General features: G+C 73.2%; 52 protein-coding genes, 1 tRNA gene and 1 pseudogene (1 of these 54 only partly in view). 17 read left to right on the plus strand and 37 right to left on the minus strand.

What is annotated here, in order from left to right:
* The 10 genes and pseudogenes from ABD361_RS11815 to ABD361_RS11860 all read right to left on the minus strand — a co-directional run.
* Positions 1-272 (minus strand): annotated as a pseudogene (locus tag ABD361_RS11815) (class E sortase); the annotation flags it as partial.
* Between the two features lie 93 nt (positions 273-365).
* Entirely contained in the window at positions 366-1,286 is a 921-nt protein-coding gene (locus ABD361_RS11820) for a TatD family hydrolase (RefSeq protein WP_344434975.1), read from the minus strand.
* 42 nt (positions 1,287-1,328) lie between these two features.
* On the minus strand, positions 1,329-1,790 hold the full coding sequence (locus ABD361_RS11825; RefSeq protein ID WP_344434976.1) for a hypothetical protein: 462 nt from the start codon (positions 1,788-1,790) through the stop codon (positions 1,329-1,331).
* Between the two features lie 210 nt (positions 1,791-2,000).
* On the minus strand, positions 2,001-2,864 hold the full coding sequence (gene rsmI / locus ABD361_RS11830) for a 16S rRNA (cytidine(1402)-2'-O)-methyltransferase (RefSeq protein WP_344434977.1): 864 nt from the start codon (positions 2,862-2,864) through the stop codon (positions 2,001-2,003).
* Between the two features lie 33 nt (positions 2,865-2,897).
* Positions 2,898-3,350: a DUF6299 family protein gene (locus ABD361_RS11835; protein ID WP_344434979.1), complete on the minus strand. Its 453-nt coding sequence runs from the start codon at positions 3,348-3,350 to the stop codon at positions 2,898-2,900.
* Positions 3,351-3,412: 62 nt separating this feature from the next.
* Positions 3,413-4,264 (minus strand): EamA family transporter, encoded by an 852-nt coding sequence (locus ABD361_RS11840; RefSeq protein ID WP_344434980.1) that lies wholly within the window; start codon positions 4,262-4,264, stop codon positions 3,413-3,415.
* 219 nt (positions 4,265-4,483) lie between these two features.
* Positions 4,484-6,094, minus strand: a complete 1,611-nt coding sequence (locus tag ABD361_RS11845; RefSeq protein WP_344434981.1) for a penicillin-binding transpeptidase domain-containing protein — start codon at positions 6,092-6,094, stop codon at positions 4,484-4,486.
* Positions 6,095-6,175: 81 nt separating this feature from the next.
* Positions 6,176-7,936 carry a dolichyl-phosphate-mannose--protein mannosyltransferase gene (locus ABD361_RS11850; RefSeq protein ID WP_344434982.1) on the minus strand — a complete coding sequence of 587 codons (1,761 nt, stop codon included), beginning with the start codon at positions 7,934-7,936 and terminating at the stop codon, positions 6,176-6,178.
* A 78-nt stretch (positions 7,937-8,014) separates the two neighbouring features.
* Positions 8,015-8,995 carry a DMT family transporter gene (locus tag ABD361_RS11855; protein WP_344434983.1) on the minus strand — a complete coding sequence of 327 codons (981 nt, stop codon included), beginning with the start codon at positions 8,993-8,995 and terminating at the stop codon, positions 8,015-8,017.
* On the minus strand, positions 8,992-10,143 hold the full coding sequence (locus tag ABD361_RS11860) for a hypothetical protein (RefSeq protein WP_344434985.1): 1,152 nt from the start codon (positions 10,141-10,143) through the stop codon (positions 8,992-8,994). The genes ABD361_RS11855 and ABD361_RS11860 overlap by 4 nt, the downstream gene beginning before the upstream one ends.
* A gap of 460 nt (positions 10,144-10,603) precedes the next feature.
* Here ABD361_RS11860 and ABD361_RS11865 point away from each other — a divergent pair, with 460 nt between their 5' ends.
* Entirely contained in the window at positions 10,604-11,800 is a 1,197-nt protein-coding gene (locus tag ABD361_RS11865; RefSeq protein WP_344434986.1) for a MarP family serine protease, read from the plus strand.
* Positions 11,801-11,822: 22 nt separating this feature from the next.
* Here the strand turns inward: ABD361_RS11865 and ABD361_RS11870 are convergent, their stop codons facing one another.
* A complete protein-coding gene (locus ABD361_RS11870) occupies positions 11,823-12,806 on the minus strand; it encodes an HNH endonuclease family protein (RefSeq protein ID WP_344434987.1) in 984 nt (327 codons plus the stop codon).
* A gap of 248 nt (positions 12,807-13,054) precedes the next feature.
* On the opposite strand from ABD361_RS11870, the gene ABD361_RS11875 reads away from it, so the two are divergent.
* The 5 genes from ABD361_RS11875 to ABD361_RS11895 all read left to right on the plus strand — a co-directional run bounded on the left by ABD361_RS11875 (position 13,055) and on the right by ABD361_RS11895 (position 17,836).
* Complete coding sequence (locus tag ABD361_RS11875) at positions 13,055-14,119, plus strand: energy-coupling factor ABC transporter permease (protein ID WP_344434988.1); 1,065 nt, start codon at positions 13,055-13,057, stop codon at positions 14,117-14,119.
* A gap of 1 nt (position 14,120) precedes the next feature.
* Positions 14,121-14,885 carry a cobalt ECF transporter T component CbiQ gene (cbiQ, locus tag ABD361_RS11880; RefSeq protein ID WP_344434989.1) on the plus strand — a complete coding sequence of 255 codons (765 nt, stop codon included), beginning with the start codon at positions 14,121-14,123 and terminating at the stop codon, positions 14,883-14,885.
* Positions 14,886-14,969: 84 nt separating this feature from the next.
* Complete coding sequence (locus ABD361_RS11885; protein ID WP_344434991.1) at positions 14,970-15,761, plus strand: energy-coupling factor ABC transporter ATP-binding protein; 792 nt, start codon at positions 14,970-14,972, stop codon at positions 15,759-15,761.
* Positions 15,762-15,843: 82 nt separating this feature from the next.
* Complete coding sequence (locus tag ABD361_RS11890; protein ID WP_344434992.1) at positions 15,844-17,037, plus strand: serine hydrolase domain-containing protein; 1,194 nt, start codon at positions 15,844-15,846, stop codon at positions 17,035-17,037.
* A 10-nt stretch (positions 17,038-17,047) separates the two neighbouring features.
* The gene (locus ABD361_RS11895; protein ID WP_344434994.1) at positions 17,048-17,836 is read left to right on the plus strand and encodes an SDR family NAD(P)-dependent oxidoreductase; all 789 of its coding nucleotides are present in this window, start codon (positions 17,048-17,050) and stop codon (positions 17,834-17,836) included.
* Positions 17,837-17,872: 36 nt separating this feature from the next.
* Here ABD361_RS11895 and ABD361_RS11900 read toward each other — a convergent pair whose 3' ends face one another.
* From ABD361_RS11900 to ABD361_RS11930, 7 genes are all read right to left on the minus strand, one after another.
* Positions 17,873-18,775 (minus strand): YwqG family protein, encoded by a 903-nt coding sequence (locus ABD361_RS11900; protein ID WP_344434995.1) that lies wholly within the window; start codon positions 18,773-18,775, stop codon positions 17,873-17,875.
* Between the two features lie 32 nt (positions 18,776-18,807).
* Positions 18,808-19,173: a GntR family transcriptional regulator gene (locus tag ABD361_RS11905; protein ID WP_344434996.1), complete on the minus strand. Its 366-nt coding sequence runs from the start codon at positions 19,171-19,173 to the stop codon at positions 18,808-18,810.
* Positions 19,174-20,145, minus strand: a complete 972-nt coding sequence (locus ABD361_RS11910; protein ID WP_344434998.1) for a DUF1648 domain-containing protein — start codon at positions 20,143-20,145, stop codon at positions 19,174-19,176.
* Between the two features lie 52 nt (positions 20,146-20,197).
* A complete protein-coding gene (locus tag ABD361_RS11915) occupies positions 20,198-20,422 on the minus strand; it encodes a hypothetical protein (protein WP_344434999.1) in 225 nt (74 codons plus the stop codon).
* Positions 20,423-20,459: 37 nt separating this feature from the next.
* The gene (locus tag ABD361_RS11920) at positions 20,460-20,765 is read right to left on the minus strand and encodes a hypothetical protein (RefSeq protein WP_344435000.1); all 306 of its coding nucleotides are present in this window, start codon (positions 20,763-20,765) and stop codon (positions 20,460-20,462) included.
* Positions 20,766-20,840: 75 nt separating this feature from the next.
* Positions 20,841-21,701 (minus strand): hypothetical protein, encoded by an 861-nt coding sequence (locus ABD361_RS11925; protein WP_344435001.1) that lies wholly within the window; start codon positions 21,699-21,701, stop codon positions 20,841-20,843.
* Positions 21,702-21,883: 182 nt separating this feature from the next.
* Positions 21,884-23,233 (minus strand): NsdA family TPR-like regulatory protein, encoded by a 1,350-nt coding sequence (locus ABD361_RS11930; protein WP_344435002.1) that lies wholly within the window; start codon positions 23,231-23,233, stop codon positions 21,884-21,886.
* A gap of 90 nt (positions 23,234-23,323) precedes the next feature.
* On the opposite strand from ABD361_RS11930, the gene ABD361_RS11935 reads away from it, so the two are divergent.
* On the plus strand, positions 23,324-23,743 hold the full coding sequence (locus ABD361_RS11935) for a DUF6415 family natural product biosynthesis protein (protein WP_344435004.1): 420 nt from the start codon (positions 23,324-23,326) through the stop codon (positions 23,741-23,743).
* Here ABD361_RS11935 and ABD361_RS11940 read toward each other — a convergent pair.
* Positions 23,736-24,260, minus strand: a complete 525-nt coding sequence (locus ABD361_RS11940; RefSeq protein ID WP_344435005.1) for a DUF6879 family protein — start codon at positions 24,258-24,260, stop codon at positions 23,736-23,738. The two genes, ABD361_RS11935 and ABD361_RS11940, sit on opposite strands and share 8 nt — an antisense overlap.
* Positions 24,261-24,476: 216 nt before the next feature.
* On the opposite strand from ABD361_RS11940, the gene ABD361_RS11945 reads away from it, so the two are divergent.
* Together ABD361_RS11945 and ABD361_RS11950 are read left to right on the plus strand one after the other, a co-directional pair.
* Positions 24,477-25,028: a GNAT family N-acetyltransferase gene (locus ABD361_RS11945; RefSeq protein ID WP_344435306.1), complete on the plus strand. Its 552-nt coding sequence runs from the start codon at positions 24,477-24,479 to the stop codon at positions 25,026-25,028.
* 16 nt (positions 25,029-25,044) lie between these two features.
* Complete coding sequence (locus ABD361_RS11950) at positions 25,045-25,437, plus strand: VOC family protein (protein ID WP_344435007.1); 393 nt, start codon at positions 25,045-25,047, stop codon at positions 25,435-25,437.
* A gap of 67 nt (positions 25,438-25,504) precedes the next feature.
* Here ABD361_RS11950 and ABD361_RS11955 read toward each other — a convergent pair whose 3' ends face one another.
* Positions 25,505-27,709 (minus strand): MMPL family transporter, encoded by a 2,205-nt coding sequence (locus tag ABD361_RS11955; protein ID WP_344435008.1) that lies wholly within the window; start codon positions 27,707-27,709, stop codon positions 25,505-25,507.
* Between the two features lie 116 nt (positions 27,710-27,825).
* Positions 27,826-28,431 carry a TetR/AcrR family transcriptional regulator gene (locus ABD361_RS11960; protein WP_344435009.1) on the minus strand — a complete coding sequence of 202 codons (606 nt, stop codon included), beginning with the start codon at positions 28,429-28,431 and terminating at the stop codon, positions 27,826-27,828.
* 147 nt (positions 28,432-28,578) lie between these two features.
* On the opposite strand from ABD361_RS11960, the gene ABD361_RS11965 reads away from it, so the two are divergent.
* On the plus strand, positions 28,579-31,857 hold the full coding sequence (locus ABD361_RS11965; protein WP_344435010.1) for a S41 family peptidase: 3,279 nt from the start codon (positions 28,579-28,581) through the stop codon (positions 31,855-31,857).
* A gap of 76 nt (positions 31,858-31,933) precedes the next feature.
* Here the strand turns inward: ABD361_RS11965 and ABD361_RS11970 are convergent, their stop codons facing one another.
* The 3 genes from ABD361_RS11970 to ABD361_RS11980 form a co-directional block, all read right to left on the minus strand.
* Complete coding sequence (locus ABD361_RS11970) at positions 31,934-32,143, minus strand: hypothetical protein (protein WP_344435011.1); 210 nt, start codon at positions 32,141-32,143, stop codon at positions 31,934-31,936.
* 77 nt (positions 32,144-32,220) lie between these two features.
* On the minus strand, positions 32,221-33,093 hold the full coding sequence (locus ABD361_RS11975; protein WP_344435012.1) for an SDR family oxidoreductase: 873 nt from the start codon (positions 33,091-33,093) through the stop codon (positions 32,221-32,223).
* Entirely contained in the window at positions 33,090-34,589 is a 1,500-nt protein-coding gene (locus tag ABD361_RS11980; protein ID WP_344435307.1) for a flavin-containing monooxygenase, read from the minus strand. Before ABD361_RS11980 ends, ABD361_RS11975 begins: the two co-directional genes overlap by 4 nt.
* A gap of 164 nt (positions 34,590-34,753) precedes the next feature.
* Between ABD361_RS11980 and ABD361_RS11985 the strand changes: the two genes are divergently transcribed.
* Positions 34,754-35,380 carry a MerR family transcriptional regulator gene (locus ABD361_RS11985; RefSeq protein ID WP_344435308.1) on the plus strand — a complete coding sequence of 209 codons (627 nt, stop codon included), beginning with the start codon at positions 34,754-34,756 and terminating at the stop codon, positions 35,378-35,380.
* A 258-nt stretch (positions 35,381-35,638) separates the two neighbouring features.
* Positions 35,639-35,773, plus strand: a complete 135-nt coding sequence (locus ABD361_RS11990; RefSeq protein WP_344435014.1) for a hypothetical protein — start codon at positions 35,639-35,641, stop codon at positions 35,771-35,773.
* A 247-nt stretch (positions 35,774-36,020) separates the two neighbouring features.
* Here the strand turns inward: ABD361_RS11990 and ABD361_RS11995 are convergent, their stop codons facing one another.
* Entirely contained in the window at positions 36,021-36,818 is a 798-nt protein-coding gene (locus tag ABD361_RS11995; protein ID WP_344435015.1) for an exodeoxyribonuclease III, read from the minus strand.
* Between the two features lie 42 nt (positions 36,819-36,860).
* Between ABD361_RS11995 and ABD361_RS12000 the strand changes: the two genes are divergently transcribed.
* On the plus strand, positions 36,861-37,358 hold the full coding sequence (locus ABD361_RS12000) for a GNAT family N-acetyltransferase (RefSeq protein WP_344435309.1): 498 nt from the start codon (positions 36,861-36,863) through the stop codon (positions 37,356-37,358).
* A 110-nt stretch (positions 37,359-37,468) separates the two neighbouring features.
* Here the strand turns inward: ABD361_RS12000 and ABD361_RS12005 are convergent, their stop codons facing one another.
* From ABD361_RS12005 to ABD361_RS12015, 3 genes are read right to left on the minus strand one after another with little or no spacing between them, the layout of a single operon-like run.
* Positions 37,469-37,978 carry a DUF1269 domain-containing protein gene (locus tag ABD361_RS12005; RefSeq protein WP_344435016.1) on the minus strand — a complete coding sequence of 170 codons (510 nt, stop codon included), beginning with the start codon at positions 37,976-37,978 and terminating at the stop codon, positions 37,469-37,471.
* Between the two features lie 37 nt (positions 37,979-38,015).
* Complete coding sequence (locus tag ABD361_RS12010; RefSeq protein ID WP_344435017.1) at positions 38,016-39,248, minus strand: sensor histidine kinase; 1,233 nt, start codon at positions 39,246-39,248, stop codon at positions 38,016-38,018.
* Between the two features lie 39 nt (positions 39,249-39,287).
* Positions 39,288-39,923, minus strand: coding sequence for a hypothetical protein (locus ABD361_RS12015; RefSeq protein ID WP_344435018.1), 636 nt, complete (start codon positions 39,921-39,923; stop codon positions 39,288-39,290).
* A gap of 219 nt (positions 39,924-40,142) precedes the next feature.
* Here ABD361_RS12015 and ABD361_RS12020 point away from each other — a divergent pair, with 219 nt between their 5' ends.
* Complete coding sequence (locus ABD361_RS12020; protein WP_344435019.1) at positions 40,143-42,320, plus strand: alpha-N-acetylglucosaminidase; 2,178 nt, start codon at positions 40,143-40,145, stop codon at positions 42,318-42,320.
* Between the two features lie 167 nt (positions 42,321-42,487).
* On the opposite strand, the gene ABD361_RS12025 is transcribed toward ABD361_RS12020, so the two are convergent.
* The 8 genes from ABD361_RS12025 to galU form a co-directional block, all read right to left on the minus strand.
* The gene (locus ABD361_RS12025; RefSeq protein WP_344435020.1) at positions 42,488-43,999 is read right to left on the minus strand and encodes a hypothetical protein; all 1,512 of its coding nucleotides are present in this window, start codon (positions 43,997-43,999) and stop codon (positions 42,488-42,490) included.
* A gap of 454 nt (positions 44,000-44,453) precedes the next feature.
* A tRNA-Ala gene (locus ABD361_RS12030) sits at positions 44,454-44,527 on the minus strand.
* A gap of 90 nt (positions 44,528-44,617) precedes the next feature.
* Complete coding sequence (gene sepX, locus ABD361_RS12035; RefSeq protein ID WP_344435021.1) at positions 44,618-45,658, minus strand: divisome protein SepX/GlpR; 1,041 nt, start codon at positions 45,656-45,658, stop codon at positions 44,618-44,620.
* A gap of 148 nt (positions 45,659-45,806) precedes the next feature.
* Entirely contained in the window at positions 45,807-46,424 is a 618-nt protein-coding gene (locus ABD361_RS12040) for a GNAT family N-acetyltransferase (RefSeq protein WP_344435022.1), read from the minus strand.
* Positions 46,421-46,927 (minus strand): MogA/MoaB family molybdenum cofactor biosynthesis protein, encoded by a 507-nt coding sequence (locus tag ABD361_RS12045; protein ID WP_344435023.1) that lies wholly within the window; start codon positions 46,925-46,927, stop codon positions 46,421-46,423. The genes ABD361_RS12040 and ABD361_RS12045 overlap by 4 nt, the downstream gene beginning before the upstream one ends.
* Positions 46,924-47,418, minus strand: a complete 495-nt coding sequence (moaC, locus tag ABD361_RS12050; protein ID WP_344435024.1) for a cyclic pyranopterin monophosphate synthase MoaC — start codon at positions 47,416-47,418, stop codon at positions 46,924-46,926. The genes ABD361_RS12045 and moaC overlap by 4 nt, the downstream gene beginning before the upstream one ends.
* 85 nt (positions 47,419-47,503) lie before the next feature.
* Positions 47,504-48,844 (minus strand): molybdotransferase-like divisome protein Glp, encoded by a 1,341-nt coding sequence (gene glp, locus ABD361_RS12055; protein WP_344435025.1) that lies wholly within the window; start codon positions 48,842-48,844, stop codon positions 47,504-47,506.
* Positions 48,845-48,848: 4 nt separating this feature from the next.
* A complete protein-coding gene (gene galU / locus ABD361_RS12060; protein WP_344435026.1) occupies positions 48,849-49,751 on the minus strand; it encodes a UTP--glucose-1-phosphate uridylyltransferase GalU in 903 nt (300 codons plus the stop codon).
* 81 nt (positions 49,752-49,832) lie between these two features.
* Between galU and ABD361_RS12065 the strand changes: the two genes are divergently transcribed.
* Positions 49,833-50,441 (plus strand): 5-formyltetrahydrofolate cyclo-ligase, encoded by a 609-nt coding sequence (locus ABD361_RS12065; protein ID WP_344435027.1) that lies wholly within the window; start codon positions 49,833-49,835, stop codon positions 50,439-50,441.
* Positions 50,442-50,444: 3 nt separating this feature from the next.
* On the opposite strand, the gene ABD361_RS12070 is transcribed toward ABD361_RS12065, so the two are convergent.
* Positions 50,445-53,375, minus strand: a complete 2,931-nt coding sequence (locus ABD361_RS12070; protein ID WP_344435028.1) for a penicillin acylase family protein — start codon at positions 53,373-53,375, stop codon at positions 50,445-50,447.
* Positions 53,376-53,705: 330 nt separating this feature from the next.
* On the opposite strand from ABD361_RS12070, the gene ABD361_RS12075 reads away from it, so the two are divergent.
* On the plus strand, positions 53,706-55,241 hold the full coding sequence (locus ABD361_RS12075; protein ID WP_344435310.1) for a potassium/proton antiporter: 1,536 nt from the start codon (positions 53,706-53,708) through the stop codon (positions 55,239-55,241).
* Positions 55,242-55,522: 281 nt separating this feature from the next.
* Positions 55,523-56,598 carry the 5' portion of an MFS transporter gene (locus ABD361_RS12080; protein WP_344435029.1) on the plus strand. Its footprint extends 211 nt past the window's final position, so the window shows 1,076 of its 1,287 coding nt (coding positions 1-1,076); its start codon is at positions 55,523-55,525; its stop codon lies off the right edge, out of view.

Raw genomic sequence — 56,598 nt, forward strand, 5'->3', positions numbered from 1 at the left:
CCCGGGGCGGGCGGCTCCCCGTCCGCCGGGGGCGGCTCCGCGCGCCTGCGCCGGTCCTTGCCGGCCGCCGCGGCGGCGCGCCGTGCCGCCGCCCGGCCGCCCGGGGGCGGGGTCTCGTCCGGCGCGGGCCGGGGCGTCACGGGGAACACCGATGTCGATGCCGCGTCATCCGCCGTGTCCTGGCGCGGCAGGTTCGGCTGGCCGAAGGGTTCGTACGGCTCCGCGTACGGGGTGTACTCCCCGTAGCGGGGGCTGCCCGGTGCTTGGCTCACGACACTCCACTGGGTCCGGCTAGGCCCGGACTGTAGCGGAGCCGCCATCACGGACCAAAGTCATACCGTCACACGGTGTCGCGAATTCCGGGGTCAGTACCCGAATGCCCGTGCGGTATTCGCCGCGACCGCCGTGGCCAGCGCGTCCTCGTGGATGCCGCGCACCGCGGCCATCGCGCGCAAGGTGACCGGAATGAGGTAGGGCGCGTTGGGCCGTCCGCGATACGGGGCGGGGGTCAGGAAGGGCGCGTCGGTCTCGACGAGGACGAGGTCGAGGGGGGCGACGGCAAGCGCGTCGCGCAGGGGCTGGGCGTTCTTGAAGGTGACGTTGCCGGCGAAGGACATGTAGTAGCCGGCCTCGGCGCAGGTCTTCGCCATCTCGGCGTCCCCGGAGTAGCAGTGGAAGACCACCCGCTCGGGCGCGCCCTCCTCCCGCAGGACGCGCAGGACGTCGTCGTGGGCCTCGCGGTCGTGGATGACCAGGGCCTTGCCGTGCCGTTTGGCGATGTCGATGTGGCGCCGGAAGGAGTGTTCCTGGGCGGCCTTGCCCTCGGGTCCGGTGCGGAAGAAGTCGAGGCCGGTCTCGCCGACGCCGCGCACGTGCGGCAGGGCGGCGAGGCGGTCGATCTCGGCGAGGGCGTCTTCCAGGGCGGCGTCGCCGCCGGGCTGCCGGGCGCCCTGGCGCGACCAGCCGTCGGGATCGCCGTGAACGATGCGGGGCGCCTCGTTGGGGTGGAGGGCGACGGCGGCCCACACGGCCTCGTGGGCGGCGGCGGTCTCGGCCGCCCAGCGGGATCCGGCGACGTCACAGCCCACCTGGATCACCGTGGTGACTCCGACGGAGGCGGCCTTGGCCAGGGCGTCCTCGACGCTGTCGTGGGCCATGTCCAGGTGGGTGTGCGAGTCGGCGACGGGCACGGACAGCGGTGCCGGCAGCGGCGGGGGGACGTTCTTGTCGTCGTTCTTCTTCCGCCCGCCATCCGCCGGACTGCTGTTCGATGCTGTTGCCGCCATGGCCGCGATTCTATGGACCTCGCGGCGCCGCTCGCATCGCGGTTACTTGCGGTGGAACGGGTGCAGCAGGTCCGACAGGTGCCAGTGGTGCCCGCCGCGCTCGCGCCGCGCCGACCGGTCGCCGCCGTCGTGGATGGGGCCGGCGGGCGACTGCTCGTCGACGGGCACGGCGGTGCGGCTGGAGAGGTGCAGGGCCTCGGCGACGACCGAGACCTGGCCCGAGCGCATGATGCGCACGACGTGGGCGCCGCAGTTCAGGCACGTGGGCCGGGTCAGCGGCGAGGGGACGCGCTCGCCGTCGGCGTAGTAGACGACGAACGGCTCGCCCTTCGCGTCGACGTGGTGCCGTATTTCGTACGACTGCTCCCACGCGTGCCCGCACCGCATGCAGGCGAACGAGTAGGACTCGTGGGCCGGCTCAAAAGCGCCGGTGTTCTGTTCGGGAATCGTACGGACGGGGGTCGCGGGCCGGGCACCGCTCGAAGCTCCTGCGATCTCGCTCATGGCAGCTCCTCTTGTCCGTCGTTGTCCGTGGGACAAGCTCCGGACGCGCTCTCACGGGGACCGGAACGTCCCCACATCCAGGGAACGCCCATCCCGCCGCCGGCGCAGCAGCCCGGCCCGCGAATTGGGGCAAACTTGGCGGCTCCATGTCCGAAGCCGCAGGCCACCATGCCTGGGCTTTGCTTTTCAGGTTAGCGCTTTACCTTATTGTCAACCGTTGAAAGCAGCATTTTTTGCCGCCACGACGGCATCGAACACGACACGCTTGGGTAGACCTGTTTCCGCCGCCACGGCCGAAATCGCCTCCTTGCGGCGCTCCCCCGCCTCCTCGCGCACCCGCACCCGGCGGACGAGCTCGGCGGCGTCCAGTTCCTCGGGCCCGCGCTCGGCGGCGCCCTCCACCACGATGGTGATCTCGCCCTTGACGCCCTCGGCCGCCCACGCCGCGAGCTCGCCCAGCGGACCGCGCTTGACCTCCTCGTACGTCTTGGTCAGCTCCCGGCACACCGCGGCCCGCCGGTCGGTGCCGAAGACCTCGGCCATCGCGGCGAGGGTGTCGTCGAGGCGGTGCGGGGCCTCGAAGTAGACCAGGGTGCGCCGCTCCTCGGCCACCTCCCGCAGCCGGCCGAGCCGCTCGCCGGCCTTGCGCGGCAGGAAGCCCTCGAAGCAGAACCGGTCCACCGGCAGCCCGGAGACCGCCAGCGCCGTGAGCACCGCGGAGGGGCCCGGCACGGCCGTGACGGGCACGCCGCGCTCGACGGCCGCGGCCACCAGACGGTAGCCGGGGTCGGAGACCGACGGCATGCCGGCGTCGGTGACCAGCAGCACCCGCGCCCCGCCCACCAGGGCCTCGACCAGCTCGGGGGTGCGGGCGGACTCGTTGCCCTCGAAGTAGGAGACCACCTTGCCGGTGGTGTGCACCCCCAGCGCCTGGGTCAGCCGGCGCAGCCGCCGGGTGTCCTCGGCGGCGATCACCTCGGCGGCGCCGAGCTCGGCGGCCAGCCGCGGGGGCGCGTCGGCGACGTCGCCGATGGGGGTTCCTGCGAGTACGAGAGTTCCAGTCACGCCTCCCATCCTCGCAGGACCGCCGCGGCCCGGCCCGTACGGCTAGGGCCGGGCGACCAGGGTCAGGGGGCGGAGGGGGGCGACGGCGAGGAAGTGCGGCAGGGGGATGCCCATCTTGTCCCGCCGGAACTGCAGCAGCGTGCCGTCCGCCTCGGCGGCCCCCGGCCGGTAGGGGATGCGCGAGAGGCGGGCGGAATTGCGCCACGCGTGCAGCCGGCCGTCGCAGGTGGCCGCGGAGCCGCCGATGCCGCTGGTGGCACCGTGCTGCACGAGATTGGTGGCCACGACGACGGCGCCTGCCGGACGCTGCGCCGTGCAGCGGTAGGTGCCGGTGAGGGTGATGGTGCCGTCCGGCGCGAGGGTGCCGGTGGGGTCGATGACGAGCTTGTTGGCCGGGGCGGCGGGCGGGGCGGGCGCGGCGGCGGCAACGGTCGTCGCGGCGGCGACGACCAGCGCCGCCGGGAGGCAGAAGCGGGAGCAGAAGCGGATGCGCATGCCCGCCAGGCTTACCGGAATCCGCCCCTGCGGTGGGCGATCCTCACCCGCACGCGGCCACGTCAGCCCGCGTGCAGCATCAGACCGATACCGAGCACCATCAGACCCGCGGCGGCGATGCGCGGCGCACCGAAACGCTCCTTCATCACCACCGCCCCTATGGCGGCCCCCACCAGGATCGAGGACTCCCGCAACGCCGCGATGGGCGCGAGCGCTGCCCGCGTCTGGGCCCACAGCACCAGCCCGTAGGCGCAGACGGACAACAGCCCGCCGAGCAGCCCCCGGGCCAGGAACGGCCGCATTTGCGCCCCCAGCCGGCCGCCCCGGGCCGCCACCGCCCAGGCGGGGATCGCCAGGCCCTCAAGGATCATCAGCCAGGCGATGTAGCCGAGCGGAGTACCGGAGGCCCGTACGCCCAGGCCGTCGACGACGGTGTACCCGGCGATGGACAGGCCCGTCGCGACGGCCGCCCCGATCGCCGGCCAGTGCGGCCGGGTCCCCGCACCGCGGATCCCCCACAGGGCCAGGCCCACCAGGCCAGTGGAGGCCACGGCGACCCCGGCGAGCTGCGTGCCGCCGGTGCTCTCCCCCGCGAACAGCGCCGCCAGCACGGTGACGGCCAGCGGCGCCGTACCGCGGGCGATCGGATACATCTGCCCGAAGTCGCCCAGGCTGAACGACCGCATCAGCAGGGCCTGGTAGAGCACGTGCACCACCGCCGAGGCGATCAGGTACGGCCAGGCCGCGGCAGCCGGCAGCGCCGTGAACGGCACCATGAGCAACCCGGCCACGGCACCGCCGCCGCCGACCAGCGTGAAGGCGATCAGCTGATCCTTGATGCCGTGGGCGATGGCATTCCATGTGGCGTGCGTGACGGCGGCGATGAGGACGGCGACGGCGACGAGGGGGGTCATGTCGGGTGACGCTAGTGCGGGTTGACGGGGCGGCGCTGTCACGCCCGTCACGGCCCCGCCTGCGGCGGGCTTGTCCCCGGCCCCGCCCTCTCCCCGTCTCCTAGCGGGGCTGCGCCCCCTAGCACCCCCGGACCGGGCTCCGCCCGGTGTCCTCAAACGCCGGACGGGCTGGATCGTGGACCTGTTGGTGCCCACCGGGCCCCCCGGAGGGGGGAGGCCTCAGCCCGCCCTCAGGACCGCCGCCACGATCGGGCCCGCCGAGTCGCCGCCGTGGCCGCCCTGGGGGACGACCGCCGCCGCGGCGACGTCGTCGCGGTAGGCGGTGAACCACCCGTTGGGCGCGGCCTGGTTGTCGACCTCCGCCGAGCCGGTCTTGGCCCCGATGTCCCCGCCGAGCCCGGACATCGCGTGGGCTCCCGTGCCGGAGACGGCGGTCAGCCGCATCATGGCCCGCAGGTCGCGTGCCACGCCCGGCGGCAGGGAGCGCGGCGCGCGGGCGAGCTGGCGGCCGTCGACGTCGGGGGCGACGAGGTACGGCTGGTGGAAGCTGCCCGTACGAACGGTGGCCGCGACGGAGGCCATGGTGAGCGGGTTCATCTGTACGCGGCCCTGGCCGATGAGGGCTGCGGCCTTGCCGGCGCCGGCGTCGGCGGGTACGCGGCCGTCGAAGGTGCTGACGCCGGTCTTCCAGTCGAGGCCTATGCCGAAGACGTCGCGGGCCTCGTCGGCGAGCGCACTGTCGGGGATCTTGCCGGCGAAGGAGATGAAGGCGGTGTTGCAGGAGGCCGCGAAGTCCTGGGCGAAGGTGGCGTCGGGGTTCTCGCTGTGTTCGACGTTGTGGAAGGTCATGCCGTAGGTGGCGTTCTTGGGGCACGGCAGGTGCTTGCCGGGGGCGGAGACGCCCTTTTCCAGCAGCATGGCGGCGGTGATGACCTTCATGGTGGAGCCGGGTGCGGTCTGGCCGGAGAGGGCCGGGTTGAATTCGGTCTTCTTGGCGTCGGCTATGGCGAGGATTTCGCCGGTGCTGGGTTTGACGGCGACGACGGAGGCGTCGGAGCGGCGGGCGACGGCGGCCTCGGCGGCGCGCTGGACGCCGGCGTCGAGGGTGGTGCGCAGCTTGCCGGGTTTGCCTTCGGCGACCACGTGGAGGGTCTTGGCCTCGGCGCCTTCGAGGCGGACGGCGACGGTGGGTTCGCCGCCGGCCTTCTGGCCGTAGCGCTTGCGCAGTTCGGTCAGGAGGGGGGCGAGGGAGGGGTAGGTCTTCGGGTCGAGTTCGGTGCCGTTGCGGTCGACGGCGACGAGTTTGGGCGACTCGGTCGTGGTGGTGCGCAGGGTGTGGCCGGAGTCGATGCCGGGGTGGACGACGGTGGGCTGCCAGCCGACCAGTGCCCGGCCGCGTCCGCCGTCGCCGCCGCGGACGACGTCGAGCGAGGAGTCGTACGTCCAGGTGGTGTGCTGCTTGTCGAGGACGATCTCGGCGGTGACGGTGAAGGGCACCTTGGTGCCGGTGGCGGCGCCTTGTTTGAAGGTGGCCTTCTGGACGTGCACGGTGTCGCGGTAGGCGGTCAGGGCGGTGGTGGCCGCCGGGATGTTGTCGGTCAGGCCGGCGGCCTTCGCGGTGTCGCCGGCCGCCCAGGCGTCGAGGAACTCGCGGGCCGTGCGCGAGGTCTCGTCGGCCGTGGGCGGCCCGGTTCTGACGGGTGCGGCGTCGGCCCGTGTTCCGGTGTTGCCGTCGGCGACGGCGTCGACGAGGTTGTAGGCCCCCAGGCCGGCGGCGCCCACCACGACGGTGACGGCGACGCCGGTTGCGATCTTTGCGCCAGTGCGCATGTCCCTTGCCCCCTCCTGGTTTTAATCACCTGATTAAAACCTCGGGGGGAACTCTACGGGACCCCGTCAACCGAAAAGCCGTCAGATCCAGGTATCCAGCCACATGCGGTTGCGCCAGGCGTCCATGGGGATGGCCTGCCCGGTGTACAGGGGGAAGAAGTAGATGAAGTTCCAGATGATGAGCAGGACGAGCGTGCCCGCGCCGACCGCGCCCACGACCCGGCGGCGTTCGGAGGATCCGGGCGGCCCGAGGATCGCCCCGATGAGCATGGCCACCGCCAGGCACAGGAACGGCACGAAGACCACCGCGTAGAAGACGAAAACGGTGCGCTCCTGGTACTCGAACCAGGGCAGGTAGCCGGCGGCGACCGCGCACAGCACCGCGCCCGCGCGCCAGTCGCGCCGGAAGGCCCAGCGGTAGAGGAGGTACAGCAGGGCGAAGCACGCCGTCCACCACAGCAGCGGGGTGCCCAGGGCCAGTACTTCGCGGGCGCACTTGTCGGCGGAGTCGATGGAGCAGCCGCCGTTGCCGGGGCCGGGGGACTCGTAGAAGTACGAGACCGGCCGGGACTGCACCAGCCAGCTCCAGGGGTTGGACTGGTAGGTGTGCGGCGAGGTGAGGTTGGTGTTGAAGTCCCACACCTGCCTCTCGTAGTGCCACAGGCTGCGCAGCGGGTTGAGCACGCCGGCCAGGAAGCCGTCGGGGCTGGCGCCGCCCTCGGTCTCGGCCCAGTGCCGGTTGTAGCCGCTGTGGCGCCAGCCGTTGGTCTGGCTGTAGGTCCCGCTGTGGGTGAACCAGCCGGTCCACGACGCCACGTACACGCCGATCGCGACCGGCACGGTCGACAGGAACGTCCACGGCATGTCGCGCAGCAGCGAGGAGAGCCAGGGGCGCCGGGCGCCGGCCAGGCGGCGGGAGGCGATGTCCCACGAGACGATCAGCACGGCGAACGCCGCGAGGTAGACGCCGCCGTTCCACTTGGTGGCGAAGGCCAGCCCCAGGAAGACGCCGGCGGCCAGCCGCCAGGGACGCAGGCCCAGCCGGGTGCGGTCGCCGGCGGCCGGGTCGGGCGGGGTGTCCGGGTCCTGCGGCAGGGTGGCCGCGAGTTTCGCGCGCACCTTGTCGCGGTCGACGAGGACGCACCCGAAGGCGGCGAGCACGAAGAAGACCAGCACCGAGTCGAGGAGCGCGGTGCGGCTCATGACGAAGTGCAGGCCATCGACGGCGAGCAGGAGGCCGGCCAGGCAGCCGAGGAAGGTCGAGCGCAGCAGCCGGCGGCCGATGCGGCAGAGCATCAGGACGGTCAGGGTGCCGAGCACGGCGACCATGAAGCGCCAGCCGAACGGATTGAGCCCGAACAGCCATTCGCCGATGCCGATGACCCACTTGCCGACGGGCGGGTGGACGACGTACGAGGCGGCGTCCCCCACCGCGCTGTGCCCGGCGATGATCTGGTCGTTGGCGTCCTTGGGCCACTCGACCTCGTAGCCGTACGTCCACAGCGCCCAGGCGTCCTTGGCGTAGTACGTCTCGTCGAATATGACGGCTTTCGGGCTGCCGAGGTTCCAGAAGCGGATCAGTCCGGCGAACAGGGCGACGGCCAGCGGGCCGGCCCACCCCATGGACGCCGCGAGCCGCCGGGCGAGCCGGGGCGAGGCCCCCGCCGCCTCCCACAGCCGGGTGCCGGGCTCGGGGAACGGCGGGACGAGCCGCTCCCGCGCGCCGGGGCCGGCCGCGCCGCCCGCGTAGCCGAAGCGGCGGAGTCTGCGCTGCCAGGGGGGCGGCTGCTCGTCCGTCGTCGTTCGGCCTCCGGGGGCGGGCGTCGCGGTGTCACTGGTCACCGCGCCATCGTAGGGAACGACCCTGTGCGCGTCGCGGGCCCGCCGCGCGGGTGGCGCCGGCCGGCCGCCGGCCGCGCGTCAGCTCCCGGTCCGCTCCGGCGCGGTCGCCGTACGGGCGGCGGGGGTGGACCTGAGGCCCAGGACGGAGGCGGCGGCGCCGAGGACGAGGCCGGCCACGACACCGGCGTTCAGCGTGCCGTTGCCCATGACCCACGACAGCAGCGCGGCGGTCGAGGGCACCAGGCAGAAGACCGTACTGGTGCGGGCGGCCCCGGCCCGCCGGACCGCCTCCAGCTGCAGGCGCGTGCCGACGATGGAGTTGACCACGACGAGCCACAGCGCGACCCAGCCCGCGGTGCGCCAGTCGTGCACCGTGCCGCCCTCCAGCACCGCCAGGACCAGCAGCGGCGGGACGGCGGCGCTCAGCTGGACGGCGGTGGCGGCGCGCAGGTCGACGCCGGCGCAGAAGCGCTGCTGCCACACCGCGCTGGAGACCAGCCCCATCAGGCCGACCAGGGTCAGGGCGCTGCCGGCGTCGAGGCCGCCGGCGGACAGCAGGCGGCCGCCGAGCGCGAGGAGCACGGCCAGCACGCCGAGGACGAGCCCCACCAGCTGCCGGGCGCGCGGGCGTTCGTGCAGGACCAGCCCGGCCAGCACCGCGGTCAGCACCGGGTGCAGGCCGAAGACCAGCGCCGAGACGGCGGGCGGCACGCCCACGGCCAGGCCGCCGTACAGGCCCGCGAAGTGCACGCAGTGCCCGAGCACGCCGACGACCATGGTGTGCGCCAGCAGCCTCCCGCGCGGCCTGCGGGCCCGCACCGCCACCGCGATGCAGGTCATCAGGACCGCCGCCAGCGCGATGCGGCCGGCCGTGAGCAGGAACGGCGGGGCGGCGCCCACGCCCAGCGCGCCGACCGGGTAGCCGGAGGCGGAGGCCAGCACGATGCCGCCGGCGAGCGCGGGGGTGATCCCGCGCCCGCCCGGCTCCCCGGCCGGCGGCCGGTCGGCGAGGCCGACCGGGCCGGCCGGGGACCGCACGTCGTCGCCGGTGCGCCTCACGCGGCGGAGAGCATCGCTTCGTACGGCGTGGTGCCGTCCGCCCCGGCGGAGTCGACGCAGCGGCGGACCCAGTACCTGATCACCGTGCGGACCACGTCGTGCGCCAGCGGCTTGTCGAACAGCTCGCCGGGCCGGGCCTGCCGGGAGAACCACTCCAGTCGGGAGGTGAGCGCGCCGCCCAGGGTCAGCACCTGACCCGGCAGGGCCAGCACGTCGCGGCCGGCCACGCGGCGCATCAGGTCGAGCCCGGCCTGTCCCTCGGGGACGGAGTGGTTGTGCGCCAGCAGCAGGAGGGTGCCGGGCCGCAGGGCGTCGACGTCGGCGTTCTCCAGTTCGTTGCCCCAGGTGTTGGCGACGACCGAGCCGCCGCGGCCGAGGCACTCGGTGGTGAAGGTGCCCGGGCGGGAGGGCAGCACGGGGTAGCCGTCGCGGACGGTGGTGCCGGCGGCGTACGCGATGTCGGCGACGGCGACGTCCGGGAGGTCGGAGCGCTTGAGGTAGTCGAAGAAGTCGCTGCCCATGGCGCCGTCGGAGCCGATGAGGGTGACGGGGCCGGCGGGGGCGGGCTTGAGCTCCTCGAAGGCGGCGATCACGCCGGTTGTCGAGAAGGAGGACTTGCCTCCGCAGCCACCCACCTCCCGGCGGACGCCCAGGACATGCGGGGTGTGCTCCAGCAGCAGGTCGGCCAGACCGGCGAAGCGCCCGAAGTCGGGGGTGAGCTTGATCCTGCCGTCCATCTCGTTCAGGAAGGCGCCGATGCCCGCGAATATCGGCTCGATCGTGCGCCGGAATTCCGGCGAGAGCGGGTCGGAGAGGATGTTTTCGATGCCGGCGTCGCGGGGCCTGATGATGCAGCGGCCGCCACCGACGCGACTCTGCAGGAATCCCTGCGGAAAACGGTCGGAGAATCCGTCGAGAACGCCTTCCTCGAAAGCGGTGTTGATGAGGGTGTTCTTCAGTTTGCTCTCGCCGACGGCTAATCTCCTGAGGACGGAGACGGCTTCCTCGTCCGGTGTGCCGGACGGGACCATCCGGCTGCCGCCGTACGCGTAATCGGTGTCCCGCTGATCGTCCCAGGCCACCCACGCATCGCCGTTGGGGGTTTCTATCCTGTGCACCGACACCGCGGGTGACGCATTGCTCGACATGAATCTCCCCGAATCCTTGAACATGGTTCCGCGGTGCCCAGTCTGCAGCAGCCCCAGGGCCCGTGCAATGCTCGGGAATTGCCGGGAAAACCCCGCTTGGGGGCGATTGGCGGCCATGATGTCCGCTTGTTGGTTTGGGCGGGAGATAAAGAGTTCGGAATCAATACTTCCGGTTTCTTCCGAAGCCCGCCGTCCGGCCGTCGCGCAAGCCCACATCCAGGCCGGATCGCCGGCCGGGGCCCCGCGCCGCACCCCGGGAGGGCCGCGCTCCCGCCCACGCCGGGAGCCTGCGGCCGGCGCGCGCCGACCCCGTCCCACGCCTCCCCAAACGTGCAAAACGTCACACGAGCGCACAACCGCGGCACGCGGGGGAACCGCCCCCGGCCCATCCGGCGTTCTTACAGGTCCACACACCTGTGGGCGCGACCGGGGGACGCGTGTGCAAGGGAAGGGCTCCGCGTTGAACCTCATCGATCTGCTTCTGCTGCTGGTCGTCATCGGCTACGCCGTCTCCGGCTACCGCCGGGGCCTGGTGGCCAGCGTCGTGCTGCTCGCCGGGTTCCTCGGCGGCGCGGTCGTCGGCGTGTGGGCGCTGCCGTACGCCCTGGAGCCCTTCGAGCCCGGCACCGTGACCGCGGCCGTCGTCGCCGTCCTGGTCGTACTGCTGCCGGCGGCCGTCGGCCACGCCCTGGCCGCGCGGTTCGCCTGGCGGCTGCGCTCCCGGCTGACCTGGGCCCCGGTGCGCGGCCTGGACGGCATCGGCGGCGCAGCGGCGGCCTCGCTGGCGGTGCTGCTGGTGGGCTGGGTGGCCGCCAGCGTGCTCGTCTCGGCGAACTCCACCCTGCTGACCCGCGAGGTCAAGGAGTCCACGCTGCTGGGCGCGGTGCAAAAGGCCATGCCCGAGCAGGCGCCCACCTGGTTCAGCCGGACGACCGACGCGCTGTCGGGGGCCGGCTTCCCGCAGGTCTTCAACCCCTTCGAGCACGAGCCCGCCACCAGCGTCGCTCGCCCCTCGGGCGACTCGGTCACCCCGGCCGTCACCCGGGCCGCGCGCACCAGCGTGGTCAAGGTCGAGGGCGTGGCGGACGTCGGCGGCGGGCGGCGCGGCCAGGAGGGCAGCGGCTTCGTCTCCTCCGAGGAGCACGTGATGACCAACGCCCACGTGGTCGCCGGCGTCAGCCGGCCCACCGTGCGCGTCGGCGGCGTGGGCCGCGCCTACAAGGCGAACGTCGTCTACTTCGACCCCGACACCGACGTGGCCGTCCTGGACGTGCCCGGCCTGACCGCACCGGTGCTGCCCTTCGACAAGACGGCCAAGCGCGGCGACGCCGCCGTCGTCGCCGGCTTCCCCGAGAACGGCGGCCTGGACCTGCGCGCCGCGGTCGTGGCCAACGAGGTGCGGGCCAAGGGCCAGGACATCTACGGGGACGGCATCACCACGCGCGACGTCCTGTCGGTGCGCTCCACCGTCCGCCCCGGCAACTCCGGCGGTCCCCTCCTGTCCCCGTCGGGGAAGGTGTACGGGGTGGTCTTCGCCCGCTCGACGGCCGACTCCGAGACCGGCTACGTGCTCACGGCCGCCCAGGTCGAGCAGGCCGCCCGGCAGGCGGCGACCGCGACCGCGCCGGTCGGCACGGGCAGCCGGGCGGCGCTGTAGCCGCCCGGCCGCGCGTGCGAGGTCAGCACTTGCCGAGGACCTCCTGCAGCTTGGCCTTCTCGGCGGCGGTGACGCTGAGCCCGTAGTAGTCCTTCACCGCAACCCACGCCTGGCCGTACTTGCACTGGGCCTCGGGCAGCTGCGGCAGCCACTGGTCGGGCGACTTGTCGCCTTTCCGGCGGTTGGTCCAGGTGGACACCGCGATCAGCTCCGGGGAGGCGGTCAGGTCGTTGGCGAACTCCAGCCGCTTCTGCGGCGTCCAGTCGCGCGCACCCGATCCCCAGGCGTTGCGCAGCGACACGACGTGGTCCAGGTCGACGTGCACCGGGTCGGCCATGGTCCTGTTGTCGTACTCGCTGTGCCACTTGCCGCCGACGACCCGGCAGGGCCCGTCGAGCGTGGCCGGGACGTCGGAGTGCAGCTTGAGGGCGACCTGGCGGGTGGTGCACCGGTCCACGCCGTGCTGCACCCAGCAGGCCGCACCGAAGTGCTTGCGGTCGTAGCCCTTGCTGTCGAAGGGCTTGACGTCCAGTTCGGCCAGCATGCGCACGGCCTCGTCGCGGTCCGGCATGTTCCGGGGCCACTTCAGGGGCAGGGGGCGCTCGTAGGCGGCGACGCTGCCGGCGGCCGCACCGGTGGCCGCACGGTCTTCCTCGAAGGAGTCTCGGGAGTCGCCGGAGTCGCGCGGCGGGCGGTCGCGCGGCGGGCGGTCGGGGGCCTTGGACGGGGACGTCTGCGGCCGGCCGCCGGGAGGCGAGGAGTCCGGACCGGTCTTCGGCGGCCGCGAGTAGATGTCGCCCTCCTCCGGCGGCGAGCCCTCGCAGGCGGTCTCCTCGTAGTCCTGCGGGGCCTGCGGCGCCTTGTGCGCCATCGCGGCGCCCGCCCCCTGCGGCCGCGCGGCCGCGGGCGCGCCCTCGCGGGCCGCGCCCGGCAGGGTCGCGAGCAGGGCGGCGGCGGATATGGCGGACACGACCGTGGTGGCCCTCAGCTCCCGGAACCGTCGCATGGCGTCTCCCTTCGGGTCCCTTCGGGGACGAAAGTGGCATGGCCGACTCCCTGAGTGCGCCGCATTTAGGGACATAATCCGCAGTTGATGAAAATTCACCCGATCAGCCGGGGTGACGAGGGGCGCGCAGGAGCACTCCGCACGCTCTTGCGACCTTTTTGCAGCGAGCCCCTATCATCGAGCGGTTCACGACTGAACAAGCGACAAGCACGAGCGACACGCACGAGCGACACGGACGGAGCGCCGTCATGCACGTACCCGACGGATTCATCGATGCCCCGGTATCGCTGGCCACCGGAGCCGTGGCGGCAACCGCCGTCGCGGCCGGCCTGCGCGGTGCCCGGAAGGAGCTCGACGAGCGCACCGCGCCGCTCGCCGGCCTGGTGGCGGCGTTCGTCTTCGCCGCCCAGATGCTGAACTTCCCCGTCGCCGCCGGCACCAGCGGCCACCTGCTGGGCGGGGCCCTGGCCGCGATACTCGTCGGCCCCTGGACCGGCCTGCTCTGCATATCCGTGGTGCTGCTGATGCAAGGAGTGCTGTTCGCCGACGGCGGGCTCACCGCGCTCGGCGTCAACATCACCGACATGGCCGTGGTCACCACCGCCATCGGCTACGGACTCTTCCGGCTGCTGGCCAAGACGCTGCCGCGGCGCCGCTCCTCGGTGACCGCCGCCGCCTTCGTCGCCGCGCTGGTCTCCGTCCCGGCGGCCGCCTGCGCCTTCACCCTGATCTACGCGCTGGGCGGCACCACCGACGTCGCCCTCGGCAAGGTCTTCACGGCCATGGCCGGCGTGCACGTCCTCATCGGCATCGGCGAGGCCGTCATCACCGCACTGACGGTCGGCGCGGTCATGGCCGTGCGCCCCGACCTCGTCCACGGCGCCCGCGACCTGCGCCGCCCGCTCCAGCTGCGCACCGCGCAGGGCACCACCGTGGTGCCCGAGGCCGCGCCCGCCGCCCCCGCCTCCCCCGCGCCCCTGCGCCGGGTGCTCGGCGCCGGCCTCGCCGTCGCCGTCGTCCTCGCCGGCTTCGTCAGCTACTACGCCTCCACCAGCCCCGACGGCCTGGAGAAGGTCGCCCACGACAAGGGCATCGACTCCCGCGAGAAGGAGCACGCCGCCAAGGACTCCCCGCTCGCCGACTACCAGGTCAAGGACGTGGGCGACGCCCGCCTGTCCGGCGGTCTGGCCGGTGTGATCGGCGTCGGCGCGACGCTGGCCGTGGGCACCGGCGTCTTCGTGGTCGTCCGGCGCCGGCGCGGCCGCGCCGAGGAGGGCGCCGCCGCGGTCTCCGCCGGGACCGGGACGTCCTGACATGGGCGCGGGCCACGTCCACAAGCTCTACCGGCACGCCTCCTCCCCCGTCCACCGGCTCCCCCCGCACTGCAAGATCGCGGCGGCCTTCTGCTTCGTCGTGGTCGTGGTGTGCACCCCGCGCGAGGCGCTGTGGGCCTTCGCCCTGTACGCGCTGCTGCTCGCCGCGGTGGCGGCGACGGCGCGGGTGCCGGCCGGCTTCGTCCTGCGCCGGCTGCTGATCGAGGTGCCGTTCGTGGCGTTCGCGCTGCTCATGCCGTTCGTGGCACAGGGCGAGCGGGTGCACGTGCTGGGCCTCGCGCTCAGCGAGAACGGTCTGTGGGGGGCCTGGAACATCCTCGCCAAGGGCACCCTGGGCGTCGCCGCCTCCGTCCTGCTCGCCGCCACCACCGAACTGCGCTCGCTGCTGCTGGGTCTGCAGCGGCTGCGGATGCCCTCGCTGCTGGTCGAGATCGCCTCGTTCATGCTCCGCTACGGCGACGTCGTCACCGACGAGATGCGCCGCATGCGCATCGCCCGCGAGTCGCGCGGCTTCACCGCCCGCGGCGTACGGGACTGGGGGGTGCTGGCCAAGTCGGCGGGCGCGCTGTTCATCCGCTCCTACGAACGCGGCGAGCGCGTGCACCTGGCCATGGTCAGCCGCGGCTACACCGGGACGATGCCCGTCATCGACGAGGTCACGGCCTCGCGCGCGCAGTGGGCGCAGTCGGCCGCGCTGCCGCTGGCCGCGCTGGCCGTGTGCCTGACGGCACTGCTGACCTTCTGACGCCCCGCCCTCTTCTGACGCCCCCTCCCGACGCCCCTCTTCCGACGCCCCTCCGACTGCCCTCCCGACCGGATGGACCCCGCCATGACCGCCTTCCCCGCCACCACCCCAGAGGTCCCCTCCCCCGAGGTCCCCTCCCTCGAGGTGTCCGGCCTCGCCTACGCCTACCCCGACGGTCACCAGGCCCTCTTCGGCGTCGACCTCACCCTCGGCCGCGGCGAGCGCGTCGCGCTGCTGGGCCCCAACGGCGCCGGCAAGACCACCCTCGTCCTGCACCTCAACGGCATCCTCGGCGGCGGCGCGGGCTCGGTGCGGGTGGCCGGGCTGCCGGTGGACAAGGCGCACCTCGCCGAGGTCCGGCGGCGCGTCGGCATCGTCTTCCAGGACCCGGACGACCAGCTGTTCATGCCCACCGTCCGCGAGGACGTCGCCTTCGGCCCGGCCGCGGCCGGCCTGCGCGGCGCCGAGCTGGAGGCCTGCGTGCGCAGGGCGCTGGAGCGCGTCGGCATGGCCGAGCACGCCGACCGGCCCCCGCACCACCTGTCCTTCGGGCAGCGGCGCCGGGTGGCGGTGGCGACCGTGCTGGCCATGGAGCCGGAGATCCTCGTCCTGGACGAGCCCTCCTCCAACCTCGACCCCGCCTCGCGGCGCGAGCTGGCCGACATCCTGCGCTCGCTGGACGTGACTGTGTTGATGGTCACGCATGACCTGCCCTACGCCCTGGAGCTGTGCGAGCGGTCGGTGATCCTCAGCGGCGGCGTCATCGCCGCCGACGCCCCCACCCGGGAACTGCTGTGCGACGAGGGCCTGATGCGCTCGCACCGCCTGGAGCTGCCCTTCGGCTTCGACCCCCGCTCGGTGGCCGTGCGGGGGTGACCCCCCGGTCCGGGGCACCCGCGGCCGCGTTGCACCATGGTGGATGGATTTGTAGCGATCGGGACAGTGGGAGCGGGCAACAGTGGTGGACGTCCAGGGCACGGTGGCGGACGGCTTCGAGCCGGTCCGGGACGCCTTCGCGGACAACTTCGCGCGGCGCGGTGAGCGCGGCGCGGCCGTGACCGTCTACCGGGACGGCCGCAAGGTCGCCGACCTGTGGGGCGGCGCCCGCGACGCCGACGCCCGCATGACCGGCGACAGCCCCGCCGAGCCCTGGACCCACGGCACCGCCCAGGTCGTGCGCTCCGCCACCAAGGGCGTGGCCGCGGCCGTCCTGCTGCTGCTCCACCAGCGCGGCCAGGTCGACCTGGACGCCCCCGTCGGCACGTACTGGCCGCAGTTCAAGGCGGCCGGCAAGGAGCGGGTGCTGGTGCGCCACCTGCTCGCCCACCGGGCCGGGCTGCCCGCCCTCGACACCCCGCTGACCCCGGCCCAGGCCCTGGACGGCACCAGCGGCCCGGCGGCGCTCGCCGCCCAGGCCCCCGCCTGGGAGCCCGGCACCGACCACGGCTACCACGCCCAGACCTTCAGCTGGCTGCTCGGCGAGCTCGTCCTGCGGATCACCGGCCGCACGCTGGGCACCTGGGTGGCCGAGGAGATCGCCGGCCCCCTCGGCCTGGACCTGTGGATAGGCCTGCCCGCGACCGAGGAGCACCGCGTCGGCCGCCTCGCGGCCATGGAGCCCCCGCCGGCGCCCGCCTCGGCCGGGCTGCGCGTCCGCCCCAAGGCGTCGGTCGCCGCCGCCTACGCCGACCCCGCCTCCCTCACGCGCCGCGCCTTCGGCGCCATCGAGCCGGCCGCCGACGAGAACGACGCGGCCTTCCGCGCCGCGGAGCTGCCCGCCTCCAACGGCATCGCCACCGCGGACGCGCTCGCCCGCTTCTACGCCTCCCTCATCGGCGTCGTCGACGGCGGCCGCCGCCTGTTCGCCCCGGCCACGCTGACCGTGGCCCGCACGGAGGAGTCGGCCGGCCCGGACCGGGTCCTGGTCGCCGGCACCCGCTTCGGCCTGGGCTACATGCTGCACGGCCCGGCCTGCCCGCTGCTGGCCCCCGGCTCCTTCGGCCACCCCGGCCGCGGCGGCTCGCTGGCCTTCGCCGACCCCGAGTCCGGCATCGCCTTCGGCTACGTCACCAACGGCATGCAGAAGAACGTCACCGCCGACCCGCGCGCGCAGGCGCTGGTGAAGGCGGTTGCGAAGTGCCTGGCGGGGTAGTCCTGGCCGCGTGGAGCGGTTCGAGGGGTACGCGGTACTGATCACGGGCGCGGGCCGGGGCATCGGCGCGGCCACGGCCCGCCGCCTGGCGGCGGAGGGCGCGGACGTCCTCCTCACGGACGCGGACGGCGAGCGCGCGGCCAAGGCCGCGGCGGCCCTGCGCGCCGACGGCCTGCGGGCCGAGGCCGCGCCCGCGGCGTGCGACGTGAGCGACGACGCGGCGGTACGGGCCGCCGTGGCGTACGCGGTGGAGCGCTTCGGCCGCCTGGACGTGCTGGTCAACAACGCCCTCTCCTGCCACCCCGACCCGGCACGCGTCGAGGACTACCCCGACGAGGCATGGTCCCGCGACCTCGACGTCACCCTCACCGGCGCGTTCCGCTGCGTACGCGCCGCGATGCCGCACCTGGCCGCGGCCGGCGGCCGTGGGGCGGTCGTCAACGTCGGCTCCGTCAACGGCGAGCAGGACTTCGGCAACCACGCCTACAGCGCCGCCAAGGCGGGCCTGGCGAGCCTGACCCGCACGCTGGCCGGCCAGTGCGCGCCGCGTGGCGTCCGGGTCAACCTGGTGGCCCCGGGCACGGTCGCCACCCCCAACTGGGACGGCCGGGAAGCGGCCCTGGAGCGCGCGGCGGCGCACTACCCGCTGGGCCGCGTCGGCCGCGCCGAGGACGTCGCGGCGGCCGTCGCCTTCCTCGCCTCCGCCGACGCGGCGTGGGTCACCGGGGTGACGCTGCCGGTGGACGGCGGCATCCTCGTCGGCAACGTGGGCCTGCGCAGGGCGCTGCGGGGGGAGTGAGGGCGCTCGGCAGCACGGCATTCAGCAGCACTGCGTTCAGCAGCACTGCATGGTGAACATCGCCCGGTCGAAGCGGAGCGCGGCCAGGTCGGCCGGGCGTATGAGCCAGTAGAGGGCGCCGCAGTCGCCCCACATCATGTCGGCGTCGCCGTCGGTGTCGAACTGCGCGAGCAGCACCCAGTTGCCCGCGTCCTCGGCGACGCGGGGGTCGTCCCAGCGCACGTCCTGGCCGAGGGCGGCGTGGGCGATCTCGTACTCGAGGGGGTTCTGCACGGGGTGGGCGTGGCCGCCGACCTGGTGCCCGGGGCCGGGCTTGCGGTCGTACAGCGCGTCCGTGAACTCCTCGGGCCATCCTTCGAGGGAGGAGTCGTCGCTGCCGAACGCCTCACGGACGACGGGGTGCCAGATGTCGGGCGCCGTGGCCTCGACGCGGACGGTGAGAGGCACCTCCGGATACGCCTCCAACTGCTCGCAGTCCTCGCAGTCGTCGCCGTCCTCGCCGTGGTCGCACTCGTACAACGGCAGCGGCCGCTCGGCGACCGGGACACCCGCCGGGATGTGGATCACCCGGGCGCCCGGCCGGCACTCGGGGTCCGCGAAGTCGACAAAGGCATCGCCGCTGTCGATCTGACCGTCGAAATAGAAGAACGCCAGCGTGCCGTCGGCAGGCAGCGGTATGTCCAGCTCTCCGGCGGGCAGCGCGGCACAGTCGACGGAGGCGACGAACGACAGCGGCCCGTGCCCCTCCCACACCGGCCACTCCACCCCCTGCGGCAGCAGGGGCAACCCTCCGAGCCGCCCGGCCACCGGCTCGCCCGCCTCCGCCTTCTCCAAGGTCGCGCCGGGGCGCAGCAGGCCCGTCCACCGAGCGGCGGCCTCGGCGGGGAGGTGCGTGCGGGCAAGGTCGTGCAGCGGCGTCGCGGACGCGTTCCGTGTCATGACGACGATGATGCACGGCACCACTGACAGTGCTACGGCGTCCCGCCTGCCAGGGAGTTGCGGACGAGGGCCAGCACCTCGCCGTCGCTCATCCCCAGCGCCCGGGCCTCGGCCACGAAGTCCCGGGCCTGTTCGGTGAGCCGGGCCCGCCGGGGCGAGGCACCGCCGGTGACGACGGCCCCGCGGCCGCGGCGCAGTTCGAGCAGGCCCTCTTCGCGCAGTTGCTGGTAGCCGCGCAGGACGGTGTGCATGTTGACGCCGAGGGACCCGGCGAGCTCCCGCGCCGAGGGCAGCCGCTCCCCCGCCCGTACGGCGCCGTCGGCGATGGCGGCGCGGACGGAGCCGGCGATCTGCTCGCCCAGCGGCACGGACGAGTCGGGGTCGATCCGGAACAGCATCTACCCGGCCTGTCGCTCCCGCAGGGCGTTGAGCAGCCCCGCCGCCGTACCGGCGTCGTCGACGGTCACCACGAACTCGCTGCCGTGCGCGAGCCGGACGGCCACCGCGTCCCCGGTGCGCAGCACGACCCCACTGGCTCCGGGCACGACCCGGTAGCCCCAGCCGCCGAAGTCGCGGAGCGGCTCGACGCGCCGGGCGGAGGCCTCGGTGATCCGCTCCAGCGGCAGCCGCACCCGGGGCCGGGGCAGGGCCACGGGCCGCACGGTGAGCCCGTTGCGGTCGACGGTCACCCGCGCCCCGCTGCACAAGGCCGTGACCACGCCCGCGACGCCCAGCCCCACCCCGCCCGCCCAGCCGGCGGCGACCCCGACGCCGACACCGGCGACGGCCATCACCACTCCGACGCCCCGCAGCAGGGGCGAACCGGCGACGTGCGACCAGGACGCGACCTCGCTGACGGCGAGTTCGAGCCGGGGCACGTGGGCGGAGGGCGCCGACGGCCCGTCGGCGGGCGGCTCGTACGCCCCCGCCAGCAGCCACCCGAGCCCCGCGTACGCCACGGCGGCCCCGAGGGCGACGAGCACGTGCCACGCGGGCAACCGCACGTCGCCACCACCGGCGTTGACCCGCAACACGTCGACCACGACCACCCCGACCAACACGGTGGCCCCACCCCCGAGCACAGCCATCACCCGCTGCTGCCGGGGCCCGGCCCGCATCACGCACACGAGCGCCCCGGACATGACCCCCGCCCCGGCCAGCACCCCGAACCCGACGGTGAGAAACGTCCCGGGCGTATCGAACGCATCGGCCTGCCCACCGACCCCGAAATGCGTGGCCAGCCGCTCCGGCAGCTGATGCCGCAGGGCGAGATAGAAGGCCAGCAGCGCAACGCAGGCGACGACGGCGGGAAGCGTGGCGACGAGGGTGCGGCGGGCGGTGCGGGACACGGTGCGGGGCACGGCTGACATGGCGACCTCCAGTTGTTTGCATGGTAGTAGAACAACTGGGCCTGGTCGCCCCTCAGAACGGAAAGATCCGGGTGAGGACGACTTGCTGTTCCTCCTTCTTGACCAGGTATTCGACGATGCCACGACCGTCCGGGATGAGCGCGGTCCGCCAGTCGCCGCCTTGCGCGGCCTGCGAGCTGCCTTCCAGCCAGGGGTTCTCCGCAATCGCAACGGTCAAGGCGCAGATCTTGGAAAACAGCTCGGCGGGCAGCACCGGATCAGCCAGTGCCTCGGCCACGAGGGGCGAAACACTTACCGGCCAGAGGTCGTCCCCGTCACTCACCCGGCATCTCTCCACCAGCGGCACGACGACGGCGGAAGACCTCGTCCATGCTCACCGTCGGTAGCGTCCCGGCCTCGGCGTCCGCGATGACCTGCGTCCGGCGGGGGTCGGAGTCGAGCATGGCCTGACCCCACCACTCGGCGATGACGTTCTGGAGTTCCTGACCCGCTTCGGCAGCGAGCACGAGCCGGTAGAACTCCATCCGGCGCTCCGGGGAGAGAGCATCGGCGATGCCCTGGATGGTGCGCGGCACCCGAGGCCCGTCCGGTTCGTGGGCGTGCATGGGCTGTGCGGTCACGGCAAGCCTCCGGATCGTGCGGGTACCGCCACGGTAGTCCGGGCGGAAGGCCAGATGCACAGGAAGTTACCTTTCTCAGCTGGGTCGGGGACACAACGCCGCCCGCACGGCGGCGATGCCGCGGCGGGTGGCTTCGACGGCGCCGGAGACGTCGGCCGCGGCTTCCTGCCTGCAGTCGCGGCAGCAGTCCTCGTCGGCGACGGCCCGGAAGACGCGCCCGCAGCCGCCGAGGCAGGGGCGCGGCGGGTTCGGGCGGGGTGCCGCTGGAAGCGCCGGAACCGGATCGGGCATCTTCCGCACCAGCCGGTTGCGGGCGAGCCCGGCCGGGGAGTGCACGACGTCGGGCAGCCCCGAGGTCAGCGCGGTACGCAGCTCGCCGAGCGTGGCGCCACGGGCGAACCACTCCGCCGCCAACGGGACGAGGGCCCGTACGTCCCGCCCGGACAGCCGCAGCCGCCGCTCACCGTGCGAGACGGCGGCGAGGGCGAGCGCGGCGCGCTCGGCCTGCGGGAGGGGAGGGTTGGGGATGTTCTCCCCGTTCTTTTCCTGGGAACGACCGACGGCCCGGCGCTCCGGTTCACCGACGGTCGGCACGTCGTCCGTCGGCGGCTTCCCGTCCCGTACGGCCACGGCCTCCTCGGCGCTCAGCGGCACGCTGCTCACGAGCTGCTCGGTGACCCACCGCCCCCGCGCCCCCTGCCGCGGCCACTCGTGGAAGTACCCCTCCTGGATCAACTCCTGCTTGGCCCGCGTGTACGCCGTCTTCTTGATCCCGGCCCGCAGCCCCACCTCGGACAGCGACACGGCGGAGGGATCGGCCAGCGAGAGCGCCCAGGTCAGGATGCGCACGGCATGCGGCGACAGCCGTGGATGGCGGAGGATCTCGTTCGGTACCTGGGTGTAGAAACGCTCGGGAGCGGTAACATGCCGCAGCATCGTCGGGGGACTCCTGATCCCTCGCAGGTGTAGACCCCTGCAGCGGTGGCAGCCGCGGCGGGGGTCGCTTCTTGCGCGCAACGTAGCGCACACTCAGGCCACTTGACCGCCTTTACCCAAAGCTTCCCGTCGTGCGGGCGAATGTCTCGATGCCTCGGGCCGGCTTGTTGAGGTTTCCGCTGTCACGCCTTGGCCCGGGCCACTTCCCGGGCGCGCTCGCCGAGCTCGCGGACCGTGCGCACCTTGGCGTACGGCTGGATCCGGCGCCGCATCGTCGCGAAGTGCTCGTCGCCGCGGGCCGTCGAGAGCTGGACGTAATCGTCGAGGAAGACGTGCCACGTCGCACAGGCCGCGTCCACGTGACCCAGTTCGAACTGGCGTTGCGCCAGCAGCGCGTTCGCGTGCAGGCGCCCTTGGCGCTCCTGGCGCGGCTGCACCTTCAGGCACTCCTGCATCGCGCGGATCGAGCCCTCCAGGTCCCGGAACTCGTACAGCACGTGCGCGACGTGGAACTGGTAGGCGCTGGCGTCGTACCCGCCGACGGCCTCCCGGCGGGAGTCCGCCTTCGACAGGGCGATCTCCGTCTCACGCAGCCGCGCGAAGGCCGTGTGCCGGTCGCCGGTCATGGAGGCGGCGTGCGCCTGCTGCCCGGCCAGGAACGCCTGCAGGCGCGGGCCGGCCTTCGGGGACGCCTCGGCGGCGGCATCCGCCAGTTGCAGGGCCTTCGCGCCGTAGCCGAGGTTGGACGCCTGCAAGCTCATGCCGCGCAGCGTCCGGCAGTACGTGACGTGATCATCCGCCTCCGCGGCGAGCTTGAGGGCCTTGAGGTAGTACCGCTGCCCGAGGCCGTGCTCCCGTTCGTACATCGCCATCCACCCGGTGAGGTACACGAGGTCCGACGCCGCGGCGAGCATGTCCTTGCGGACCTGCTCGGGGGCGGACGCGTTCAGGTACGGCGCGACCGTGTTGACCAGGAAGGCCGCTGCCATCGGGCGGGCGTGGCCGCCGCCGAGTTCGTCGAGGATGTCGGCGATCTTCTCGGTCATGGTCCGGACGGTGGCGACTTCGCCCGCCCCGATGCGCGCGGTCCGCCCGGCGTCGGAGGCCGTGCCGCCCCGTTCAGGCCGCCCGGCCGGTTCGGGTAAGAGGGGAACAGCGAGGGCCGCCGAGTAGACCCCGGCGGTGAGCACGCCCCGCCGGGACGGGTCCATGTCGGCCCGGCCCACGTCGACGAGCTCTTCGAGCGTGCCCCCGGCGCCGTCCGGTCCCGTGCTGCCGGCCAGACCGGCCTCGGCATGGGTGACCGGCCGCTTCAGCCGCCTGGCCAGCGCTTCGACGATCAGCGGCCTGACCTGCGGCCGCGGCATCGTGCCGGACAGCCAGTGCGAGACGGCGGACTGGTCGTAGCGCAGCGCCAGCCCGGCTTCCGCGCCCGTACGGTTCACCGCTGCGGCGAACTGGCTGCGCGTCCACTTCGCCTCGTCCAGGAGGGCCGCCAGGCCGGTGTTCGGGGTGCGCGGACTGCCTGCCATGCGCTTCAACTCCCGCCCACTTTCATGGCTTTCACGTTTCCGCTGTCTTTTCACGGTACCGGGAGTGCGGGCCGCGGGGGTTACCTCGACGTGAGCGACGATCACGACGAGGAGGCCCGAGCCTTGCACCCGGAGACAGAAACGGACGCCGACCGCATCGCCATCGAGATGGCGCAGTACCTCCGGCAAGCGGTCCACCGCTCACTGTCGTCCCCGGCAGTGCTGCCCCGCTACGAGCAGGTCGCCGAGACCACCGCCCGTCTCCGCGACTTCCTCACCCGCCTGCTACCGACGGTGGAGGTTTACGCTGCCGGTCTGGCCACCGACACACCCGCCTGGCACCGGGCCCGATCCATCATCGAAGCGGCCCACCAGACACTCGCCGCCGACTCCGGCCCGGGCCTGAAGTCTGCGGTGCTGCACATGCAGGACGTGGGACGTGCGTGCCACGAGCTGCAGGGCATCCTGCCGGAGCGGCCCCGGCCCGTCCGCCCGACGTGTGTCACATGAGCCATGCGAGGTCGTCCGCCGGAAAGCCCCGGTGCCAGGCAACGTCACGGACCTGACAGGCGCGGAGGACGTCGGACGGCTCCTCCGTCAGTTCCACACCGAGCGTGGTGCCATCGTCCGAGAAGTGGAAGCGGGCGAGGATACGTGAGTCGAAGAGCCAGAAGTCGAAGTCCGGCAGCCCGAGCCGTTCGGCTTCGGCGCGGGGAAGAACACGGATGTCCTCGCCGGCCGTGATGTTGCTCCGCGCGGTGGCCAAGAGAAACCGCTGGCCCTCGGTGGGCGGATCGTCCACGATCCGCACCCGCTGGAACCGCTTACCGGCTTCGACCTGCGCTCGGACGTTGGCATGCCAGGGGTGCCGTGGATCGAACCCGAGCCGCTCGCCCGCCTGCCAGCGTTTCCAGTTGTCGCCGTTGCGGTCGGAGGCATATTCGCGCCGGGTCTCCAACCGCCAGGCGGTGTGCTCGAATTCCTTGAACAGGTACGTGATTTCGCTGAACGGAAGGACATCGGCCATGCGGGTTCACTCCTGGGCGCAAAGCGGGCGAGGAGCCCCCGAGGGATCGCCCCGAAGGCGGGCTGTTCCTGATGATTGCCGGACCATGCAACCCCGCGATACCCCGCAGGCTCCACATGCAATGCCGTGCAACGCCCACTGCCGCCCGGCGAGCTCCCACACCATGGGGCCACCGCTCTCCGCGTACACCGGTCGTGAAAGGACGCTCCCTTGACCGTGCATCCGCGCCGCTTCGACCACACCCACGCCGCCGAGCTCCGCGAGCTGCTGCTCGACGTGCACGACGACTGCTACGCGCAGTCGGAGAACCGGGACGGCTTCGACAGCCGCGAGCGGTTCGCGTGGTTCCTGGACCGCTGGTCGCAGCGGCCGGGCTGGGACTGTGTGGTCGGTTACGACGGCGACGAGGCCGCCGGCTTCGCCTACGGTGCGCCGCTCGTCTCCGCCTCGCCCTGGTGGGACAAGGTCTCCGGCCTCGAACCCGGCTTCGCCCGGGAGGACGGCACCCGTACTTTCGCCGTCTCCGAGATCATGGTGCGCCCCCGGTGGCGCAAGACCGGTACCGCAGCGCTCCTGCACGAGGAGTTGCTGCGGGGCCGTCCCGAGGAACGGGCCACCCTGCTCGTCAACAGCGCGCACCCCAAGGTGCAGGCACTGTACGAGGAGTGGGGCTACGTGCCGGTCGGTCACACCCGGCCGTACGACGATGCGCCGGTCATGACGGCAATGGTGCGCCCTCTCGCCGGCCGGGACCGGCCAGGTCGGTGAGTGGCAAGATCGACCCATGCCCCACATCGGACTGACCGTCCTCGTCGTGCGTGACTACGACGAGGCCATCGCCTTCTACGTGAACGCCCTCGGTTTCGACCTGCGCGAGGACACCGCACTGCCCGACGGCAAGCGCTGGGTCGTCGTCGCGCCGCCGGGGGCGCGGGAGGGCGGGCTGCTGCTGGCCCGGGCCGACGGCGAGGCGGAGGAGGCACGGGTCGGGGATCAGACCGGCGGGCGCGTCGGGTGGTTCCTGAACACCGACGACTTCGGCCGGGACCACGCGCGCATGCTCGCCGCCGGCGTCGTGTTCGAGGAGGAGCCGCGGCGGGAGGCGTACGGCACGGTTGCCGTCTTCCGGGACCTGTACGGGAATCGCTGGGATCTGATCCAGCTGCGGGAGCAGTGAAAGGCCCGGGCCCCCGCATCGCATCGCATGCGGGGGCCCGGGCCTCAGGTGGGTCGACCGGTCGGGCTCAGACGCCCGCCGGCTCCGGGGTCTTGTCCGAAGCGTCCGCCGGTGTCGCCAGCTGCTTCTGCAGGCCCTCGCCCTCCACGTCGACGTTGGGGAGGATGCGCGACAGCCAGGCCGGGAGCCACCAGGCGGCCTTGCCCAGGAGGGCGAGGACGGCCGGGACGAGGGCCATGCGGACGATGAACGCGTCGAAGAAGACGGCGATGGCGAGGCCGAAGCCGATCATCTTGATCATGGGTTCGGTGGAGCCGATGAAGCCCGCGAAGACGCTGATCATGATGACGGCCGCGGCGGTGACGACGCGGGCGCCGTGGCGGAAGCCGGTGACGACGGCCTGGCCGGGGCGTTCGCCGTGGACGTACGCCTCGCGCATGCGGGTGACGAGGAAGACCTCGTAGTCCATGGCGAGGCCGAAGACGACGCCCACCATGAAGATCGGCATCATGCTCATGATCGGGCCGGTCTCCTCGACGCCGAAGACGCTGCCGAGCCAGCCCCACTGGAAGACGGCGACGACGGCGCCGAGTGCGGCGACGACCGACAGCAGGAAGCCGAGGGCGGCCTTCAGCGGGACGAGCACCGAGCGGAAGACGACCATCAGGAGCAGGAAGGCGAGGCCGACGACAAGTGCGAGGTAGGGCAGCAGGGCGTCGTTGAGCTTCTGGGAGACGTCGATGTTGACGGCGGTGCTGCCGGTGACGAGGACCTTGGCGTCCTTGTCGGCGGCGGCTGCCGCGCCCTTGTCGCGGATGGCGTGGACGAGGTCCTCGGTCTCGGTGCCGGAGGGCTTGGACGCGGGGATGACCGTGATGATCGCGGTGTCGCCGGCCTGGTTGAAGTGGGCCGGGGTGACGATCGGCTTGCCGGGCAGGCCCTGGATGGTTCTGGCCACCGCTTCGGCCGCGGGCTTGGGGGCCTTGGCGCCGGCCGCGTCGACGACGACCATCAGCGGGCCGTTGAAGCCGGGGCCGAAGCCCTCGGAGATGAGGTCGTAGGCCTTGCGCTGGGTGGTGTTCTTGGCGGCGGAGCCCTCGTCGGGCAGGCCGAGTTCGAGGGAGGCGGCGGGGACGGCGACGGCACCGAGGCCGACGACGCCGAGGAGGAGCACGACGACGGGGCGGCGCAGGACGAGGCGGGCCCAGCGGGTGCCCATGTTGGGCTTCTCGTCGCCCGTTGCGGCGGCCTTGCCCTTGCGGACCTTGCGGGCGAGCACCTGGCGGCCGGCGAAGCCGAGCAGGGCCGGGATCAGGGTCAGGGCGATGAGGACGGCGATGGCGACGGTGGCGGCCGCGGCGAGGCCCATCTTCGTCAGCATGGGGATGTTGACGACGGCGAGCCCGGCGAGGGCGATGACGACGGTCAGGCCGGCGAAGACGACGGCGGAGCCGGCGGTGCCGACGGCGCGTCCGGCGGCTTCCTCGCGTTCGCGGCCCTCGGCGAGCTCCGCGCGGTAGCGGGAGACGATGAAGAGGGCGTAGTCGATGCCGACGGCGAGGCCGATCATCGTGGCGAGGGTGGCGGTGTTGCTGCCGAGGTCGAGGGCGGCGGCGATGGCGGTGATGCCGGAGACGCCGATGCCGACGCCGATGATGGCGGTGAGCAGGGGGAGTCCGGCGGCGACGAGGGAGCCGAAGGTGATGACGAGGACGACGGCGGAGACGGCGATGCCGATGATCTCGGTGTTGCCGGTCTCGGGCATGGCCTGCAGGGCGCTGCCGCCGGTTTCGACGGTCAGGCCGGCGGCGCGGGCGGCGTCGGGTGCGGCCTTGAGCTTGTCGCGGGTGTCGTCGGTCAGTTCGTTGGGCTTGACCTTGTAGGTGACGGACGCGTAGGCGGTGCGGGCGTCCTTCTTGCTGACGGCCTGTGCGGTGAAGGGGTCGGCGACGGAGGCGACCTGGGGGCCGCCGAGCTGGGCGACGACCTTTTCGACGGCTGCCTTGTTCTTCGGCTCGGTGATCTTCTGGCCCTCGGGGGCCTGGAAGACGATGCGGGCGGTGGCGCCGTCGGCCTTCTGGCCAGGGAAGCGCTTCTCCAGCAGGTCGAAGGCCTTCTGGGCCTCGGTGCCGGGTATGGAGAAGTTGTCGTTGGACTTGCCCGCGGTCGCGGCGCCGGCGCCGGCGAGGACGAGCAGCAGCACCCATATGAGGGCGACGTACCAGCGGCGCCGGTAGGCGAGCCGGCCGAGTTTGTAGAGGAACGTGGCCACGAGGCGTTGTTCTCCCGTCGGATCGTGTGGATCGTGGGTCGGATTCGGGCCCGTCCCGACGAGAGCGGTGCGTCAGGTGGAGCCTTTTCAGGTGGATACGCGGGTTAAGCCGGACGTCACGGTCGGACGCCGAGGGCGGGGAGGATCACGGCGTCGATGTAGGCGGAGAGGTACTCCGCGTCCGCGGGCCGGTTGTCGACCATGGGCCGGGCCATGAAGGCGCCGAGCATGGCGTGGGCGACGAAGCCGAGGGCGGGGTTGTCCGCGGCGAGTTCGCCGCGGTCGACCGCGCGCCGCAGCATCGCGTCCAGCGCGGCGACCTCCGGCTCGACCAGCAGTTCGCGCAGCGCCCGGTTGAGGTCGGGGTTGTCGTGGACGGCCCGCTGCAGCCCGCGCATGAGGGCGGCGTCGCGCTCCATCCGTTCCTCGTCGGTGTCGCACAGCATGGCGCGGAAGTCGCCGCGCACGGTGCCGGTGTCGATGTCGGCGAGGCTGACCGGCTTGTTGTGCCGCAGGGCACCGGCGACCAGCTCGGGCTTGCCCTTCCACTGGCGGTAGAGGGTGGCCTTGCTGGCGTGCGTGCGGGCGGCGACGGCGTCCATGGTCAGGGCGTCGTAGCCGACCTCGCGCAGGATGTCGAGGACGGCTTCGTAGAGCTCGGCCTCGCGCTCGGGGGTCAGCCGGGTGCGGCGTCCCGCCGGCTTGGGTGGTTCCGTGGGCATGCCGCGCCTCCTCTGCAACACCCGATGGTTCCGTACGAAACGGTTTCGTACCGTACGAGCGTACGTCCGGCGAACAGCGAAACGGTGTCGTTTCGATCGTGTTCTCCGTCACGGCAGGAGTTGCCGGGGCCCCGGTGGCCCGAAACCATGGGTGGGGTGAGCTCCGTGAGCAGCGACGCGTACATCCGCTTCCCGCACCTCCACGGCGATCTGCTCTGCTTCGTGGCGGAGGACGACCTCTGGCTGGCCCCGCTGACCGGTGCCGCGCGGCCGTGGCGGCTGACCGTGGACCGCACCCGGGCCGGGCATCCGCGCTTCTCCCCCGACGGCCGGACGATCGCGTACACCAACTGGCGCAGCCTCGACCCGGAGATCCACCTCGTGGATGTCGACGGCGGCGCCGCCCGCCGCCTGACGTACTGGGGCAGCACCGACACCCGGGTGTGCGGCTGGGCCCCCTCCGACCGGGGCGACCCCGGGTACGACATCCTCGCCGTCTCCTCGCACGGCCAGCCCTTCTCGTACTTCTCCTGGGCCTACCGGCTGCCGACCGACGGCAGCCCGGGGCTGCGGCTGCCCTGGGGGCCGGTGTCGGACATCGCGATGGGCGACGTCGGCGGCGAGCACCGCACGCTGCTGCTGGCCGGCAAGCCGCCGCACGAGCCGGCGTCGTGGAAGCGCTACCGCGGCGGGGCGACGGGACGGCTGTGGCTGCACGGCACCCGCCTGGTGCCGGACATCGGCGGCCACCTGGACTCGGTGATGTTCGTATCCGACCGGATCGCGTTCCTCTCCGACCACGAGGGCGTCGGCAACCTCTACTCCTGCCGCCCGGACGGCTCCGACCTGCGCCGCCACACCGACCACGACGACTTCTACGCCCGCCACGCCGCCACCGACGGCGAGCGCGTGGTCTACCAGTGCGCGGGCGAGGTGTGGCTGGTCGACGACCTCGCGCCGGAGGCGGTGCCGCGCCGCGTCGAGGTGCGCCTGGGCGGCTCGCGGGCGGGCCGGCGTACGTACCAGGTGCAGGCCGGCCAGCACGTGGGCGCGCTGGCGGTGGACACCACCGGGCGGGCCAGCGCGGTGGGCGTGCGCGGCAGCCTGTACTGGCTGACCCACCGCGACGGCCCGGCCCGCACGATCGCCGACACCCCGGGGGTACGGGTGCGGCTGCCGGAGATGCTGGGCTCGACCGGCCGCATCGCCTACGTCACCGACGCCGACGGCGAGGACGCCGTCGAGATCGCCGGACTGCCGCGGGCCGCCGGCACGGGGGAGCCGCGGCGCCTGGCGGCCGGCCGGCTCGGCCGGGTGCACGAGATGGTCTCCTCGCCCGACGGGCAGCGCCTGGCAGTGGCCGCGCACGACGGACGGCTGCTGCTGGTGGACACCTCCCCCGAGGGCGACGGCGAGGTGAGCGAGCTGGTGCGCTCCACCAATGGACCCGTCCGCGACCTGGCGTTCGCGCCCGACTCGGGCTGGCTGACCTGGTCGCACCCGGGCATCGGCCGCTCGCTGCGGCAGATCCGGATCGCGCGCCTGGCCGACGGGCACGTCGTGGACGTCACCAACGGCCGCTTCGAGGACGAGCAGCCGGTCTTCACCCGCGACGGCCGCTACCTGGCCTTCCTCTCCTGGCGCGGCTTCGACCCGGTCTACGACGTGCACACCGGCGACCTGTCCTTCCCGCTGGGCTGCCGCCCCTACCTCGTGCCGCTGTCGTCGGCCACGCCCTCGCCGTTCGCGCTGACCATCGAGGGCCGCCCGCCGGGCGGCGGGCTGGACCTGGACGACACCGGGGACCACGAGGGGGCGCTGGTGGTGGAGGTGGACGGACTGGAGAGCCGGGTGACGCCGTTCCCGGTGGCCGCCTCCAAGTACTCCTCGCTGCACCCGGTCGCCGGCGGCGGCCTGGTGTGGCTGCGCTGGCCGATCTCGGGCGCGCTCGGCGAGACCTTCGCCAACCCCACCGACACCTCCGGCCGCCCGACCCTCGAACACTTCGACCTGTGCAAGGCCAAGCGCACGGAGCTGAGCAGCTCCCTGGACTGGTACGCGGTCAGCGGCGACGGCACCCGGCTCGTCCTCAACGACGAGGGCGACCTGCGGGTGGTGCCGGCCACCGACGTCGCCGACCTCGACTCGACCGTCTACGTCGACATGCGCCGCATCCTGCACGAGGCCGACCCGGCGGCCGAATGGCGGCAGTCCTACGAGGAGGCCGGGCGCATCGTGCGCGCGTACTTCTGGGAGCCGGGCATGTGCGGCGTCGACTGGGACGGGGTGCTCGCCCAGTACCGTCCGCTGGTCGAACGCGTCGCCTCGCCCGACGAGTTCGCCGACCTGCTGCGCGAGGTCCTCGGCGAGCTCGGCACCTCGCACGCGTACGTCACGCCCGCCCGCCGCAACGAGGGGCCGCCGCACTACCAGCGGGCCATCGGGCTGCTGGGCACCAACTTCACGCCCCACAAGGACGGCACGTGGCGGGTGCGGCGCGTCCTGCCCGGCGAGTCCTCCGACTCCAAGGCCCGCTCCCCGCTGGCCGGTTCCGGCATCCGCGAGGGCTGGGCGCTCACCCACGTCGACGGCCGGCCCGTGGACCCGGTCGCGGGCCCCTCCCCGCTGCTGGCGGCGGCCGGCGGCACCACCGTCGAGCTCACCTTCCGCCCGCCCGGCGAGGACGGGCACCCGCGCCGGGTCGCCGTCGTCCCGCTCATCGACGAACGCCCCCTGCGCTACCAGGACTGGGTCACCAAGCGCCGCGCCGTCGTCCACGAACTGAGCGACGGCAGGTGCGGCTACCTGCACATCCCCGACATGGGCGGCTCCGGCTGGGCGCAGTTCAACCGCGACCTGCGCATGGAGATGGCCCGCCCCGCCCTCATCGTCGACGTGCGCGGCAACGCCGGCGGCAACATCAGCGAACTCGTCGTCGAGAAGCTCACCCGCACCATCGTCGGCTGGGACCTCACGCGCGACGCCGAACCCGTCTCGTACGCCAGCAACGCCCCCCGCGGGCCCGTCGTGGCCATCGCGGACGAGATGACGTCCTCCGACGGCGACATGATCACCGCCGCGTTCCGGCTGCAGGGCATCGGCCCGGTGGTGGGCCTGCGCACCTGGGGCGGCGTCGTCGGCATGACCGGGCGGCACCGGCTGGGCGACGGCACGTACATCACCGTGCCGATGAACGCCGCCTGGTTCGACGCGTACGGCTGGGGCGTGGAGAACCACGGCGTCGAGCCGGACATCGAGGTCGACCGCACCCCGCTCGACTGGGCCGAGGGCCGGCACAAGCAACTGGACGACGCCGTGCGCCTCGCCCTGGACCTGCTGGAACGGCACGGCCACGCGCGCCCGCCGGACTACTCGGACGTGCCCGACCTGCGCCGGCCCAAGCTGCCGCCGCGCAGCGGCGGCTGAGCACGGCGGGGTACGGCAAAGGGGCCCGTCCGGCAACCGGACGGGCCCCACCTGGCGTTCGCGCCGCGTCAGCCGCTCAGCTGCGGTCGTCGAACTCGTCCTGGATGTCGTCCAGGGACTGCTGACCCTGCTGGCCGCGCTGCTGGCCCTGCTGCTGACCGCGCTGCTGGCCCTGCTGACCCTTCTGCTGCAGCTTGTCCTGCTGCTGCTGGCCCTTCTGCTTGGCCTGCTGCGCCTTCTGCTTGGCCTGCTGCGCCTTGTTCTGCATCTCGTCCTTCATGCCCATGGGGGGTTCACTCCTCGGTGGGTGGGGGAATCGGGCCGCGACCAGCCTCACACGCCGGGACGAACCCCGCATTTCGATCAGTTACGCTGCGTGTCCGCCGCGCCGCCCGCGCCCACCAGGCCCGGGCGCATCCCGGCCAGCCGGCCCTCGACGCGCCGCATCTCGCGCGGGCCGCCGAGCGCCACCACGGCCGGCAGCGCGCCGCGCAGCGGCTGCACCGCCCGCAGCCAGCCCTGGGCGTAGACGTGTGCCGAGCGGCGCTCGATGCCCGCGACGAGCCGGTCGACGGCGGGCTCCAGCGGGTAGGTGCGGTTCATCGGCCAGGGCAGCCGCCGGCGCAGCTCGCGCATCACGTCGATGCGGTCGGCGCCGCGCACCATGTCGGTGTCCGTCCAGCTCAGGTACGCCACGCCGACGCGTACGCCCCGGTGGGCGACCTCGGCGCGCAGGCTGTGCGCGTACGCCTCCACGCCGGCCTTGGACGCGCAGTAGGCGGTCATCAGGGGCGCGGGGGCGAGGGCGGCCAGGGAGGCGACCTGCAGCAGGTAGCCGCGACCGGCCGCCAGCAGGGGCAGGAAGGCGCGGCCGGTGACCGCGCTGCCGATGAGGTTGACCTCCACGACCCGGCGCCAGGCGTCCGCGTCGGAGTCGTCGAGCGGGCCGCCGGTGGCCACGCCGGCGTTGGCGACGACGACGTCCACCTTGCCGAAGTGCTCCTTCACCTCGCCGGCGACGCGCGTCATCGCCTCCTGGTCGGTGACGTCGGCGTACCAGTACGCGGCGGCGGGGCCGAGCGGTGCGGCGACGCGGCGCAGTTCGCCGGGCTCCAGCCCGACGAGCGCCACGGACGCCCCGCGCGCGGCCAGTGCGCGGGCGAGGGCCTCCCCCACCCCGCGGGCGGCCCCGGTGACGACGGCGACCTGCCCGGTCAGGCTCCTGCGCGCGCTCACCGGCCGGCCTCCGCACTCGCGCGCACCCGCGCGGTGCGCAGCACCTGGTACTCGGCGAGGTCCACCCGGCGGGTGGCCTTACGGAACTCCGAGGTCGTGCCCGGCCACAGCGTGGCGTTGCGGCCGCTCTCGTCGAGGTACCAGCTCTTGCAGCCGGTGTTCCACACGGTGCTCGTCATGCGGCGCTGCAGGGTGCGGTTCCAGGCCCGTACGGCCGAGGGGCGGGCGTCGAGCGCGGCCCGGCCGCCGAGGGTGTCGAGCTGGCGCAGGTAGTCGGCCATGTAGTTCAGCTGGGACTCGATCATCAGGATCATCGAGCTGTTGCCGAGGCCGGTGTTGGGGCCGACGATCGTCAGGAAGTTGGGGAAGCCGGCGGCGCTGGCGCCGCGCAGCGCGCTGATGCCGCCCTCCTTGCGCCAATGATCGGCGAGCGTCGTCCCGTTCGCGCCGGTGACGCGGTCGGCTATGGGCATGTCCGTGACGAGGAAGCCGGTGCCGAAGACGATCACGTCCGCCTCGGCGGTGGTGCCGTCGGACGCGACGAGCGTCGACCCGCGCACCTCGGCGAGGCCGGAGGCCACGACGTCCACGTTGGGGCGGGCGAGGGCGGGATAGAAGTCGTTGGACAGCAGGATGCGCTTGCAGCCGATGCGGTAGTCGGGCGTGAGCTTGGCGCGCAGGGCCGGGTCCTTGACGGCCCTGCGCAGGTGGACGGCGGCGACCCGCTCCATCAGGCCCAGCCGCTCGGGCCACTTGGTGAACAGCCCCACCTGCAGCTCCCGGATCCCCCACAGCATCCCGCGCCGCAGCCGGCCGCTGGCCGGCACCTTGCCGTGCAGCCACTGCTCGGCCCCGCTGATACGGCGGTCGGCGCGCGGCAGGACCCAGGCGGGGGTGCGCTGGAAGAGGGTCAGGCGCTCCACCTCCGGCTGGATGCCGGGCACGATCTGCGCGGCGGAGGCGCCGGTGCCGATGACGGCCACGCGCTTGCCGCGCAGGTCGGTGCCGTGGTCCCAGCGGGCGGAGTGGAAGACGGCACCGGGGAAGCCGTCGAGGCCCGGGATGTCGGGGATCCTCGGGTCGGAGAGCGCGCCGGTGGCCGAGACGACGAGGTCTGCGGTGTAGTCGCCGCCGGGCGTGCGGATCTGCCACCGCAGCCCGTCCGCGTCCCAGGTCATCTCCTGCACCTCGGCGCCGAAGCGCAGGTGCGGCCGCAGCCCGTAGGTGTCCGTGACGCGCTCCAGGTACGCCCGGATGTGCTCCTGTCCGGAGAAGTTGCGCGGCCACTCGGGGTTGGGGGCGAAGGAGAAGGAGTACAGGTGGGAGGGCACGTCGCAGGCACAACCGGGATAGGTGTTGTCCCGCCAGGTGCCGCCGACGGCGTCCGCGCGCTCCAGGACGACGAAGTCCGTGACGCCCTCCCGGCGCAGCCGCACGGCCGCGCCCAACCCCCCGAACCCGGAACCGATCACCGCCACGCGTACGTGCTCGACCATGCCGCCGCCTCCCGGAGAAGCCACGCTCGACTGTGCCAGCGTTCACTGGCACAGTCGGGAGGGTAGGCCAGGGACCCGGCCGAGCGATAGGGCTCTGCGGCAGGGTCGTTACCGCCGGTCGCACGTAGGCTGCCCGCGTGCCGAACGACGAACGCGAGTACCGGATGGCCGAACTGGCCGAAACGGCCGGGATCACGGTCCGTACCCTGCGCTTCTACCGCGAACGCGGGCTCCTGCCACCACCGCGCCGCGAGGGCCGCGTCGCCTGGTACGACGACCGGCACCTCACCCGCCTGCGCGCGATCGCCGCCCTGCTCGCCCGCGGCCACACGCTCGACGGCATCGCCGAACTGCTCACGGCCTTCGAGTCCGGCCGCGACGTCGCCGAACTCCTCGGCGTGGGCCCCCGCTGGTCCGAGGAACCCGTCGTCCGCCTCACCCCGGAGGAACTCGCCGACCGCTTCGCGGGCGAGGTCACCCCGGAAAACCTCGCAGCGGCCCTGGAGATCGGCTACTTGGCGGTGGACGGCGAGACCCTCGTCCACGTCAGCCGTCGCCTGCTGGACGCGTCGACGACCCTGGTCCGGGCGGGCATCCCCCTGGCCGCCGTCCTGACGGCAGCCCGCGAGGCACGGGAGCACGCGGACGCGCTGGCGGGCCTCTTCACCACGCTGGTACGCACTCACGCGCCGGACGAGCTGTACCGACTCCGGCCGGTGGCCCGGGCGTTGGTGGAGGCGGAGTTCGCGCTGGCGATGGACCGCCAGGTGAGTGCGGGGGGTCGGGAGTGAGGCGCACGGCGGTCGTTGCGCTCCCCTGACACACCCCTCACACCGCCAAACTCCTGCAAACGGCGTGCGATTGGGATGCCAGTCGATATGTTGGCATTGCTTGTGCCACGACAAAGCACCTTTCCACGGGTCGGTTCGTCGCGTTCCGAGGCTCCAGCCAGGGGTCTTGGGCGCGGCGGCCGTCGCCGCCGCTGCTCCAGGCCCCTTCGAGGAGCCTCGCAACCGGCGAGCCTCCGATCCGAAGGGGAAGGCGCTGTCGTGTCGAGGCACAAAAAGCCGAAGCCGCCGATCGACTGGGAGAAGGGGAAGCGGTGGGCGACGACCGTGAGCCACTGGCTCGAACTGATCGTCGCCGTCATCACGCTGACTCTGTACCTCGCCGGAAAGGCATGACCGGCGGGGCCTATAACCGGTAGGCCCCGTACGGTCAAACCGCTTCGGTGCACACCCGTCACGGGATGGTTACCAGCCACCCGTGGCGGGCCTTTCTGCTCCTGCGGGAGGAGCCATTTCACGGTAGCGCAAATGCCCCCCGATCGCTGCGAATGGCGGCATCGAGGGGCCTGACAGGCGGGGCCCATCGCCAATAGGCCCCGACGGCCAGGCTCAAGCTAGCGCTCCCCGGCCACCCCGCGTACCGCTAACCCCACAAGTCGTACACCGCCGTCACCGGCGCGTGGTCGCTCCAGCGCTCGGCGTGGGTCGCGGCGCGTTCCACATGGGCCTTCAGGGCGCGCTCCGCCAGGCCGGGCGTGGCGACGTGGTAGTCGATGCGCCAGCCGGAGTCGTTGTCGAAGGCGCGGCCGCGGTAGGACCACCAGGAGTAGGGGCCGTCGACGCCGGGGTGCAGGCGGCGGACGACGTCCGTGTACTCCTCGAAGACCTTGGTGAGCCACTCGCGCTCCTCGGGGAGGAAGCCGGCGCTCTTGCGGTTGGCCTTCCAGTTCTTGAGGTCGGCCTCGGTGTGGGCGATGTTCCAGTCGCCGCAGACCAGGACCTCGCGGCCGTCGGCGGCGGCGCGGGCCTTGAGGCCGACCAGGTACGGCAGGAACTCGCCCATGAAGCGTTCCTTCTCGTCCTGCCGCTCCGTGCCGACCTCGCCGGAGGGCAGGTAGAGGCTGGCGACCGTCACCCCGGGCAGGTCGATCTCCAGGTAGCGGCCGGAGCCGTCGAACTCGGCCGAGCCGAAGCCGGTGCGCACCGCGTCCGGCTCGCGGCGGGAGTACACCGAGACGCCGGCGCGGCCCTTGGCGGCGGCCGGGGCGTGGTGGGCGTACCAGCCGGCGGGGTCGCGGACCTCGTCGGGCAGCTGGTGGGGCTCGGCACGGACTTCCTGGAGGCAGACGACGTCGGCCTCGGTCTGCGCCAGCCACTCCACGAAGCCCTTCTTCGCGGCGGCACGCAGACCGTTCACATTTGCGGAGGTTACGGTCAGCACCAAGGCACCATACCCGCGCAGTCCTACCATCCCGGAATGGAGATGACGATCGTCCCGGTCGCCTACGACCACCCCGACGCGGTGAAGCTGGCCGACGAAGTGCAGGTGGAGTACGCCCTGCGGTACGGCGGCGAGGGTGATCGCACGCCGCTGGACGCGGAGCACTTCGCCCCGCCACGTGGCCTGTATCTCATCGCGTACGACCCCGAGGGCCTGCCGGTGGCCACCGGCGGGTGGCGGGCGATGGACCGCAACGGCGAGGGGTACGCGGACGGGGACGCCGAGCTCAAGCGGATGTACGTGATACCCCGGGCGCGCGGGCTGGGGCTCGCGCGCCGGATCCTGGCCGCGCTGGAGGCGGACGCGCTCGCGGCGGGACGCATCCGGATGGTGCTGGAGACGGGCGACCGGCAGCCGGAGGCCATCGCGCTGTACCTCTCCAGCGGCTACCGGCCGGCCGTGCCGAAGTTCGGGCTGTACCGCGACTACGACTCCAGCCGGTGCTTCGCCAAGCGGCTGGGGCGCGGAGGCGCCCCATAGGGGCGCGGGGAACTGCGCGATCGGCCACCGACGGTCCGCAGCCGACGCACCACCCCGCCTGCGGGCGCGTCGTGGCTTGTCGCGCAGTTCCCCGCGCCCCTTCGGGGCGCTCAGCCCGCTGCCTTGCCGTGGCCCGCCGCGATGGCTTCCTCCACCTCCGCCCGTACGCGTTCGGCCGGGTAGCGCCGGACCTGGCCGTAGGGGGCGAGGGCGCGGTCGACCGGGCCGGGGTCCTCCTCGCGCACCTCGGCCATCAGCACGGTGCTGCCGGGGGGCACCTCCGCGGCGAGCATCTCCAGGGCGGCGTTGGAGGCGGTGGCCTGCCGGGCCTCGTGCATGCCGCCGATCAGGCCGCCCGCGCCGAAGCCGATCATCACGCCGAGCGGGCCGCCGAGGATGCCGAGGAGTCCGCCGAGGATGCCGCCCATGGCGAAGGCCTGCCCGGTGCCGGTGTCGTCGACGGCGTCGGGGAAGTCGAGGGTGCCCTCGGCGTCCCGGGCGATGACGGTGCCCTCGCGCAGGGAGATCTCGCCGTCTGCGTGGGCGCGGCGCAGGGCGTCCAGGGCCTTGTGGCCCTTGGCGGGGCTGTGGACGCTCAGGAAGAGGACGTTGTCGTTCACGGCTTCCACTCTTGGGCCTGCGGGCCCGCCGCGCACGTCAGTCGCCGTCTTCCGGCGGAGCCTCGCGCACGGCGGCGGTCAGGTCGAGCGTGGCCCGGGCGCCGCCGCCGGGCGCGTTGGTGAAGGTCAGCCGGGCGCCGAGGACCCTGGCCTGGCCGGTGGCGATGGTCAGCCCGAGGCCGAGGCCGGCGCCCGATCCGGTGCGGAAGCGCTGCGGCCCGTGGGCGAGGAGGGGTTCGGGGAAGCCGGGGCCCCGGTCGGTGACGTGCACGAGGCCGCCGTCGACCTCGGCGACGACCGGGCCGGCGCCGTGCCGGAAGGCGTTGCTGACGAGGTTGGCGAGTATGCGTTCGACGCGGCGGGCGTCGGTCTCGACCAGGCAGTCGCGGACGACCCGGACGCCGGCGGCGTGCGCCGGGTCGCCGGCGGTGGCGGCCCGTACGGCCCGCCGGGTCAGTTCGCCGAGCGCGCGCACGTCGGTGTCGGCGCGTTCGGCGTCGGCGTCGAGGCGGGCGACCTCCAGGACGTCCTCGACGAGGGAGCGCACGCGCTGGGCGCGTTCGCGCACCATCTCGGCGGGCCGGCCGTCGGGCAGCAGTTCGGCGGCGGCGACCAGCCCGGCGACGGGGGTGCGCAGTTCGTGGGCGATGTTGGCGGTGACCTCGCGCTCGTCCTGCAGGCGGGCGGCGAGGGCGTCGGCCATGGTGTTGACGGCGTGGATGAGGCGGGCGATCTCGTCCTTGCCGCCGCGGGGCGCGAGGCGGGCGGTCAGGTCGCCGTCGGCGATGGCCTCGGCGGTGCGGGCGGAGGCGTTGAGCCGGCGCCCGGCGACGGTGGCGAGGCCGATGCCGACGAGGCAGGCCCCGGCGGTGCCGGCGCCGCCGGCGAGCCACAGCACCTCGTCGAGCTGCTGAAGGTCGCGCACCTGCTTGCGGTAGGAGTGCCGCAGGACGATCACGTCGTCGCCGGAGCGCATGCCGGCCCACAGGACGGGCGCGTCGCCGGAGCGGTCGAGGTAGGTGGCGCGCTTGCCGTCGTCGACGGCGCGGCGCAGCGGTGCGGGCATCCGGTCGGGGTTGATGATCACGCGGGAGCGGTCGACGCCCGCGACGTGGTCCTCGGCGGCGGCGACGAGCCGCTGGTCCATGGTCTCGCGCGCGGTCTCCAGCTGGGTGCGCGCGGTGCGGTGGTGGACGACGAGGCCGATGAGGACGGCGACCAGTGCGGCGGTGGCGGTGATCGCCACCCCGATCTTCGTGCGCAGGCCCATCGGCTCGTGGTCTCCTCGGCTGACGATCGACTCGGTCGGTTACCAGGGCGCCGGGCCGTACGGCTCCCGGTGCTCGGCGGGGACGAAGAGCCGCAGGTCGCGCAGCTCCTCGGGGCCCTTGGCGGGGCCCGGGCCGGGGGCGGCGTCCAGGAGGACGACGGTGGCCCGCCCGTAATAGGAGGAACGTTCCTGCCGGACCAGGCCGGCGAGCACCACCCGCACCCGCCACCGCCCGGGGACCGTCCCCGTCGTCGTACCTGTCGCGCCCGTCCCTGTCGTGCCTGTCATGCCTGCGGCACCTGTCGTGCCGGTCGTACCTGTCGTGCCGGTCGTACGTGAAGCCGCGCCCGGCACCGTGCCGGGCGCCGTGCCGGTGAGGACCTCCGTCGCCGTGCCCGTCGCCTCGGCCGTCGGCCCGCCCCAGGACCGCCAGCGCAGCCCGCTCAGCCGCACCCCGCGCCCGGGGCCGCCTCTCGCCGTCAAGGACGCCGGGCGCCGCAGCAGGGGTTGCCCCGGCCCCTCCAGCACGTAGACGGCGCCCGCCGTGGCCGGCGGGGTGCCGGCCGGGCCGGCGACCTGCAGGCCGCCGGGCTCGGCGCACCCGGCGAGCGGCCAGGCCAGCAGGGCCACGGCGAGGAGGGACACCGTGCCGGGCGTCGCGAGGAGTGAGCGCACGGGGTTCCTCATGCCGTCGGGGCCGGTGGGACGGGGGCGGCTTTAGCAGGTCGAGAGCGGTCCGCGGGGCCATTCGTGCCAAATGTAACCGGCGTGGCTGGTTCGGCGCCCGTGCCCTTGACCGGATTCCCGCGCCGGCTCATAGGATCGCGGCCCGGTCGTCCGCGCCGGCCGGCCGCGCGCCCGGCGGCCGCCGCAGCGCCACGGTGGAGGTCAGCCATGCCCATCGCCCGTCGTACGCTCCTCGGCGCCGCCCTCGCGGGCTCCGCCGCGCTCGGCACGACCGGCGCGGGGACCGCCGGCGCGGCCCCGGCCGGGGCCGCCGCGGCCGCGCTCGCCCGGCTGCTGCCCCGCCATCACCACCAGGTCGCCTTCCGTACCGTGGCCCGCCGCGGCGGGCACGATACGTTCCGGGTGACCGGCGACGCGGGCCGCATCGTCGTCGAGGGCACCACACCGGCCGTCCAGCTCACCGGCTTCCACCACTACCTGCGGCAGGTGGCGCACGCCCACGTCTCCTGGCGCGGCGAGCAGACGGCGCTGCCCGCCCGCCTCCCCGCGGCCCGCACCCCGGTCACCGGCACGGCCAACGTCGCCCACCGCTTCGTCCTCAACGACACCAACGACGGCTACACCGGCCCGTACCACGACTGGGACTACTGGGAACGCGAGATCGACGTCCTCGCCCTGCACGGCTTCAACGAGGTCCTGGTCTACGCAGGCGCCGACGCCGTCTACCACCGCACTTTCATCGAACACGGTTACAGCGACGCGGAGATCCGCCGGTGGGTTCCCGGGCCCGCCCACCAGCCCTGGTGGCTCATGCAGAACATGTCCGCCTTCGGCGGCCCGGTCTCCACCCATCTGCTGGAGCGCCGCACCGCCCTCGCCCGCCGCATCGTCCGGCGCCTGCGCGAGCTCGGCATGACCCCCGTGCTGCCCGGCTACTTCGGCACCGTCCCCCCGGACTTCGCCCGCCGCAACCCCGGGGCGCGCACCGTCCCGCAGGGCGACTGGGGCGGCTTCGACCGCCCGGACTGGCTCGACCCGCGCACCCCCCGCTTCGCCGCCGTCGCCCGCACCTTCTACCGGGTGCAACAAGAGCTGTACGGGGCCACGTCCATGTACAAGATGGACCTGCTGCACGAGGGCGGCACCCCCGGCGACGTGCCCGTCGGCGACGCCGCCCGGGCCGTGGAGAAGGCCCTGCGCACCGCCCACCCCGACGCCGTCTGGGCCATCCTCGGCTGGCAGCGCAACCCCCGGCGCGAGATCGTCGACGCCGTCGACCACACCCGGATCCTCGTCCTCGACGGCATCTCCGACCGCTTCCCCCACGTCACCGACCGGGAAGCGGACTGGGGCGGCGCCCCCTACGCCTTCGGCACCATCTGGAACTTCGGCGGCCACACCGCACTGGGCGCCAACGCCCCCGACTGGGCCGCCCTCTACCACCGCTGGCGCACCAAGCCGGGCAGCGCCCTGCGCGGCATCGCCGTGATGCCCGAGGCCGCCGACAACGACCCCGCCGCCCTCGCCCTCTTCTCCGACCTCGCCTGGACGGACGGCCCGGTGCGGCTCGACGCGTGGTTCGGCCAGTGGGCCGTCACCCGCTACGGCGCCCACGACGCCGGTGCCGCCCGCGCGTGGGACGTCCTGCGCCGCACCGCGTACGGCACCTCGCGCGCCGACAGCTGGAGCGAACAGGCCGACGGCCTCTTCGGCGCCCGTCCCGCCCTCACCGCCGACCGCGGCGCGACCTGGTCGCCGCGCGCCCTGCGCTACGACGCCGCCGAGTTCGACAAGGCCCTGCCGGCCCTGCTGTCGGTCGCCCCCGCCCTGCGCGGCAGCACCGCCTACCGCACCGACCTCGTCGACGTCACCCGCCAGTGCATCGCCAACCGCAGCCGGCTGCTGCTGCCGCGCATCAAAGCGGCCTACGAGGACCGCGACCACGAGCGCTTCGCGGCCCTGACCCGGCAATGGCTGGACTGGATGGACCTGCTGGACTCCGTCGTCGCCACCGACGAACGCCACCTGCTGGGCCGCTGGACCGCGGCCGCCCGCGCCTGGGGCACGACGGACGCCGAACGCGACCAACTGCAGGCGGACGCCCTGACCCTGCTGACGGTCTGGGGCCCCCGCCCCGCGGCGGACGGCGGCAAACTGCACGACTACGCCAACCGCGAATGGTCGGGCCTGGTGGGCGGGCTGTACCGGCTGCGCTGGAAGACGTACTTCGACGAACTGACGGCATCCCTGACGAACGACCGCGACCCGAACCCCATCGACTGGTACACCGTCGAATCCCGCTGGCTCCAAAACCCCCCGACAACCCGCACCCGCCCACAAGGCGACATCGTCCCCTTGGCGAGAACGGTGGCGTCGCGCCTGTAACCCGCCCCGCTTGTGGGCAATCGTCCCGCTGGGGGCACCTCCCAGCGGTAGCTGGGGGAGGGACGGGTGGGCACAAGCCGACCCACGGACGTGCACCACCCCGCGGAAACCACAAGGGCGGGGCCCGGAAAGAAACCCGAACCCCGCCCAAGCCAACGGCAAAAGGACTACCGCTTCTTCGAACCGGCGCCAGCCGCCCGGCTGACCGTCCCCTCCCCACCCGCAAGCTTCCACTCACGGTGCAGGATGTCGAAGGGAAGGCTCCGCTCGAAGACCGGCGTACCGAAGATCTTCAGGTGCGCCGACAGCGCCCCCGTCAGATCGACGCCGCCGTACGCCGCCCACTTGCCCGTGGCCGACGCCGAGCCGTCGCTGGCGGCCGTGGCGCTGCCCTCGGCCTCCGCCCGCAGGTACGGCGCGAGGTTGGCGCTGACGCCGACCGCACCGTACAGACCGACGGACGCCTCGGCGCCGAGCGTGGCCTTGACGCGGCCGGAGGCCGTGGCCGTGGCCCGCACGGGGCTGGCGGTCATGTCGGCCTTGCTGACGCCGCTCCAGCCCTTGCCCCAGGTGTAGGCGCCGCCGACCTTGAAGTCGCCCTTCATGTCCTGCTTGACCTCGACGCCGATCTTTCCGTCGGCGTCGACCTGCAGGTAGCAGGTGAGGTCGAGGTTGATGACGACCGGCACGGGTCCGACCTGGACGACCGGGTCGGCGTGCAGCTTGGCGAACGGCAGCCGCAGCGGCTTGTCCGCCGTCGTGGCGGCGGCCTGGCCGCGCAGTTCCCACTGGGAGGACCAGTTGCCGGACAGGGCCAGGGACGCGGTGCCGGGGCCGCCGCTGGAGCCGACGCCCTTGCCGCTGTACGCGAACTCGACCTCGGGGGCCAGCTGGACGAATCCGGACGCCGACGCCTCGGCGGTGACGGGCGAGCCCTTGGGCGTGGGTATGGAGGCACCCACGTCCAGCCGCAGGTTGCCCAGCGGCACCTTGGCGCCCTGCGGGCCGACGTGGACGCCGCCGGGCTTGGTCCAGGAGACCTTCACGTTCGGGACGAGGGGCTCGACCTTCACGGTGGAGGGGTCGACCGGCACGTCGCCCTTGGCCTCGGAGGCGCCGAGGAGGGCGTCGAGGGTGGCCGGGGCGGTGTTGACCTCGGTGCCCTTGTCGGTGGTGCCCAGCACCTGCGTGACCTTGGCCAGCACACCGTGGGGTGCGCCGGGCGCGGGCGCGCTGGCGATGACGTCACCGACGGCCACGCCGTTCTTCGGCGCCGCGGAGGGCTCCGCGGACGACGGCGTGGTCGGGTTGGCACCGGACGGCGCCTGCGGCGCGATGCCCTTGGCCTTGCCCGACGACTTGTCGGACGGTTTGCCCGACGGCGCGTCAGACGCCTTGCCCTTGGGGGCGGGTGCCGTGGCACCGGAGAGCACCGCGCGTCCGCTGCGCTGGTCGAACGAGGCGACCTTGAGCCCGGACTTCACGGCCTTGGGCAGGTCGCCCCCGGACGTGCTGCCGGACGGGCGGGCCACCGCGCTGGGCGCGCCGGCCCCAGCGGGTGCGGCGGCCACCGCGAGCTGCGGTGCGGTGGCGGCGACGGGCTCGGCGTCAGCGGCGTTGCGGGCGGCGGACGGGCTGCCTGCCGAGCACCCTGTGGCGAACAGGGAGACGGCGGTCAAAGCAGGTAAAACAGCGGCGTATCTGGCGTATCTGATGGGCTTGCGCAAATTCGTCCTCGTGAGCGTGAGGTGGGGGCGGCTCCGGGCAGCGCGAAGCCACCGGGCCGCATCACACGGCAAGGGGAAGGGGAAGAAAGGTGATCGCCGTGCTGCGCGAGATCGTCGCGATCAGCGATCCGGATGATCGTGCCATGCGCCACCGCGCCCGCAGAACCGTTTCTCTACCGGGAGAAACATGATCTGGATCACAATTTGTGCAACAAGGTTTAATAAGTCGCGCGTTCAATCATTCCGGGCCCAACTCGCCACGCACCGCCGGGGGTTCCCGATCGGGAGCCGGCAGCAGGCGACGCCAGCCCGAAAGACCCCCGGAAAACGCAAAGATCCCGCCCGATCAATCAGATCGGACGGGATCTTCGTCGCCATCCCCTTCCGGTGGGGAACGGCTGTGTTGTGGACCTGAGGGGATTTGAACCCCTGACCCCCTCGATGCGAACGAGGTGCGCTACCGGACTGCGCCACAGGCCCTTGCAACGAGTGAAACTCTAGCATCCCGATCGGCCTGCCAGGAAATCCGATCCCCGCTGGTCGGTGCGGGCGGCGGGACAGTGGCGCGGGTCACTCGTTGGCGGCGCGGGGGCGGTCGTCGTCGGCGTACTGGTCGAAGAGGGGGGTGCGGCCGCGCTCGCGGGGGCGGCGGCGGGAGCGGGCAGCGCGGCGCTCCTCGGCCGCGGGTTCGGCGGCGGAGGAGCGCGCCGAGCTCCAGGCGTCGCCGGCGCCGCCGCCCGCCCGGGGGGCGACCGGCGCGGAGACGTACGTGGGCAGGGGCACCGGCACCGGCTCCCAGCCGGCGCCCGTGCCGCGGTCGCGCTGCTGGTCGACCCACTCGGCGTGGTCGGTCTGCTCGACCAGGGCCCGGTGGGCGGCGCCGCGGGAGGGCGGGGCGGCCGGCGCGGGGCGGTGGACAACGGTGTCAGCGGCGGTGGACGCGTCCGCCGCGGCCTCCGGGGGCTCCGCGGCCGCGCGGCGGGCGCCCTCCTTCAGCCGCTGGGCGGCCTGTTCGGCGCGGCGCTGGTCCATGGTGAAGGCGAACCGCCGCCGCTCCTGCACCCGCAGGTAGCAGATGTAGGCGCTCAGCAGGGCGGCCGGCACGGCCGGGACCCACAGCAGGGCCAGGCCGCCGACGCCGGCGACGACCGCGCCGAGGGTGAAGGCGACGAAGAGCAGCACCGTGGTGCGCCGGCGGCGGGCGAGGACCTTGGAGCGGCGGGCGCGCTCGGCCGCGCTCGCGGACGGCGGCGCGGCGGGTGCCGGGGCGCTCGCCGCGGGAGCGCTCGCCGCGGGGGCGGGCGCCGCCGGGGCGGCGGGTTCGGGCGCGGCGAAGGACCGGACGTCGACCTGTTTGGTCGCCGCGTCCGGCTCGCTCGCCCGGGGCTCCGGCTCCACCGGGCCCGGCGCCTCCGTGGAGACGCGCTCTTCGAGGTCCTTGGCGTAACGGCGCTCCATGCCCGCCCGTCCGGACAACAACCGGATGGCCGTGCTGAAGCGTTCCGTCGGACGGGCCTCGTTGAGCTCGTCCTGCCTACGGAGCCACATCGGCACCAAGTAGGCGGCCCATGCCCCGACGATGACTGCGTAGATCAGGCCGCTGCTGCTCACCCTCACACGGTAGAGGGGTACGCACGGGGGATTCCGCCAATTGGCGCGGTGTGTCGCACGAACCGGCTCATATCTCGAACTTTTTTTGTGATTTGTTGAGGCCGCAACTCTCGTTTCCGACCAGAAATTCGAACGCTTATTCGCTTATTCATTTCTGGGGGGAGGTGCGCGAACGGTGCCAGCGCGCCAGCAGCCCCTCGGGCACCTCGTCCGCGGTCAGCGCGTAGACGAGGTGGTCGCGCCAGGCCCCGTCGATGTGCAGGTAGCGCGGGCGCAGCCCCTCCTCGCGGAAGCCGAGCTTCTCCACCACGCGCCGGCTGGGCAGGTTCTCGGGGCGGATGCACACCTCGACCCGGTGCAGCCCGACGGTGCGGAAGCAGTGGTCGACGACCAGGGCGACTGCGGTGGGCATCACGCCCCGGCCGGCGACGGCCTCGTCGACCCAGTAGCCGATGTGGGCCGAGCACATCGAGCCCCAGGTGATGCCCGCGACGGTCAGCTGGCCGACCAGCTCGCCGCGGTACTCGATCACGAACGGCAGCATCCGCCCGGCGTGCGCCTCCGCCCGCAGGTGACGGACCATCTGCCGGTACGTGGGCCGCTGGGCGGGGGGCGCGCCGGGCGGCGGCGGGGGGACGGTCGCCTCCCAGGGGCGCAGCCAGTCGCGGTTGCGCCGGTTCACCTCGCGCCACGCGCGCTGGTCGCGCAGCCTTATGGGGCGGAGGGCCACGTCGCCGTCCGCGAGCTCGACCGGCCAGACGTTCATGCAGGGGCACCCGTGGGTGGCTGCGGGTGGTCACCGCCGTGGATCTGGTCGACCGCGTGCACCAGCAGCCGCCCCAGGACGGCCAACCCGTCGCGTACGCCGCCGGTGGAGCCCGGCAGGTTGACCACCAGGGTGCGGCCGGCGACGCCGGCCAGGCCCCGGGAGAGCGCCGCGGTGGGCACCGCGGCCAGGCCCTCGGCGCGGATGGCCTCGGCGATGCCGGGGACCTCGTAGTCGAGCACCTGCCGGGTGGCCTCCGGGGTGCGGTCGGTGGGCGAGAGGCCGGTGCCGCCGGTGGTGACGATCACGTCGTACGGCTCGGGGCCCGCGAGGGCCTCGCGCAGGGCGGCCGCCACGGGCTCGCCGTCGGCCACGACGCGGGGGCCGTCGACGGCGAAGCCGAGGGCCGTGAGACCGGCCGCGAGCAGCGGGCCGCCCTTGTCGGGGTAGACCCCGGCGGCCGCGCGGTTCGAGGCGGTGACGACCAGGGCCCGCCGGCTCACCGCGCGCCGCCTTCGCGCACGTAACGGCCGGACTTGCCGCCGGTCTTCTCCTCCACGCGGATGTCGGTGACGACGGCCGCCTTGTCGACGGCCTTGACCATGTCGACGACGGTCAGCGCGGCGACCGAGACGGCCGTCATGGCCTCCATCTCCACGCCGGTGCGGTCCGTGGTGCGCACGGTGGCGCTGATCTCGACCGCGTCGTCGGCGACCGTCAGATCGACGCTCACGCCGGACAGGGCGAGCGGGTGGCACAGCGGGATGAGCTCGGGGGTGCGCTTGGCGCCCATGATCCCGGCGATGCGGGCGGTGGCGAGGGCGTCGCCCTTGGGCAGGCCCTCGCCGCGCAGCAGGGCGACCACCCGCGGGGAGACCAGCACGCGTCCGCTGGCGCGGGCGGTGCGGGCCGTGACCTCCTTGGCCGACACGTCGACCATGCGGGCCGCGCCCGTGGCGTCGAGATGGGTGAGGTGCTCCTGGCCGCTGCTCATCGTTCTCCCGGTCCGGTGCCTGTGGGCAGCCACCGTACCCGCCCCGCGGGCGGTCGCAGAGGGACGGCGTCGCGGCGCTGCGGCGTCAGGAGGCGCCGCGGTCCAGAAGGATCACGTCCACCTCGGCGCCCGCGGCCAGGGAGGTGGTCTCCTCGGGGACGACGACGAGGGCGTTGGCGTCGGCGAGCGCCTTGACCAGGTGCGAGCCGGACCCGCCGACCGTGGCGACCTTCCCGTCGGCGTAGCTTCCCCGCAAGTACTGGCGGCGGCCCTCGGGCGAGGAGGCGACGCGGGAGGTCAGGCGGGCGCGCACCGGCTCCCGCCCGGCGGCGGGCGCGAGCCCCATCAGGGCCCGCAGGGCGGGTCTGACGAACAGCTCGAAGGAGACGTACGCGCTGACGGGGTTGCCCGGCAGGGCGAAGAGCGGGATGCCGTCGGGGCCGAGGCGGCCGAAGCCCTGGGGCTTGCCGGGCTGCATGGCCAGCCGGCGGAAGGCGACGCTGCCCTCCTCGCCGCTGAGCTGCGTGAGGGCCTCCTTGACGACGTCGTAGGCGCCCACGCTGACGCCGCCGGTGGTGACGACGGCGTCGGCGCGCACCAGCTGGTCCTCCAAGGTGGCGCGGAAGGAGGCGGCGTCGTCGTCGACGGCGCCGACGCGGTAGGCGATGGCGCCGGCGTCGCGGGCGCAGGCGGTGAGCATGAAGCTGTTGGAGTCGTGGATCTGCCCTGTGGCCAGCGGCTCGCCGGGCGGCACGAGCTCGCTTCCGGTGGAGAGCACCACCACGCGGGGGCGGGGCCGTACGGGCACGGTGGCGCGGCCGATGGCGGCGAGCAGGCCGATCTGGGCGGGGCCCAGGACGGTGCCGGCGCTCAGGGCGATCTCGCCGGCGGCCACGTCGCTGCCGCGGGCGCGGACGTGGGCGCGGGCGGCGGCGGGGCGGTGCACGCGGACCTCGCCGCCCGCCTCCTCCTCGCCGGCGGTCATGGCGTCGGCGGGCGCGCCGCCCGTGCCGCCGTCGGTCCACTCGACGGGGACGACGGCCTCGGCGCCGGGCGGCAGCGGGGCGCCGGTCATGATGCGCGCGGCCTCGCCGGGGCCCACGGCGGGCAGCTCGCTGCTGCCCGCCGCGACGTCGCCGACGACGGTGAGCACCGCCGGGAACTCCTCGCTGGCCCCCGCCACGTCGGCGACGCGCACCGCGTAGCCGTCCATGGAACTGTTGTCGAAGGGGGGCAGGGCGGCCGGGACGGTGACGTCCTCGACGAGCACGCAGCCCTGGGCGTCGAGGAGTTGCAGCTCGATCGGCTCCAGCGGGCGGATCCTCGCCAGGATGTCGTCCAGGTGCTCCTGCACCGACCACGTGCGGCCCTCGTCCGCCGCGTCGGGGTCGGTGGCCGTGGTGGTGCCGCCGGCGCTGCTGCTCAAGGCGCTACATCTCCTCGGTGACGAACCGTCGAAGCCATGACCGGAACTCCGGTCCCAGGTCCTCACGTTCGCACGCCAGTCTGACAATGGCACGCAGGTAGTCGCCACGGTCGCCGGTGTCGTAGCGGCGGCCGGTGAAGACCACGCCGTGCACGGGCCCGCCCAGGCCCGGCTCGGCGGCCAGGGCCTGCAGGGCGTCGGTGAGCTGGATCTCGCCACCGCGGCCGGGCGGGGTCTCGCGCAGGACGTCGAAGACGGCCGGGTCCAGGACGTAGCGGCCGATGACGGCGTAGTTGCTCGGCGCCTCGTCGGGGTCGGGCTTCTCGACCAGGCCGGTGACCTCGACGACGTCGGCGACGTCGGTGGGCTTGACGGCCGCGCAGCCGTACAGGCCGATCTGGGCGTGGTCGACCTCCATGAGCGCGATCACGCTGCCGCCGTGCTTGCGCTGGATGTCGACCATGCGCGACAGCAGCGGGTCGCGCGAATCGATCAGGTCGTCGCCGAGCAGGACGGCGAAGGGCTCGTCGCCCACGTGCGGCGCGGCGCACAGCACCGCGTGGCCCAGGCCCCGGGGGTCGCCCTGGCGCACGTAGTGCATGGTGGCCAGCTCGCTGGACTCCTGGACCTTCGCGAGCCGGGAGTCGTCGCCCTTGCGGCGCAGGGCCTCCTCGAGCTCGTAGTTGCGGTCGAAGTGGTCCTCCAGCGGGCGCTTGTTGCGGCCCGTGATCATCAGGACGTCCGACAGTCCGGCGAGGGCGGCCTCCTCCACCACGTACTGGATCGCCGGCTTGTCCACGACCGGCAGCATTTCCTTGGGCGTGGCCTTGGTGGCCGGAAGGAAACGGGTACCGAGCCCGGCGGCAGGGATGACAGCCTTGCTGATCCGAGGGCGCGAGTGAGTCATGGGCCGAACACTATCCGTTGAGATTGGGCGGAAGATGTGACTCAGCCGAGTATGTCCCCCTACAAGGAGTGCACAGGAAACATGAGCGGGTCAGCACATCTCCCCGACGGTACCAAGGCCGGGTTGCGCCGTGCGCTCCTCGCGGCGAGGGCCACGTTGACCAGCGATGACGTCCGGGAGCGCGAGGCGGAGCTGGCGCGCCGGGCGCTCGCGCTGCCCGAGCTGGCCCGGGCTCGTACGGTGGCGGCCTACGTCTCGGTGGGCACCGAGCCGGGCACCCGTGCCCTGCTGGACGCGCTGCGCGCGCGGGGCACGCGGGTGCTGCTGCCGGTCCTGCTGCCCGACAACGATCTCGACTGGGCGCCCTACCGGGGGGCCGGGCACCTGGTGCGGGCCGCCAAGGGCCTGCTGGAGCCCGACGGCGAGCGGCTGGGGCCCCAGGCGGTGACACGGGCCGACGCCGTGCTGCTGCCGGGCCTGGCGGTCGACGAGCGGGGCCTGCGGCTGGGCCGCGGCGGCGGCTCGTACGACCGGGTGCTGGCCCGGCTGGACCGGGCGGGCGCCGATCCGGCGCGCGTGGTCCTCCTCTACGACGACGAGGTGGTCGCGCAGGTCCCCATGGAACCGCACGACCACCCCGTGCACGCGGTGGTCACCCCTGGCGGGGTGCGCCGTTTCGGCAGGCCCTGACGCCTACGGCTTGAGGGTCAGCACCGGGCCGCCCGCCTTCTTGACCGCGTCCGCGCCGTAGGCCCACGGCAGCAGCTCGCCCTTGGCCCACTTGTCGGTCTGGTCGTAGTAGTGCTCGTTGTAGGCGTGGCCGGAGGCGCCGGTGAGGTTGATCCAGCGCGACTTGTCGAAGTCGGCGAGGTTGACCACCATCCGCATGGACGGCACCCACACGACGTCGTAGCCGCCGGCCGCGTTCCAGCCCGCCGCGTTGACGGCGGCCTCGCCGCCGCCGAGGTTCCAGGGCCCGCGGTTGAGCATCCACTGGACGATGCCGGGGCCCTCCTTGCCGAGGGTCTGGTTCTTCAGGTTCAGCTGGTGCAGGCGGCCCCAGCTCCACTGGGTGACGTCCTTGCCGAGCTTGGAGGTCAGCTCCCAGCGGGCGTCGGTCATGGCCTGCGCCAGCAGCTCGTCGCGGTTCTTCGCGCCCGGCGTCAGGCGGGTGCCGGGCGTCTTCCACCAGTCGTTGTCGGGCTTGTCGAGGATCTTGCGGACGACCTCGAACCAGCGGTCGCCGCCGTCGGGCTGCGCGTTGCCCGGCTCGCGCTCGCCGCACTCGACGACCAGCGGCGTGCGGCCGCTGAGGTCCTCCTGGGGGCCCGAGCCGCCGGCCGGGCGCACCCGCAGGCACTGGTCCTTCACGCGCAGCTCCTTGGGGAGCTTGTTGCCGAAGGCCAGCTTGAGGGTGTTGCGCCAGACGGCGTTGAAGTAGGCGGCGGCCGCGGAGTCCGGCTCCTGGGTGTAGTCCCAGTCCTTCAGCAGCTTCTGCGCCTCGCGGACGTACTTGGTCTCGCGCTCGTTGGCACCCTTGACGTTGATCTTGAGCAGGTAGGGCGTCAGCAGACGGGCGATCTCGCTCGTGTTGTCCATCTGCATCTTCTGCATGTCCTCGGTCGAGATCTTCCCCCCGTCCTTGATCTTCGACTGGATGAGGTCGTTGATCCGCTGGCTGCGCGCGCCGTAGCCCCAGTCCTGGGTGAGCAGGTACGGGTAGTTCTTGTCGGCGACGGCCTGGTTGGCGGTGACGATGTAGCCGCGCTCGGGGTTGTAGTCCCACGGCAGTGCCGTCTGCGGCACCCAGCCGGTCCAGCGGTAGGCGGGGTCCCAGCCGGGGGCCGGGAGGCGGCCGTCGGGGGCGGCGGCCTGCTCGTCGCTCTTCGGCCTGTCCTTGGCGTCGATCTTGCCGTCGCCGTTGATGTCGGTCTTCGGCAGACCGGTGCCGGTGGTGCCCGCGCCCGTACCGGCCGTACCGGTGGCGGTGCCGGCCTGCGCCTCGCTCTCGCCGGCCTTGGCGCCGCCGCGGACGGGGATGCGGCCGGGGGCCTGGTAGCCGATGTTGCCCTTGGTGTCGGCGTAGATCAGGTTCTGCGAGGGGACCTCGAAGTCGGCCGCGGCCTTGCGGAAGGCGGCGAAGTCGCCCGCCTGGTCCAGCGCGAACAGGCCGTCCATGGTCTTGCCCGGGTCCAGGGCGGTCCAGCGCAGGGCCACCGCGTAGCCCTCGGCGCGGTCGGGCGCCGGGTCCTTCACGGGCGCCTTCTCGCCGACCTTGACGAGCTCGTCGTTGCGGTCGGAGACGATCGGGCCGTTGTTGGTCTCGCGGACGGTGATCTCGCGGCTGTCCTCGCCCGCGACCTTGATGGTCTCCTTGCGGGTGGTGAAGGGCACCTGCTTGCCGTCGTAGAGGTAGGTGTCGGCGGTGACCTTCTCCAGGTACAGGTCGGAGACGTCGGCACCCAGGTTGGTCATGCCCCAGGCGATGTCCTTGTTGTGGCCGATGACCACGCCCGGCATGCCGGAGAAGGAGTAGCCGGCCACGTCGAAGGGGCACTGCGGGCCGGTGGTGTTGCAGTGCAGGCCCACCTGGTACCACAGCGAGGGCATCTGCGGGGCGAGGTGCGGGTCGTTGGCCAGCAGCGGCTTGCCGGTCGTCGTGTACTTGCCGGAGACCACCCAGGAGTTGGAGCCGATGCCGTTGCCGCTCGGGCCCAGCAGCGCCGGGACCTTCTCCAGGCTGCTCGACAGGGAGGCCAGGCTGCTGCGCAGCCCGCCGGTGGCGCCCGCGCCGCCGGCGGCACCGCTCTGGGCGTTGCCGCCGGCCTGGGCGCCGGCGGCACCGGCCGCGGCGCCGCCCTTGGGGTCGTAGGCCTTGCCGTTGTCGACCGCGCCGCCCTCGACGATGGGCTTGTTGCGGTCGTACGGGTACGCCGGGTACAGGTCCTCGATCTGCTCCGGCTTCAGCCGGGAGGAGGCCAGGGAGCGGTCGATCTCGTCCTGCATGTTGCCGCGCAGGTCCCAGGCCATCGCCTTGAGCCAGGCGACGGAGTCGACCGGCGTCCAGGGCTCGGGCTCGTAGTCGTTCTGGAAGGACAGGGCCGCGTACTCGACGGACAGCGACTTGCCCTTGTGGTCCTTCAGATAGGCGTTGACACCGTCGGCGTACGCCTGCAGGTACTTCTTCGTCGCCGGCGAGAGCTTGGTGTCGTACTCCTGCTGTGCGACGCGGCGCCAGCCCATGGTGCGCAGGAAGGCGTCGGTCTCCACCTGGCCCGAGCCGAACATCTCCGAGAGGCGGCCGGCCGTCAGGTGCCGGCGCACGTCCATCTCCCAGAAGCGGTCCTGGGCGTGCACGAAGCCCTGGGCGCGGAAGAGGTCCTCGGCGCTGTCGGCGTAGATCTGGGGAATGCCGTGGTCGTCACGGGCCACCTTCACCTGCCCCGAAAGACCCTTCAGCTGCAGGGTGCCTTCGGTCTGCGGGAAGGAGGCCCGCACGGTGCTGACGCTCCAGTACGCGCCGAAGGCGACGCCCGCCACGAGCAGTAGCACGATGGTGATCACGAGCAGGCGGGCGCGTCGCCCCTTCTTCTTCTTGCCGGGGCCGTTCTTGTTGGCGGGCATCGCTGTCCTTAGAGGGGCAGGTGGTCCTGGAATGCTGGAAGCAACCATAGGCGCAGGGCGGCGGAGGCCCGGACGCGGTGCCGTTCATGAACCACTCGGGGACCGCCGGCGCGAGGACCCGGCGTCAAGAACCCGTAAAATATTAGATGAGGAAATTAACTTCCTCGTGTTCATGACCTGCTTCCAGATCTGGAGGAACGTTTCGGCCGAAACGCGACGAAGCCGGTGCGCCCGGCGTCCCGTGGCAGCCATCCGTCCCACCCCTCGTGAAAGGACCGGCCCCTGACTGTCCACCACCTCAACGAACTCCTGCTGATCTGCTCGCTCGTCCTGCTCGTGGCGGTCGCGGCGGTACGCATCTCCTCGCGCAGCGGGCTCCCCAGTCTGCTCATCTATCTGGGCATCGGCGTCGCCATCGGGCAGGACGGCATCGGCGTCTCCTTCAACGACGTCGGCCTCACCCAGGTCATCGGCTACGCCGCCCTGGTCGTCATCCTCGCCGAGGGCGGTCTCGGCACGAAGTGGCACGAGATCAAACCGGCCCTGCCGGCCGCCGCCGTCCTGTCGACCGCGGGCGTCGCGGTGAGCGTCGGCGTGACCGCCGCGGCCGCGCACTACCTCGCCGGCGTCGACTGGCGCCAGTCCCTGATCATCGGTGCCGTCGTGTCCTCCACGGACGCCGCCGCCGTCTTCTCCGTCCTGCGCAACGTCCCGCTGCCCGCCCGGCTCACCGGCGTCCTGGAGGCCGAGTCCGGCTTCAACGACGCCCCCGTCGTCATCCTGGTGGTGGCCTTCTCCGCCGCCGGCCCGGTCGACCACTGGTACCTGCTGCTCGGCAAGATCGCCCTGGAACTGGCCATCGGCGCCGCCGCCGGCCTCGCCATCGGCCTGCTGGGCGCCTACACGATGCGGCACGTGGCCCTGCCCGCCTCCGGCCTCTACCCGATCGCCGTGATGGCCCTCGCCGTCACCGCCTACGCGGCCGGCGCGCTCGCCCACGGCTCCGGCTTCCTCGCCGTCTACCTGGCCTCGCTGATCCTCGGCAACGCCAAGCTGCCCCACTGGCCGGCCACCCGCGGCTTCGCCGAGGGGCTCGGCTGGATCGCCCAGATCGGCATGTTCGTCCTGCTCGGCCTGCTGGTCACCCCGCACGAGCTCGGCGACGACATCGTCCCCGCGCTGGTGGTGGGGCTGGTGCTGACCATGGTGGCCCGGCCGCTGTCCGTTCTGCTGAGCACGGCGCCCTTCCGTACGCCCTGGCAGGAGAAGGCCCTGCTGTCGTGGGCGGGCCTGCGCGGCGCGGTGCCCATCGTGCTGGCCACCATCCCGATGGTCGCCCAGGTCGACGACAGCCGCCGGATCTTCAACATCGTCTTCGTGCTGGTGATCGTCTACACCCTGGTCCAGGGGCCGACCCTGCCGTGGCTGGCCCGCCGCCTGGACCTCGGCGAGAGCGAGCCGCAGGACCTGGGCATCGAGTCGGCGCCGCTGGAGCGGCTGCGCGGGCACCTGCTGTCCGTGGCGGTGCCCGAGGAGTCGAAGATGCACGGCGTGGAGGTCTCGGAGCTGCGGCTGCCCGCCGGCGCCGCGGTCACCCTGGTCGTCCGGGACGGCTCCAGCTTCGTCCCCGGCCCCGCGACCGTACTGCGGCGCGGCGACGAGCTGCTGGTCGTGGCCACGGACCCGGTGCGCGACGCCGCCGAGCGGCGGCTGCGCGCGGTCTCCGAGGGCGGCAAGCTGGCCGGCTGGCTGGGCTCCGCCCCGGCCCCGGATGGCGCGGCCGGGAAGTCCGGAGCGGCGGCTGCGAAGCCCGGAGCAAAGGCCGGAGCAAAGTGGGGTCTGGTAAAGAAGAAGTTGGTTAAGTAAGCTATCCACCTATTCGCGTGCGTATCGGCACGCCTCGGCGGCCCTGCCCGACCGCGGCACGTCCGCCCGGGGCCCCGGTGCGTCACGCGAGTGAATTCCCGAAAACACCGAACCAACTCTGCCTGATGCAGAGCTGGCGCGACCGCACGGCGGCCGTGGCCGCAGGAGGCGGCCACATCGGTATCTACCACGGTCCTGCGCGAGAGGACAGCTCTCGGCGCGCTCCGTTGGGTTTCCCTCCCGTCCGGGGCGTGCTACCAGGCGGCGGAAAGGCGCGGACCGTGGCGACCACGGTCGAGGACACCACCGGGGCCCGTCCCGGGTACGGCAGTCTGCTGCGCACGCGCGGCGCGCTGTCGTTCCTGCTCCCCGGCTTCCTGGCGCGGCAGCCGTTCGCGATGCTGACGATCGGCATCCTGCTGCTGGTCAACCACACCACCGGCTCCTACGGCACGGCCGGCACCGTCTCGGCGACGGCGGGCGTGGCGATGGCCCTGTTCGCCCCGCAGAGCGGCAAGCTCGCCGACCGCTTCGGGCAGGCCGCCGTGCTCCTGCCCGGCGTCGTCGTGCACGCGGCCGCGATCTCCCTGCTCACGGCGCTGGCCCTCGGGCACGCGCCCCTGTGGGCGCTGCTGGCCGCCGCCGTACCCGCGGGCGCGTCCACCCCGCAGATCGGCCCGATGGTGCGGGCCCGCTGGGCGGCCCGGCTGAGCGGTCAGCCGCTGATGGCGACGGCCGCGGCGTTCGAGTCCGTCACCGACGAGTTCACCTTCGTCATCGGCCCCGTCCTGGCCACCGCCCTGTGCACCGGCGTCCACCCGGCCGCCGGCCTGATCGCCGAGGCCGCGCTGACCCTCGTCGGCGGCCTGCTCTTCGCCGCCCAGCGCCGCACCCAGCCCGAGCACGGCCGCGCCGCGGCCGGTGCCGCCGAGGCCGGCGAGAAGCGCGTCTCCGCCCTGTCGGTGCCCGGCGTACGGGTGCTGGCGGTCGTCATGCTGGGCATCGGCACCGTCTTCGGCGGCATGCAGGTGTCCATGACCGCCTTCACCAAGGCCATGGGCGAGCCCGGCCTGAACGGCCTGATGTACGGCGCCTTCGCCGCCGGCAACATGACCGCTGGCATCGCCTGCGGCCTGATCGCCTGGAAGGCCACCCCGCAGCGCCGGCTGCTGCTGGCCTACCCGGCCCTGGTGCTGGCCACCACCCCGCTGTGGGCGGCGCACTCCATGGTGCTGCTCGGTGCGCTCGGCCTGGTCGTGGGCCTGTGCATCGCGCCCTCGCTGATCACCGGCTACACGCTCGTCGAGCAGCTGGTCCCGGCGGGCGCCCGCACCGAGGCCTTCACCTGGCTGACCGG

The sequence above is a fragment of the Streptomyces luteosporeus genome, from assembly GCF_039532865.1.
GTDB classification, from domain to species: domain Bacteria; phylum Actinomycetota; class Actinomycetes; order Streptomycetales; family Streptomycetaceae; genus Streptomyces; species Streptomyces luteosporeus.

Bases quoted from the DNA above. Each gene is read 5' to 3' on its own strand.
- ABD361_RS11970 (WP_344435011.1), bottom strand. From the start codon at position 32,143: ATGGGCATGAAGGACGAGATGCAGAACAAGGCGCAGCAGGCCAAGCAG.
- ABD361_RS11930 (WP_344435002.1), bottom strand. From the start codon at position 23,233: ATGGCAGGCAGTCCGCGCACCCCGAACACCGGCCTGGCGGCCCTCCTG.
- ABD361_RS11825 (WP_344434976.1), bottom strand. From the start codon at position 1,790: ATGAGCGAGATCGCAGGAGCTTCGAGCGGTGCCCGGCCCGCGACCCCC.
- ABD361_RS11940 (WP_344435005.1), bottom strand. From the start codon at position 24,260: ATGGCCGATGTCCTTCCGTTCAGCGAAATCACGTACCTGTTCAAGGAA.
- cbiQ (WP_344434989.1), top strand. From the start codon at position 14,121: ATGGGCGCGGGCCACGTCCACAAGCTCTACCGGCACGCCTCCTCCCCC.
- rsmI (WP_344434977.1), bottom strand. From the start codon at position 2,864: ATGGGAGGCGTGACTGGAACTCTCGTACTCGCAGGAACCCCCATCGGC.
- ABD361_RS12010 (WP_344435017.1), bottom strand. From the start codon at position 39,248: ATGGGCCTGCGCACGAAGATCGGGGTGGCGATCACCGCCACCGCCGCA.
- ABD361_RS11860 (WP_344434985.1), bottom strand. From the start codon at position 10,143: ATGTCGAGCAATGCGTCACCCGCGGTGTCGGTGCACAGGATAGAAACC.
- ABD361_RS11840 (WP_344434980.1), bottom strand. From the start codon at position 4,264: ATGACCCCCCTCGTCGCCGTCGCCGTCCTCATCGCCGCCGTCACGCAC.
- ABD361_RS11985 (WP_344435308.1), top strand. From the start codon at position 34,754: ATGGCCGAACTGGCCGAAACGGCCGGGATCACGGTCCGTACCCTGCGC.
- ABD361_RS11905 (WP_344434996.1), bottom strand. From the start codon at position 19,173: ATGCTGTTCCGGATCGACCCCGACTCGTCCGTGCCGCTGGGCGAGCAG.
- ABD361_RS11910 (WP_344434998.1), bottom strand. From the start codon at position 20,145: ATGTCAGCCGTGCCCCGCACCGTGTCCCGCACCGCCCGCCGCACCCTC.
- ABD361_RS11980 (WP_344435307.1), bottom strand. From the start codon at position 34,589: ATGGTCGAGCACGTACGCGTGGCGGTGATCGGTTCCGGGTTCGGGGGG.
- ABD361_RS11925 (WP_344435001.1), bottom strand. From the start codon at position 21,701: ATGCTGCGGCATGTTACCGCTCCCGAGCGTTTCTACACCCAGGTACCG.
- ABD361_RS12040 (WP_344435022.1), bottom strand. From the start codon at position 46,424: ATGAACGTCTGGCCGGTCGAGCTCGCGGACGGCGACGTGGCCCTCCGC.
- ABD361_RS11870 (WP_344434987.1), bottom strand. From the start codon at position 12,806: ATGCGACGGTTCCGGGAGCTGAGGGCCACCACGGTCGTGTCCGCCATA.
- ABD361_RS12070 (WP_344435028.1), bottom strand. From the start codon at position 53,375: ATGCCCGCCAACAAGAACGGCCCCGGCAAGAAGAAGAAGGGGCGACGC.
- ABD361_RS11965 (WP_344435010.1), top strand. From the start codon at position 28,579: ATGGGTGGGGTGAGCTCCGTGAGCAGCGACGCGTACATCCGCTTCCCG.
- ABD361_RS11900 (WP_344434995.1), bottom strand. From the start codon at position 18,775: ATGACACGGAACGCGTCCGCGACGCCGCTGCACGACCTTGCCCGCACG.
- moaC (WP_344435024.1), bottom strand. From the start codon at position 47,418: ATGAGCAGCGGCCAGGAGCACCTCACCCATCTCGACGCCACGGGCGCG.
- ABD361_RS11950 (WP_344435007.1), top strand. From the start codon at position 25,045: ATGCCCCACATCGGACTGACCGTCCTCGTCGTGCGTGACTACGACGAG.
- ABD361_RS12065 (WP_344435027.1), top strand. From the start codon at position 49,833: ATGAGCGGGTCAGCACATCTCCCCGACGGTACCAAGGCCGGGTTGCGC.
- ABD361_RS11960 (WP_344435009.1), bottom strand. From the start codon at position 28,431: ATGCCCACGGAACCACCCAAGCCGGCGGGACGCCGCACCCGGCTGACC.
- ABD361_RS11885 (WP_344434991.1), top strand. From the start codon at position 14,970: ATGACCGCCTTCCCCGCCACCACCCCAGAGGTCCCCTCCCCCGAGGTC.
- ABD361_RS12000 (WP_344435309.1), top strand. From the start codon at position 36,861: ATGACGATCGTCCCGGTCGCCTACGACCACCCCGACGCGGTGAAGCTG.
- ABD361_RS11835 (WP_344434979.1), bottom strand. From the start codon at position 3,350: ATGCGCATCCGCTTCTGCTCCCGCTTCTGCCTCCCGGCGGCGCTGGTC.
- galU (WP_344435026.1), bottom strand. From the start codon at position 49,751: ATGACTCACTCGCGCCCTCGGATCAGCAAGGCTGTCATCCCTGCCGCC.
- ABD361_RS11875 (WP_344434988.1), top strand. From the start codon at position 13,055: ATGCACGTACCCGACGGATTCATCGATGCCCCGGTATCGCTGGCCACC.
- ABD361_RS11845 (WP_344434981.1), bottom strand. From the start codon at position 6,094: ATGCGCACTGGCGCAAAGATCGCAACCGGCGTCGCCGTCACCGTCGTG.
- ABD361_RS12020 (WP_344435019.1), top strand. From the start codon at position 40,143: ATGCCCATCGCCCGTCGTACGCTCCTCGGCGCCGCCCTCGCGGGCTCC.
- ABD361_RS11820 (WP_344434975.1), bottom strand. From the start codon at position 1,286: ATGGCGGCAACAGCATCGAACAGCAGTCCGGCGGATGGCGGGCGGAAG.